General features: G+C 52.6%; 51 protein-coding genes and 3 tRNA genes (1 of these 54 running past the window's edge). 10 read left to right on the forward strand and 44 right to left on the reverse strand.

Annotated features, from left to right (window positions below):
• Window positions 1-3: 3 nt before the first annotated feature.
• The 3 genes from JW814_04440 to JW814_04450 all read right to left on the reverse strand — a co-directional run bounded on the left by JW814_04440 (window position 4) and on the right by JW814_04450 (window position 415).
• Window positions 4-79, reverse strand: a tRNA-Gly gene (locus tag JW814_04440).
• A gap of 49 nt (window positions 80-128) precedes the next feature.
• Window positions 129-213, reverse strand: a tRNA-Tyr gene (locus tag JW814_04445).
• 125 nt (window positions 214-338) lie between these two features.
• A tRNA-Thr gene (locus JW814_04450) sits at window positions 339-415 on the reverse strand.
• Between the two features lie 497 nt (window positions 416-912).
• On the opposite strand from JW814_04450, the gene JW814_04455 reads away from it, so the two are divergent.
• Genes JW814_04455 through JW814_04465 form a run of 3 tightly spaced genes read left to right on the forward strand, consistent with a single transcriptional unit; the run spans window position 913 to window position 2,980 of the window.
• Window positions 913-1,848, forward strand: coding sequence for a hypothetical protein (locus JW814_04455; GenBank protein MBN2070688.1), 936 nt, complete (start codon window positions 913-915; stop codon window positions 1,846-1,848).
• Between the two features lie 50 nt (window positions 1,849-1,898).
• Window positions 1,899-2,489, forward strand: coding sequence for a hypothetical protein (locus JW814_04460; GenBank protein ID MBN2070689.1), 591 nt, complete (start codon window positions 1,899-1,901; stop codon window positions 2,487-2,489).
• Entirely contained in the window at window positions 2,486-2,980 is a 495-nt protein-coding gene (locus JW814_04465) for a hypothetical protein (GenBank protein ID MBN2070690.1), read from the forward strand. Before JW814_04460 ends, JW814_04465 begins: the two co-directional genes overlap by 4 nt.
• Here the strand turns inward: JW814_04465 and JW814_04470 are convergent.
• From JW814_04470 to JW814_04545, 16 genes are all read right to left on the reverse strand, one after another.
• Window positions 2,958-4,403 (reverse strand): cysteine--tRNA ligase, encoded by a 1,446-nt coding sequence (locus JW814_04470; protein ID MBN2070691.1) that lies wholly within the window; start codon window positions 4,401-4,403, stop codon window positions 2,958-2,960. The genes JW814_04465 and JW814_04470 overlap by 23 nt on opposite strands.
• An 83-nt stretch (window positions 4,404-4,486) precedes the next feature.
• A complete protein-coding gene (locus JW814_04475) occupies window positions 4,487-5,548 on the reverse strand; it encodes a M42 family metallopeptidase (GenBank protein ID MBN2070692.1) in 1,062 nt (353 codons plus the stop codon).
• Window positions 5,549-5,572: 24 nt separating this feature from the next.
• Window positions 5,573-6,598, reverse strand: coding sequence for a D-alanine--D-alanine ligase (locus tag JW814_04480; protein MBN2070693.1), 1,026 nt, complete (start codon window positions 6,596-6,598; stop codon window positions 5,573-5,575).
• Window positions 6,599-6,677: 79 nt separating this feature from the next.
• A complete protein-coding gene (locus JW814_04485; protein ID MBN2070694.1) occupies window positions 6,678-8,111 on the reverse strand; it encodes a glutamate--tRNA ligase in 1,434 nt (477 codons plus the stop codon).
• A gap of 88 nt (window positions 8,112-8,199) precedes the next feature.
• Complete coding sequence (locus JW814_04490) at window positions 8,200-8,688, reverse strand: 2-C-methyl-D-erythritol 2,4-cyclodiphosphate synthase (GenBank protein ID MBN2070695.1); 489 nt, start codon at window positions 8,686-8,688, stop codon at window positions 8,200-8,202.
• 45 nt (window positions 8,689-8,733) lie between these two features.
• Window positions 8,734-9,456, reverse strand: coding sequence for a 2-C-methyl-D-erythritol 4-phosphate cytidylyltransferase (gene ispD / locus JW814_04495; GenBank protein ID MBN2070696.1), 723 nt, complete (start codon window positions 9,454-9,456; stop codon window positions 8,734-8,736).
• 44 nt (window positions 9,457-9,500) lie between these two features.
• Window positions 9,501-10,397 (reverse strand): MCE family protein, encoded by an 897-nt coding sequence (locus tag JW814_04500; protein MBN2070697.1) that lies wholly within the window; start codon window positions 10,395-10,397, stop codon window positions 9,501-9,503.
• A gap of 27 nt (window positions 10,398-10,424) precedes the next feature.
• Window positions 10,425-11,195, reverse strand: coding sequence for an ABC transporter ATP-binding protein (locus JW814_04505; protein MBN2070698.1), 771 nt, complete (start codon window positions 11,193-11,195; stop codon window positions 10,425-10,427).
• Between the two features lie 15 nt (window positions 11,196-11,210).
• Window positions 11,211-11,957, reverse strand: a complete 747-nt coding sequence (locus JW814_04510) for an ABC transporter permease (GenBank protein ID MBN2070699.1) — start codon at window positions 11,955-11,957, stop codon at window positions 11,211-11,213.
• 108 nt (window positions 11,958-12,065) lie between these two features.
• The gene (dnaB, locus tag JW814_04515) at window positions 12,066-13,418 is read right to left on the reverse strand and encodes a replicative DNA helicase (protein ID MBN2070700.1); all 1,353 of its coding nucleotides are present in this window, start codon (window positions 13,416-13,418) and stop codon (window positions 12,066-12,068) included.
• A gap of 76 nt (window positions 13,419-13,494) precedes the next feature.
• Complete coding sequence (locus tag JW814_04520) at window positions 13,495-14,148, reverse strand: uracil-DNA glycosylase (protein ID MBN2070701.1); 654 nt, start codon at window positions 14,146-14,148, stop codon at window positions 13,495-13,497.
• Window positions 14,149-14,330: 182 nt separating this feature from the next.
• Window positions 14,331-15,584, reverse strand: a complete 1,254-nt coding sequence (gene coaBC / locus JW814_04525; protein ID MBN2070702.1) for a bifunctional phosphopantothenoylcysteine decarboxylase/phosphopantothenate--cysteine ligase CoaBC — start codon at window positions 15,582-15,584, stop codon at window positions 14,331-14,333.
• Window positions 15,559-15,768, reverse strand: a complete 210-nt coding sequence (rpoZ, locus tag JW814_04530; GenBank protein MBN2070703.1) for a DNA-directed RNA polymerase subunit omega — start codon at window positions 15,766-15,768, stop codon at window positions 15,559-15,561. Before rpoZ ends, coaBC begins: the two co-directional genes overlap by 26 nt.
• 152 nt (window positions 15,769-15,920) lie before the next feature.
• Window positions 15,921-16,496: a guanylate kinase gene (gmk, locus tag JW814_04535; GenBank protein ID MBN2070704.1), complete on the reverse strand. Its 576-nt coding sequence runs from the start codon at window positions 16,494-16,496 to the stop codon at window positions 15,921-15,923.
• 14 nt (window positions 16,497-16,510) lie between these two features.
• The gene (locus tag JW814_04540) at window positions 16,511-16,771 is read right to left on the reverse strand and encodes a DUF370 domain-containing protein (GenBank protein MBN2070705.1); all 261 of its coding nucleotides are present in this window, start codon (window positions 16,769-16,771) and stop codon (window positions 16,511-16,513) included.
• Window positions 16,772-16,835: 64 nt separating this feature from the next.
• A complete protein-coding gene (locus tag JW814_04545; GenBank protein MBN2070706.1) occupies window positions 16,836-17,711 on the reverse strand; it encodes a YicC family protein in 876 nt (291 codons plus the stop codon).
• A gap of 134 nt (window positions 17,712-17,845) precedes the next feature.
• On the opposite strand from JW814_04545, the gene JW814_04550 reads away from it, so the two are divergent.
• Entirely contained in the window at window positions 17,846-19,564 is a 1,719-nt protein-coding gene (locus JW814_04550; GenBank protein ID MBN2070707.1) for a DUF814 domain-containing protein, read from the forward strand.
• Between the two features lie 352 nt (window positions 19,565-19,916).
• Here the strand turns inward: JW814_04550 and JW814_04555 are convergent, their stop codons facing one another.
• The 21 genes from JW814_04555 to JW814_04655 form a co-directional block, all read right to left on the reverse strand.
• Complete coding sequence (locus JW814_04555) at window positions 19,917-20,276, reverse strand: hypothetical protein (GenBank protein MBN2070708.1); 360 nt, start codon at window positions 20,274-20,276, stop codon at window positions 19,917-19,919.
• A 154-nt stretch (window positions 20,277-20,430) separates the two neighbouring features.
• Window positions 20,431-21,531: a flavodoxin-dependent (E)-4-hydroxy-3-methylbut-2-enyl-diphosphate synthase gene (gene ispG / locus JW814_04560; GenBank protein ID MBN2070709.1), complete on the reverse strand. Its 1,101-nt coding sequence runs from the start codon at window positions 21,529-21,531 to the stop codon at window positions 20,431-20,433.
• An 11-nt stretch (window positions 21,532-21,542) separates the two neighbouring features.
• Window positions 21,543-23,453 (reverse strand): selenocysteine-specific translation elongation factor, encoded by a 1,911-nt coding sequence (selB, locus tag JW814_04565; protein MBN2070710.1) that lies wholly within the window; start codon window positions 23,451-23,453, stop codon window positions 21,543-21,545.
• Between the two features lie 24 nt (window positions 23,454-23,477).
• Window positions 23,478-24,731, reverse strand: a complete 1,254-nt coding sequence (gene murA / locus JW814_04570) for a UDP-N-acetylglucosamine 1-carboxyvinyltransferase (protein ID MBN2070711.1) — start codon at window positions 24,729-24,731, stop codon at window positions 23,478-23,480.
• A 19-nt stretch (window positions 24,732-24,750) separates the two neighbouring features.
• Window positions 24,751-25,614, reverse strand: a complete 864-nt coding sequence (prmC, locus tag JW814_04575; GenBank protein MBN2070712.1) for a peptide chain release factor N(5)-glutamine methyltransferase — start codon at window positions 25,612-25,614, stop codon at window positions 24,751-24,753.
• 74 nt (window positions 25,615-25,688) lie between these two features.
• Window positions 25,689-26,783, reverse strand: coding sequence for a peptide chain release factor 1 (gene prfA, locus JW814_04580; GenBank protein ID MBN2070713.1), 1,095 nt, complete (start codon window positions 26,781-26,783; stop codon window positions 25,689-25,691).
• A gap of 84 nt (window positions 26,784-26,867) precedes the next feature.
• The gene (locus JW814_04585; protein MBN2070714.1) at window positions 26,868-27,788 is read right to left on the reverse strand and encodes a DUF1385 domain-containing protein; all 921 of its coding nucleotides are present in this window, start codon (window positions 27,786-27,788) and stop codon (window positions 26,868-26,870) included.
• Between the two features lie 44 nt (window positions 27,789-27,832).
• On the reverse strand, window positions 27,833-28,054 hold the full coding sequence (gene rpmE, locus JW814_04590; GenBank protein ID MBN2070715.1) for a 50S ribosomal protein L31: 222 nt from the start codon (window positions 28,052-28,054) through the stop codon (window positions 27,833-27,835).
• A gap of 137 nt (window positions 28,055-28,191) precedes the next feature.
• Entirely contained in the window at window positions 28,192-29,439 is a 1,248-nt protein-coding gene (gene rho, locus JW814_04595) for a transcription termination factor Rho (GenBank protein MBN2070716.1), read from the reverse strand.
• Between the two features lie 441 nt (window positions 29,440-29,880).
• Window positions 29,881-30,939 (reverse strand): tetratricopeptide repeat protein, encoded by a 1,059-nt coding sequence (locus JW814_04600; GenBank protein ID MBN2070717.1) that lies wholly within the window; start codon window positions 30,937-30,939, stop codon window positions 29,881-29,883.
• Between the two features lie 139 nt (window positions 30,940-31,078).
• Window positions 31,079-33,082 carry a primosomal protein N' gene (gene priA, locus JW814_04605; protein MBN2070718.1) on the reverse strand — a complete coding sequence of 668 codons (2,004 nt, stop codon included), beginning with the start codon at window positions 33,080-33,082 and terminating at the stop codon, window positions 31,079-31,081.
• 135 nt (window positions 33,083-33,217) lie between these two features.
• Window positions 33,218-33,595 carry a response regulator gene (locus JW814_04610; protein ID MBN2070719.1) on the reverse strand — a complete coding sequence of 126 codons (378 nt, stop codon included), beginning with the start codon at window positions 33,593-33,595 and terminating at the stop codon, window positions 33,218-33,220.
• A complete protein-coding gene (locus JW814_04615; GenBank protein MBN2070720.1) occupies window positions 33,592-36,753 on the reverse strand; it encodes a GAF domain-containing protein in 3,162 nt (1,053 codons plus the stop codon). Before JW814_04615 ends, JW814_04610 begins: the two co-directional genes overlap by 4 nt.
• A gap of 16 nt (window positions 36,754-36,769) precedes the next feature.
• Window positions 36,770-39,763: a GAF domain-containing protein gene (locus JW814_04620; protein ID MBN2070721.1), complete on the reverse strand. Its 2,994-nt coding sequence runs from the start codon at window positions 39,761-39,763 to the stop codon at window positions 36,770-36,772.
• A gap of 9 nt (window positions 39,764-39,772) precedes the next feature.
• Window positions 39,773-40,603 (reverse strand): HAMP domain-containing histidine kinase, encoded by an 831-nt coding sequence (locus JW814_04625; protein ID MBN2070722.1) that lies wholly within the window; start codon window positions 40,601-40,603, stop codon window positions 39,773-39,775.
• A 48-nt stretch (window positions 40,604-40,651) separates the two neighbouring features.
• Window positions 40,652-41,629: a response regulator gene (locus JW814_04630; protein ID MBN2070723.1), complete on the reverse strand. Its 978-nt coding sequence runs from the start codon at window positions 41,627-41,629 to the stop codon at window positions 40,652-40,654.
• A 270-nt stretch (window positions 41,630-41,899) separates the two neighbouring features.
• Entirely contained in the window at window positions 41,900-42,916 is a 1,017-nt protein-coding gene (gene tsaD, locus JW814_04635) for a tRNA (adenosine(37)-N6)-threonylcarbamoyltransferase complex transferase subunit TsaD (protein ID MBN2070724.1), read from the reverse strand.
• Between the two features lie 12 nt (window positions 42,917-42,928).
• The gene (locus JW814_04640; GenBank protein ID MBN2070725.1) at window positions 42,929-43,549 is read right to left on the reverse strand and encodes a histidine phosphatase family protein; all 621 of its coding nucleotides are present in this window, start codon (window positions 43,547-43,549) and stop codon (window positions 42,929-42,931) included.
• A 51-nt stretch (window positions 43,550-43,600) separates the two neighbouring features.
• Window positions 43,601-44,578: a thiamine-monophosphate kinase gene (locus JW814_04645; GenBank protein ID MBN2070726.1), complete on the reverse strand. Its 978-nt coding sequence runs from the start codon at window positions 44,576-44,578 to the stop codon at window positions 43,601-43,603.
• A gap of 156 nt (window positions 44,579-44,734) precedes the next feature.
• Window positions 44,735-46,375, reverse strand: a complete 1,641-nt coding sequence (locus tag JW814_04650) for an NAD(P)H-hydrate dehydratase (protein MBN2070727.1) — start codon at window positions 46,373-46,375, stop codon at window positions 44,735-44,737.
• Window positions 46,287-47,039 (reverse strand): HAD-IA family hydrolase, encoded by a 753-nt coding sequence (locus JW814_04655; protein MBN2070728.1) that lies wholly within the window; start codon window positions 47,037-47,039, stop codon window positions 46,287-46,289. Before JW814_04655 ends, JW814_04650 begins: the two co-directional genes overlap by 89 nt.
• 51 nt (window positions 47,040-47,090) lie before the next feature.
• Here JW814_04655 and JW814_04660 point away from each other — a divergent pair, with 51 nt between their 5' ends.
• Window positions 47,091-47,930: a CPBP family intramembrane metalloprotease gene (locus tag JW814_04660; GenBank protein ID MBN2070729.1), complete on the forward strand. Its 840-nt coding sequence runs from the start codon at window positions 47,091-47,093 to the stop codon at window positions 47,928-47,930.
• Between the two features lie 45 nt (window positions 47,931-47,975).
• On the opposite strand, the gene JW814_04665 is transcribed toward JW814_04660, so the two are convergent.
• Window positions 47,976-48,167, reverse strand: a complete 192-nt coding sequence (locus JW814_04665; protein ID MBN2070730.1) for a hypothetical protein — start codon at window positions 48,165-48,167, stop codon at window positions 47,976-47,978.
• A 217-nt stretch (window positions 48,168-48,384) separates the two neighbouring features.
• Here JW814_04665 and JW814_04670 point away from each other — a divergent pair, with 217 nt between their 5' ends.
• Window positions 48,385-48,876 carry a hypothetical protein gene (locus JW814_04670; protein ID MBN2070731.1) on the forward strand — a complete coding sequence of 164 codons (492 nt, stop codon included), beginning with the start codon at window positions 48,385-48,387 and terminating at the stop codon, window positions 48,874-48,876.
• 130 nt (window positions 48,877-49,006) lie between these two features.
• Complete coding sequence (locus tag JW814_04675; protein ID MBN2070732.1) at window positions 49,007-50,401, forward strand: T9SS type A sorting domain-containing protein; 1,395 nt, start codon at window positions 49,007-49,009, stop codon at window positions 50,399-50,401.
• 13 nt (window positions 50,402-50,414) lie between these two features.
• On the opposite strand, the gene JW814_04680 is transcribed toward JW814_04675, so the two are convergent.
• On the reverse strand, window positions 50,415-50,987 hold the full coding sequence (locus JW814_04680) for a hypothetical protein (GenBank protein MBN2070733.1): 573 nt from the start codon (window positions 50,985-50,987) through the stop codon (window positions 50,415-50,417).
• A gap of 377 nt (window positions 50,988-51,364) precedes the next feature.
• Here JW814_04680 and JW814_04685 point away from each other — a divergent pair, with 377 nt between their 5' ends.
• The 3 genes from JW814_04685 to JW814_04695 all read left to right on the forward strand — a co-directional run bounded on the left by JW814_04685 (window position 51,365) and on the right by JW814_04695 (window position 55,574).
• Window positions 51,365-52,159 carry a T9SS type A sorting domain-containing protein gene (locus JW814_04685; GenBank protein ID MBN2070734.1) on the forward strand — a complete coding sequence of 265 codons (795 nt, stop codon included), beginning with the start codon at window positions 51,365-51,367 and terminating at the stop codon, window positions 52,157-52,159.
• Between the two features lie 76 nt (window positions 52,160-52,235).
• Window positions 52,236-54,128, forward strand: a complete 1,893-nt coding sequence (locus JW814_04690) for a hypothetical protein (protein ID MBN2070735.1) — start codon at window positions 52,236-52,238, stop codon at window positions 54,126-54,128.
• A 243-nt stretch (window positions 54,129-54,371) separates the two neighbouring features.
• The gene (locus JW814_04695; protein MBN2070736.1) at window positions 54,372-55,574 is read left to right on the forward strand and encodes an ATP-dependent 6-phosphofructokinase; all 1,203 of its coding nucleotides are present in this window, start codon (window positions 54,372-54,374) and stop codon (window positions 55,572-55,574) included.
• Window positions 55,575-55,651: 77 nt separating this feature from the next.
• Here JW814_04695 and JW814_04700 read toward each other — a convergent pair whose 3' ends face one another.
• Complete coding sequence (locus JW814_04700; protein MBN2070737.1) at window positions 55,652-56,887, reverse strand: asparagine synthetase B; 1,236 nt, start codon at window positions 56,885-56,887, stop codon at window positions 55,652-55,654.
• A gap of 68 nt (window positions 56,888-56,955) precedes the next feature.
• Window positions 56,956-57,671: the 3' portion of a tetratricopeptide repeat protein gene (locus JW814_04705; GenBank protein MBN2070738.1), read on the reverse strand. The gene runs 1,177 nt beyond the window's last position; 716 of the gene's 1,893 nt are visible here — the last part of the coding sequence; its start codon lies beyond the right edge, outside the window; it ends in the stop codon at window positions 56,956-56,958.

The raw sequence follows: 57,671 nt of genomic DNA on the forward strand, positions 1-57,671 counted from the left end.
ATCTGGAGCGGGAAACGGGATTCGAACCCGCGACCCTCAGCTTGGAAGGCTGATGCTCTACCAACTGAGCTACTCCCGCTCATATCCCGCCGGTACCGGCTTTCCGTAATACCTGCCGGGAAATACCGTGGTGGGGAGGGGAGGATTCGAACCTCCGAAGGCTTCGCCGACAGATTTACAGTCTGTTCCCTTTGACCGCTCGGGAACCTCCCCACAATCCTGTTTATTTCTTAAAGACCGCCGCAGCCTGATAAAGAAAAAAATTTCCCTATCAGCCGATTTTTTCATCGATTTTTCGTATTTTAAACGAAAAACCGCACCGGCCTCTCGGACTTCTTTGGAGCTGGCGAAGGGAATTGAACCCCCAACCTACTGATTACAAATCAGTTGCTCTACCGGGTTGAGCTACGCCAGCAAAGGGCAGACCCTGCCCCCTAAAAATTTCAGGTGGTGAATAATAGGTTTACTGTAAGAACATGTCAAGAGAAAAAATACAAGGAATATACGCTCATAAAAAAAATTTTCAGAGGTCATCCCGCGCGGCATTTGATCGGGCGATCGGAGGGAAGAAAGCCTGCGCGAAACTTTCTACTTGACGCGCCTGGCCTGCTATGCTAGAATTCGGATTGTGGACAGTTGTCTCCAGGCCCTGAAAAAGGAGCTGTCCGGTTATACCTCACTTTGCTGGTAGAAGATAGAGAACGGGAACGAGACCCGCCAGGGGTTGACCCGCGAGAGGAGGGCAGAAAAAACTAAATCCACGGGAAAGATCAACCTTCCAACCCTGAAGAACTGGATGTGGATTGATTCAAATCCACGGTGAACCCTGCTTCAGGCCGATCAATCAACTGGAACCTGAAAAGGGATTGAAAGAAATATCCTTTTTCGATGTTGAATTTTGGAGGAACAAAAATGAAGAAGCTTATCGTACTGGCTGCGATGCTGGTTCTGCTTCCAGGTTTGCTCAATGCCGCTGAAATTACGCGAGAGGGCGATCCTGGATTTTTCTTTGGTTTCTATACCACCGCTAATGTGATCAGGGGCGAAACCTACTGCGACGAAGTTGCCGCCACGAACTTTGCCTGGATCTCCACATGTAATACCGGTGCAGACACCTTCTGTCTCCACTACTGGGATGATCTCGGATGGCCGATCGTCGGAACGACCTTTGCCGATGGCGAATGCTTCATCGTTGGCGACGCCAGCTACTATGTGGCTGAAGTCTGTATCACAGTCCCGTGCGACGCCGTAATCGGCCCCACGGGAATCAACAATCTCTGCGCTCACATGGCATACTGCGATGTCAACATCGAATGCCAGCCCGACAGCGCTGACTGTATCGACCCGAACACCTATGGTGGCGGCGAGCAGTACAACGTTTCCTGCTGTGAGCTCACAGTCGTCGAGACACCGCCCTCCCTCTACGTGCTTCAGGATACCCTCTATCTCGTAGAGCAGGGTCTGACAGCCGCGTACATCCCGTTCTCACTCTGCAACGGTGATCCCTGCGCGCCTCCGTCCGACTATAACTGGGTCATCACGAGCACCGGCGTTGTTGGTCCCGCGATCAACCAGAGCGGTACCCTCGTCGGCGTTCCTGGCGGAAAGTGCCTCGATGTCTATGGTATTATCAATGCCGGCGCTGCGAACATCTGCGACTATGATGTCCTGACGATCATCGCCTGGGATCTTACCGGGTCGGTCTATGACACATGCGTCCAGGAAATCCATGTTGTAGAGCCTGTGCCAGTACCTCTCTTCTCGACACCTGTAGTCACGATCCTGGTTCTTGCCATGATCCTCGCTGCCGCTGTCATCATGAAGAGGACTGCCATAAGCAAGGCCTAGAGATAGTAAGTACTTGCTAACTTTTTGACGTGAGGTATCAGTCTATTAATTTGGGCCACGGAAAGAAGCCAGAAGGTGAAGCGGGAGAAATCCGGAAAGGACGGTCTTTCCGGGGAGAGTTCATTACTTTCCTTATTCTCTTCTTTATCCTCTGGCTTTTTTCCTATATTCTCACTTTGAGGTTTCCCGGCTTTCTCGTCTCGGCAGGAAATTTCATCGCTTCAGAGATCGCCTGGCTGCTCTCGATCCTCTCTTACAGCCATACACTGAAAGATTCGACGCTTACCCTGTTTACCGCCCACGGGGGAGAACGCCTCGTGGTGATAGCCGAATGCACCGGGATCTATACGACTATCATCTACCTGTCGATAGTAGGTTCGTACCCGGCGAGGATAAGTGAAAAACTGGCGGGACTTCTCATAGGTATTCCGGCGATACACATTCTCAATCTTATCAGGATGGTCTTCGTAGCCCTCGTCCTCTATCATAAACGCGAACTTTTCGAATTCTTCCATGGATACCTCTGGCAGGGAAGCTTCCTGATTTTCATGCTGGTCCTTGTAGTCTTCTGGATGACAAAGATCGTCAAGCCCCGGAGGGCGCCTGACGCTAACGGGCCGGCTGAGGACGGATCGCCATGACGGCTGAAGGGCAGACCGAAAGAGACGGCAATGGGCAGAGCCTCCTGTGGTTCTTCCTCAGGTTCATAGCTGCTTCTCTCGCCCTTTTCGTGCTCCACATGAAAGCGGGATTCATCTATATGCGGCTTCTCGCCTGGGGCGCCAGGCCCCTTCTCGCCATCTTCGGCCAGGAGATCATTATGGAAAGGGCCGAATCGATAGCGGCCGAGGTCTCGCTTAACCCGGCGGTATTCCTCTCTCTCGTGATCGCCCTTTCCGGAGTGGCGGCGAGAAAAAAGATCACGGCGGCGATCGTCGGTACGGCGATACTGACCGCGGCAAACATCCTTACCGTCTTTCTTGTCTTTATGAGTTATTACATGAATAATGAAAAGCTCTGGACAGGCACGGAATTTCTCAATCTTACGATCAACTTCTTCCTGCCCCTGCTGCTGTTTATCATCCTGATGCCGATAAAAAGACTTTTTTTTACCGATCCTTCGTCTCTTTGAGCGCCGGCCCTTCAGCCCTGTCCTCGACGACATAGCCCAGCGCCAGTATCTCGCTCCGCAGCCGGTCGGCGAGCTCCCAGTCTTTTGACTTTCTCGCCTCTTCTCTTTTCTCGACAAGCAGGGAGACTTCCGCGGGTATCACCATCTCCGATCTCGGCAAACCTTCCCTGAAAAGCCCGAGTATCGTATCGAAAAGTTCGAAATGGCCGAGAAGCCTGCCTACCGCGTCCCGACCCGCTTCGGACATCCCTGGATTATCAGCCTTTATCCTGTTGATCTCCCTGACAAGCCGGAAGATATGACCGATAGCCTCACCGCTGTTGAAATCGTCGTCCATCGCCGCGATGAAATCTTTTCTCACCTCTTCGGCGAAATCGAGAAGTCTCGCGATCCCGTCTCCCGCCGTACTGCTTCCATCCTCAGGATCGTAGCGGGACAGCTCGTCGAGGTATACGCAGGTGTTCCTGATCCTTTCGAATCCCGATTCTGCTTCCTTCAGGCGGTCTCTGCCGAATTCCGTCCTGCTTCGGAAGTGGGTCGAGAGGAGGTAGAATCGAACGACCTCGCCCGAAAATTCCTGGCAGATATCCTCGATTGAGAAAAAATGTCCCGTCGACTTCGACATCTTTTCTCCGCGAAGGTTAAGAAGACCGTTATGCATCCAGTAATTGACGTAACTTTTTCCGGTCAGCGATTTGCTCTGCGCTATCTCATTCTCATGATGGGGAAATACGAGATCCTGCCCGCCCCCGTGCATATCCACCGTCTCTCCAAGATACTTCATCGACATCACCGAACATTCTATATGCCATCCGGGACGGCCCCTGCCCCAGGGCGAATCCCAGGCCGGTTCACCCTCCTTGGCCGCTTTCCACAAAGTGAAATCGAGGGCATCCTGCTTGCTTTCCCCGATCTCTATCCTCGCTCCAGCCCTGAGATCATCTATCTTCCTTCCCGACAACTCACCGTAAAACGGGCACTCCCTGACCTTGAAATAAACATCCCCTCCCGATTCGTATGCCGCGCCGCTATCTATAAGCCTGCTGACCATATCGATGATATCTCCGATATGGTCTGTCGCCCTGGGATACCTGTCGGCGGGCAGGATGTTCAGTTCCTTTTCGTATTTGAAATATTCTCCGATATAACGCTCGGCGATCTCGCTGTATTCTTTTCCTTCTTCGTTCGCCCTCGCTATTATCTTGTCATCGACATCGGTAAAGTTCTGTATGTAGGTGACGTCGTACCCTGAATACCTGAGATACCTCTTTATCATGTCGCCGGCGACGAAAGCGAGCATATGGCCCATATGCGGTTTATCCTGCACGGTCATCCCGCAGAAATAGATCCCGACCTTCCCCTCACGAACAGGCTTGAATTCCTCTTTTTTCCTTCGAAGCGTATCATAGACTTTCAGGACCATCTGTCTTATCCTTCCTCTGTCCGGCGGCCCCCTGCCGGGACCTTTCCATCTCTATCAGGTGTGTCCGTCTGCCGACATTTCTTTTAAATAAACCGGTCGACGGTCTTTCTATCCAGGCTCCTGACCACCTCGACCATCAATCTAACCGCGTTATCAAAATCCTTCCTCAGAAGGATCCCCGCCGGACTGTGAATATAGCGGGTCGGGACGCCTATGACAAGTGTCGGGACACCACTCTCATTCAGGTGCACCTTTCCCCCGTCTGTCCCTCCGAATGGTATCGCGCTGAAGTGATAAGGGATCTTCTTTTTCTCCGCGATCTGCGCGACATGATCCCTCAGCCCGACATTCGGGATAAGCGTGGCGTCATAGACGCATATCGATACGCCGGCTCCCAACTTTTCGACCGCCCCTTCAGCCGAACCTGGCAGATCCTGGGCGACATTCACATCTATGGCAAAGCAGATATCGGGAGCGACCGCGTGGCTGCTCGTAACCGCCCCCCTTATCCCGACTTCCTCCTGAACGGTCCCGACACCGAAGACGGCGTTGGGAAGCCGGAATTGTTTCAATCTCCTTATAGTCTCGACGACGACCATGCATCCGATCCTGTTGTCCCAGGCTTTCGCCATATAAGCCTTTCCACCCCTGAGGATGGTAAACGGGCTTACCGGAACAACCGGGTCACCCGGCCTTATACCGAGGCTTTCCGGTTTCTGTTTTCCCGAGAGTCCGACATCTATAAAGAAGTCTTTCGCCTTCAGAGGTTTGTCCCTCTCGTCCTTTTCCATTGAGAAAGGTGATTTCGAGGCTATGACCCCAGTTATATCACCTTTCATGCTCCTTATTTTCACAACCGCGCCAAGGACCCTCGGGGGCCACCATCCACCCAGCGTATTGAACTTTATATAGTTACCGGAAAAATGCGATACCATGAACCCGATCTCGTCCATATGCCCGGCCAGCATTATCCTTGGCGATTCTTTTCCGCCCTTCAGGCGCCCGATAAACGATCCGAGCCTGTCCCTTTCCACGTCCACAAGCCCATCAAGGTGCGACACCATCAGATCGAAGATCTCTCCTTCCGCTCCGGAGACACCGGTAGCTTCCGTGAATTCCTTCATTAAGAGTTCGATGCGGTCCATGACCCCCTCCTGTCTTTCAGGTAATCATCTTTCCAGCGCCATAAAGCATATCTTCTCGACCAGTTCTCCGAAGGATATCCCCGCCTCGCGGGCTGCCATCGGAACAAGACTCAGGTCTGTCATGCCCGGCAGAGTATTCACTTCAAGGCAATATGGATCTCCATCATCCCCCAGCCTGAAATCTACCCTGGCATAATCCCTGCACGAAAGCGCGTTATAGGCAAGCAGCGCCTCCCTTTTGAGTTCAGCCCCGGTCCATTCGTCGATCTTGGCCGGAGCTTCATACCGGCTCGCTTCTTTCGTATATTTTGATCTGTAATCGTAAAAACCACTCTTCGGTACGATCTCGATAACAGGGAGAGCTTCCCCGTCGAGTACGGCGACAGTGACTTCCCTGCCGGAGATATACCTTTCCACCATAAGCTCCCGCCCGAATCTTGACGCCAGCGACAGCGCTTCGGGAAGTTTTTCCGGTTCGGGGACATAGGAAAACCCGACGCTTGATCCCTGGCAGTTCGGTTTGATGATGACAGGGAACCCGATCCCGCTTTCAATCGCCGCTCTTACCCTCTGTATCTCGATATCTCCCGAGAGAACGGTAAGAAGATGGGGAGCCGTCCTTACTCCAGCCTGGTTGAAAAGGGCTTTTGACCTGTCCTTGTTCATAGCGAGAGCGCTCCCCAGAACGCCTGTGCCCGTATATCTCGCTCCCGTCATCTCCAGGACCGCCTGGACCGTCCCGTCCTCTCCCTTTCCGCCATGAAGCGCCACAAAGACTACATCGGCCGACTGGATGAACTCGGAACCGGCCCAGAGGCACATCTTCTCCGGCGGCAGAGCACGCAGCCCGGCCGGAGGCAGTTCACCTATTGATATTTCCCTCTCCTCTCCCTGGCCTTCCACGGGAAGAGCGAAATCGAAAGTCCTGACCTTATGCCCCATCGCTGAAAGGGCGCGGGCGACTCCCATACCGCTTGCTATCGAGACATCCCTCTCCGGAGAATCTCCGCCGAGAAGGACTGTTATCCTGAGTTTTCTCTTTTCCCCCATATCATCTTCTCCACTTCATTCGACCCGGAAATCATCGCAAATCGACATTTCGACTCCTTCGAAGATCCGGCTGCTTTTATCAGGTATCCACGGCGGCCCTTACGAGGGCTGCGGCTACATCCTCTTTTCCCCTGATCAAAATGACCATGACAAGATCCGGGCCGTGCGAGACTCCGGTCACGGCGACCCTCAGCGGCATATACAAATCCTTTCCCTTTATCTGAAGATCCCTGCCAGTCTCTTTAATTATCCGGCGTATCTCTTCCGCATTCCAGTCTTCAGCTGCTTCGAACCTTCCTTTGAGCTCAAGGAGCAACCTGCCGGCCCCGTTGAGCTGAACGAGAGCCTCTTCATCATAGTCGATCCCCCCTGGCTCAAACGCCGCCGCCTCGAAAGGAAGCCGGTCGAAAGAGGAAAGGTTTTCCGAAGATATTTCGAATATCGTTTTGAGTTCTTCCTCGCTGTATCTCTCCCTGAACCGCTCCGGGAAAAAACTCTTCGCGTCATTGAAATATTTTTCCGCTCCTCCTGCCCGGACATGCCGCGAGGTCACCCAGTTCAACTTTGCCTCGTCAAAAATACTCGGCGAATCCGATACCCTGGCAAGTTCGAATTCATCTACGAGTTCTTGGACCGAGAGTATCTCCTTCTCTCCCCTTGTCGCCCATCCGAGAAAAGCGAGATAGTTCAGAAGCGCTTCGGCGGGGTATCCCTTTTCCCTGTAGTCCCTGATATTGGGAGCTCCGTGCCTCTTGCTCAGTTTTGTCCGGTCCTGGCCGAGGATAAGCGGAATATGCGCGAATCGCGGCGGCGAGAGTTCCAGCGCTTCATAGATCATGATCTGCCTGAGAGTGTTCGAAAGGTGTTCCGCCCCCCTGATCACATGAGTGATCTTCATCAGGGCATCGTCTATCGCCGCGGCAAAATTATATGTCGGCAACCCGTTCGACCTCAGAATGACAAAATCTCCGACCATCCCGGCTGGAAAGGAGACTTCCCCTCTTGCTATATCGTCGATCTTTCTGTCGACCCCGGCCTCGACCTCGAACCTGATGCTTTCGGGCAGGCCCTGGTCCCTTTTTTCCTTCCGTGCAGCTTCGTCAAGGCGCCTGCATGTCCCGTCATATTGCGGAGGGTTTCCGTCCTCGCGCATCATCGCGCGCTTTTCCGCGAGCTGGTCATCGGTGCAGAAACACGGGAAAGCCCTGCCGCTTTCAACGAGCCTGAGTGCGTATTCCCTGTATATCTCCACTCTTTCCGTCTGCCTGTAGGGTCCGTACTCTCCTCCGGCTTCAGGCCCTTCATCCCAGGAAAGCCCCAACCAGCGGAGATCATCGAGAAGCGAATCCTCGAATTCCCTTGATGAACGCTCACGGTCGGTATCTTCTATCCTTATTATAAAACTTCCGCCGTTGTGGCGGGTGAATAGCCAGTTGAAGAGCGCGGTCCTCGCTCCCCCTATATGCAGCAGCCCCGTCGGACTCGGCGCGAATCGTACCCTGATATCTTTCAAGCCATCACTTCCTCTATATCCTGCCGCTTAAGGCCGGCCACCACATCCGGCCCGCTAATATCCCCATGCCGCAAGGATCACACTCTTCCTACAGATCCACCTTTTCAAGAAGGACGACAGCTCTCGCGGCGATAGCTTTCTTTTCACCTACCGGTCCGAGTCCTTCACCCCTTGTCGCCTTGACCGATACGCGGCCCTGTTCAGCCTGGAGTATCGACGATATCTTCTCTGTCATCCCTTTTCTGTAAGGAGAAAGCAGCGGTTCTTCGGCATGCACGATACAATCGAGATTGACCAGCCTGTATCCCCTGTCGAGAATGATCCGGTAGACTCTTTCAAGAAGAATCACGCTCGATATATCCCTGTACTCCCGGGTCTCGGGGAAATATTCTCCGAGATCGCCGAGAGCCAGCGCTCCGAGAAGGGCGTCAGATATCGCGTGGAGAAGGACGTCGGCATCTGAATGCCCCTTCAGCCCCATTTCGCTCTCTATATGCAGACCACCAAGGACCAGCTCGCGTCCGCTCACCAGAGGATGAATATCATACCCCGTCCCGATCCTGATATCACATTTCATCGTCGTTTTCCTGTCCTGATATAAATCATTACCTTGCCGGAAATGTCATTCGGGATCATCCGTCTCCGGCAGGTCAAGTTTTCTTCCCGCGAGAAAGCTTTTTATAATATCGAGGTCTTCCCTGACCGTCACTTTGATATTCCACCTTTCCCCTTCGACTGCTTTTACCGGCATATCGGCCAGGAGGACCAGCGAGCTTTCATCCGTAGCCGTCCTTATAAGGTCCTCATCGTTGTGATAGGCCTTTTTCAGCACTTCCGCCCTGAATCCCTGCGGCGTCTGTATTCCCACGACCCTGTCTCTCGGCACCATACTCTCCAGTTCCTTTCCCCTGAGGCGCCCCAGCGTATCTGTCGTCTGCAGTACCGGCACGGCGGCACCCGAGACCCTCGCCTCCGCAACGACCCTTTCAACCAGGGAAGGAGAGACAAAAGGCCTGCAGGCGTCATGGATCAATATCAGTTCTGCTCCATCGGCTTCCTTCAGGCCGATCGCTACTGATTCCTGCCTCGTACTTCCTCCCGCGACTACCCTTACAACGGCATCCGGGACTTCTTTCGAAAGGAGCTCCTCGGCCTTTTCCTCCCATCCCGGCGGAACGATCACCACGAAAACGCTTATTCCTCCCCATTTAAGGAGATTCTCGATCGACATGGCCAGCAGAGTGCGCCCTTCGACCGGATAGAAACTCTTCGGGATCTCCCGGCCAAGCCTGACCCCCCTGCCAGCGGCGGCAACGAGGCATATTATTTTCTCTTCAGATGCCAAAATATCCCTCTTTCATAATGATGAATGCGCTCGTCGCGATTATCTCAGAATATCTCCACGGTAAGATATTTCTTCGGATTCTTCTTTACATCAGCGACGAGTTCGGAGATCCCATCGACCGCTTTTTCAAGTTTATCCAACAGTTCCCGGTCGTTGAGAAGAGTGCCGAAGGTGTTATCATCGGCCCTCAATCTTTCCATCACATCGATAAGGGCGATGGTAACGAGATTCATCTTTTCAAGCAGGCCGGGAAGATCCTGGCTGGCGTATTCAAGACGGGAAAAGAGGCTGTCTATCTCCGCGGAATTACGTTCAAGGATCGAATCGATCCTTTCAGCCGATCGGCTGAATGAGTTAAATCCTTTGTCGATCGTCTCCGAATTCTTCTTAATACCATCTCTGAGGTCTGTCGTTATCGAAGCGAGGTTTTCGATCACGGTAGAGAGTTTTCCTCCCTCTGTCAGCATCCTCGTGATCCTGTCCATGTCGGCCGCCAGTTTGGAGAGATCATCGATCACCTTTCCCATCGAGGCAAGGGCTTCCGAGATCCCGGGATCATAGACGCCGGTAAGGATCGATCCCGGCTGAAGAATATCCTGAGAATCGCCGAGAATGATCGAGACGATCCTCTCTCCCATGATCCCCCTTGTCTGGAGAACGACACGGGAATCTTCCGGGATCCTCGCCCTGACATCTATCGCCATTGTGATTATTACATCTTTTTCCCGCAGGTCGACCTGCTTGACCTCACCCTGCTCCACTCCGTTGACATTTACCGCATCCCCGGGATCGATCCCCCCTACCATCGGAAAGACCGCGTGAAGCACGTAAGTCTTTCGCCCGACATCAAACCCTTCAAACCACATCAATCCTATCGTAAAGACAAGGACAGCGATAAAAATAGTCAATCCTACACGAATCTCCAGCGTCTTGTAATCCATCACCATTTCCCTGTGGTAGTGTGCTCCTCAGACTGCCTTGATAGGACCCACGGCCCTGCCTTCTATAAACTGCCTGACTATCTCGTTACCAGTCTCCCTGGTCTCATCCGGCGAACCCTCGAATATGATCTTTCCATTGTAAAGCATTGCCATGTGATCAGCTATCTTGTAGGCGCTGCCGATGTCATGAGTGACGACGACAGATGTTATATTCAGTTCCCTCTGAAGGTCTCGTATAAGCTCATTGATGACATCCGCCATTATCGGGTCGAGCCCGGTGGTGGGTTCGTCATAAAGGACGACCTCGGGATCCATTACTACCGCCCTGGCAAGGCCGACTCTCTTCTTCATCCCTCCGCTGAGCTCTGCGGGAAACTTGTCGTACACATCCTCAAGGCCTACCAGGCGAAGCTTCTCAAGCACGATATCCCGGATCTCTCCATCCTCTTTCCCCGAATGCCTGATCAGGGGCAAGGCGACATTATCCCCGACACTCATCGAGTCGAAAAGGGCCGATGCCTGAAAAAGCATACCAAAGTGCATACGCATTTCAAACAGTTTTCTCCTGCTAAATCGTGTTATATCTTCGTCTTTGAAAAATATCTCCCCCTTGTCGGGTTTCAGGAGCCCGGTCAGGTGTTTCAGCAGAACACTCTTGCCGCAGCCGCTTCTACCGATAACGACGAGCGTCTCCCCGCGTTCGATGTCGAGATCAAGGCTGTCGAGCACCGCCTCACCGGCAAAGACCTTTGATACTCCCCTTATACTTATTATCGCTTCCCTGCAGATATCGATCATTCCCTTCGCCGGAGATTATTCCGGCGCGAAAATCACCCGGAAAATAAGCGAGGCGAGAAGATAATTCGCTATGAGAATAAGAAGGCATGAAGATACGACCGCTTTCATCGTCGCTATACCCACGCCCTCCGCTCCACCCCTGGTGGAAAATCCGTGATAGCATCCCATGAACGCTATTATAAATCCGAAAAAGAAAGTCTTTATAAGACCTCCGACAAGATCCTGCCTCTCGAAAAGAAGCCTCAACCCGTTCTGAAAGACATTGAAGCTTACGCCCATCGAAATCTTTGATACGACCATCCCGCCGAGTATCGCCAGAAGATCGGAAAAAACAGTAAGGACGGGCAGCATCAGGGTAGCCGCGATGATCCTTGGGAGGACAAGATAGTCTACCGGATCGATAGCTATCATCTCCATCGCGTCTATCTGCTCGGTCACCTTCATTGTCCCGAGTTCGGCAGCTATCGCCGCGCTTACCCTTCCTCCCACAACAAGCGCCGTAAGAACCGGCCCGAGTTCGAGAGTCACTGATTTGCCGACAACGGCGCCTATATACCTCATCGGAACGAAACCCTGAAACTGATACGCCGCCTGTATAGCAGTGACAGCGCCTACAAACAGAGACGTCACGAGAACGAGCGGAATGGAACCGAGCCCTATCCGCTCCATCTGAAAGACTATGTTCCTGAAATTTTTGAAGGCCCCCGGAGAGACCCTGACGATCCTGCAAAGGAGGATAAAGATCCCTCCGATCTCCTCCATTATTACCAGAAAGGATCTGCCTATCCAGGCAAAGAAACCCAATTAAACCTCCAGCGCTTCATCACGGTCGTAAGAAACAGCGGTCCAGTCTGCTTTTTCCGGCTGATCTCAGAATACTTCTTCCGGACCGGCCGAATCGACATTCGCCATCGAGCGGAACCGCGTGTACTGTTTTTCAAAATACAGGTGGACCGTCCCGGTAGGTCCATTTCGCTGTTTGCCGATAATAAGCTCAGCCCTGCCCTCTTTTTCGGGATCGCCCGGATCGTAAAATTCGGGCCTGTAAAGAAAGAGTACCAGATCGGCATCCTGTTCGATCGCGCCCGATTCCCTGAGATCGGAGAGCATCGGCCTCTTGTCGCCTCCGCGGGATTCGACAGCCCTCGACAGCTGTGAAAGGGCAATGACGGGAATCGAAAGTTCTTTTGCCAGAGCTTTCATCGAACGCGATATCGCCGATATCTCCTGTTGCCTGTTGTCAGTCCTCTCGCTTGCCCTGGCAAGCTGCAGATAGTCAATCACGACGAGCGAAAGATTGTGTTCCGCTTTCAACCTTCTCGCCCGGGCCCTGATATCGAGAGTCGTTATCGCCGGGGTGTCATCAATGAATATCTGAGCTTCAGAAAGCAGCCCCGCTGCATTTGTCAGCCTTTCAATATCCTTGGCCGAGGTGAACCCGCGCCTTACCTTCTGGGCGTCGACCTGCGCCTCGGCGCAGAGAAGTCTCTGAACAAGGAGTTCCTTGGACATCTCGAGACTGAAGATCGCCACAGGTTTCTTCTCTTCCAGCCCGATATGCTGAGCTATGTTCAGGGCGAAACTGGTTTTTCCCATCGACGGCCTGCCGGCAACGATGACCATATCGCTCGGATGGAGCCCCGCGGTATATTTGTCCAGGTCGATGAAACCAGTTGATATGCCGGTCGTCGATTCTCTCGTTTCATGAATCCTCTGTATCTCCTCGAACCGTTCCTTAAGGACATCTTTTATATGGAGGAATCCCTGGCTTACGCGTGATTCGCTGACCCTGAATATCTTCTGTTCAGCTTCGTCGAGGATCGCGCCGGCTGTCGTTTCCGCCCTGTAGCACTCTCCCACTATCTCCGACGAGGCGTGAATAAGCTGCCTGAGGATATATTTTTCCATTACGATCCTGGAGTAATATTCGATATTCGCCGCAGTAGGGACCGAATCGACAAGTTCCGTCAGTGCGGCGATCCCGCCAGCAGTCTCGAGATCCCCGGCTTTTCTAAGCTCTTCCGACAGAGTCATTATATCTATCGGTTCATGCCTGGTGAAAAGAGAGATCATCGCCCTGAAGATCCGCGAATGGGACGGGCGGTAAAAAGCTTCCGGTATAACGATCTCGATCGCCCTGGTCGCCGCCTCCGCTTCAAGAAGCATCCCGCCAAGTACGGCTCGCTCAGCCTCGATAGCCTGAGGGGGCATCTTCTCTATCAGCGTGGTCGATCTGTCGATATCCTGATTCTCTATCATTACATCCTTTCGACACTCTTCTCCATCGTGGGAGATCTCTTTACGGCCGCCTTCCGGCAACCGACTCATCGTAGAGGCGCCGAAGAAGTTTCATATCCTCCCAGGTCGGCCTTTTGAAGTTCGGATTCCTTAAAAGCGCGGCGGGGTGATACGTGACAACGACTTTTATCCCATTATAACGATGCGTACTCTCCCTGAGTCTTTTCAATGTATCTTTCGTCTTGAGAAGGTTCTGCGCAGCGACCCGGCCGAGTGCGCAAATCAGGACAGGGTCGATTATTTTCAGCTGCTCGGCGAGATACCCTTCACAGGCGGCGACTTCGTCCTCGTTGGGATCACGGTTCGACGGAGGACGACACTTGAGTATATTCGCGATGTATACGTCATCCCGGCTCAGTCCTATCGATTCTATGATCTTGTCGAGAAGTTTTCCCGCCCGGCCGATAAACGGTATTCCGCTGAGGTCTTCATCCCTGCCCGGAGCTTCCCCCACAAAGACGATAGCCGAAGAGTTGTTTCCCGCGCCGAACACCGTTTTTGTCCTCGTCTTATGCAGGTCGCAACGGGTACACCGGGAAACGGTCTTCTCAAGAGAATCGAGATCAATGCTCCCGCCGCCGGCGCCCGGAACAGCGCCGGAGGAGGGGAAAAGCGACCCTGCCGCAGTTTCAGTCACCCTGTCGATGCCATTCATCTTTTCCCCGCCCGCCGGACCGGACGCTACCGGACCAGCCGTTTCCGGTGATGTCCTGATAATGATCTCTTCCCCGGCGTGGAAGCCACACCTCTCAAACCTGTGAAGAACAACACGTCCTCTATCGGTTAATCTCCCGAAATATCTTTTCAGGGAGACATTTATATCGTAGGCCTGCTCTTTCATCCACCAGCTTTCCTTATTCTTCCATCCTCGACGAGCCTCTCCACGATCAGGGCCGCGGCTTCTTTCTTCGATATCACCTGAGTAGCCTCGATCTTTTCGGTCCCCCTGAAAAGAAATATCTGGTTCGTGTCCGAGGCGAACCCTGTATCGTTACCTGCCATGTTGAGGACAAGGTAATCGCATCCCTTCTCTTTTATCTTTTTAATCGCGTTGGCCTCTCCATCTCCCGTTTCGAGAGCGAACCCGACAACTACCTGCCCTTTTTTCTTTTTTCCCCTGACCGCCTTCAGGATATCATCGGTCTTCTTCAGTTCAATACTCATCCCGCCGGCAGTCTTCTTTATCTTCTCTTTCGCCTTGCGCATAGGCGTGTAATCAGCGACAGCGGCCGCCATTACAAGGAGGTCGCACCCCGGTAAGGCCCTGAGAACCGACCTTTTCATCTCAGCGGCTGTAGTCACTTTCTTCGTTCTTTCGACCGCCGGAGGATCGATATCGACAACCCCGTGAATAAGGGTGACTTGGGCGCCAAGTCTTTTAAGCCTTTTCGCTATGGCGAATCCCATCTTTCCGGTCGACCGGTTCGAAATATACCTTACCGGATCGAGCTCTTCCTCCGTCCTGCCCGCCGTCACTACAGCCCTGACCCCTTCGAGAAGCCGCGGGGCTAAAGCCGAATCCAGCGCCAGGAGGATATCTTCTGGTTCAGCCATCCTTCCCCTGCCGGATGTACCGCAGGCGAGATCACCCTCTGCCGGATCGATAACAAAGATCCCGTCCCCTTTAAGAGCGGCGATATTCCTCTGGACCGCCGGATTGCGCCACATTCCATCATTCATCGCCGGAGCGATAAGTATTTCTGTCGTATTTCCCCTCGCCGCGCACAGGACAGCGCTTGGCAGGTCGTCGGCAAGGCCGCAGGACAGTTTTGCTATGAAATCAGCGGTAGCCGGAGCTGCCAGTATCAGGTCGGCCCAGGCGGCAAGCTCTACATGTTCTACAGAGGGGGTGTCCCTTCGCGCGAAGAGCTCTTCCGGAACAGGATTTCCTGAAAGGACTTCGAAGGTCAGGGGAGTGACGAACTTTGTCGCCGCGCCGCTCATCAGGACTTTGACTTCCGCTCCGGCGCGCCTGAGAAGCCGGACCAGGAAAGCCGATTTATACGCGGAGATCCCGCCTGTGACTACAAGGAGGATATTCTTTCCGCCTAGCCGCTCCTCGTTCTTATTGCTCCTCCTCCGGCTCTTCATAACCGAATTTCACTTTCCCTTCAATAAGACGGTTAATGGCTATGGTCGTTGGTTTTTCCTCGATTTCTTCCTCGGAGAATTTTATCTCGTCATTTACCCTTCGAGCTTCCTTCGCAAGGACCCGTACTGCTTCATATCTGTTATCAATCATCTTTACGATATCCTCTATATTATTGACCCTCATATCCACCCCTTGAAATAAGTTTGATCTTGACCGGCCGGCAGCGATTCACCGCCAGCAATATCCATCCCTTTAGACCCGGGCTTCGCATCGTTCTTTCGAAAAGATCCCATTGCAGCCGGAATATATATTATTAATATAATTCATCAGGATTATCAACTAATTTGATCGCGGCCGGATCGCCTCTGCCGAGCCGATTCGATTATGGCACGGATCTCCTCGACCGACCGGCTGACAGCGTCGTTTATCACGCTGAAATCGTACCTGCCGGCAAACCCGATCTCTTTTCTGGCGTTAGCGAGCCTCTTGACAATCACTTCCTCACTGTCAGTATCCCTGCCCCTCAGTCTTTTCTCGAGTTCTTCCATTGACGGAGGCAACAGGAAGATCATCAAAGCTTCAGGCCTCTTCCCCTTGACGTTCAATCCGCCCTGGACATCGATCTCAAGGAGCAGATCGTGTCCTCTCGCGAGCTCCATATCGACGAACGACGAAAGGGTACCGTAGAGATTCCCATGTACCTCGGCCCACTCAAGGAGTTCTCCCGCCTTGCGTTTCAAGTCAAACTCCTCTTCGGAGACGAAGAAATAATCTATTCCTTCTACTTCGCCTTTCCTCGGTTCCCGGGTCGTCAGAGAGACCGAAGGGACGATCGACGCCGAGGACTCAAGAAAGGCTTTTACCACAGTCGATTTCCCAGCGCCTGACGGGCCGGAGACTACGATGATCATCGGTGTAGCTGTCTCTATTTTGTTTCACCTCCGTCTTCGGCCTCTTTCTCCTTCCACCTCTGGCCGATCGTTTCGACGGCAATCGCTGAAAGAATGATATGCCCGGAAACAGTCACTATTACGCTCCTTGTCTTTCTTCCCTGCGTGGCGTCGACCAGCATCCCCGACTGTCTGGCTTCCTCCCTGTAACGCCGCATCGGAGCGGAATCTGAATTTACCACGGCGACGACCTTCTCCTCAGCGACGACATTACCGAATCCTATATTTAGTAACATCGATTCTCAGACCTCCATGACACGTCCGGGCGGGACGAAACATAATCCCTCTCCCCTGATAAACCTATTCCAGATTCTGTACCTGTTCGCGGATCTTTTCGACACTTTCCTTGATCGAAAGACAATCACGGATAATCGCCGAATCTGTCGCCTTGTTTCCCATCGTCGTCACTTCGCGATGGATCTCCTGAAGAAGGAATGTGAGTTTTTTCGAGACTTCTCCACCATTTTTCAGGTGTTTATCGAACTGTCCGAGATGGCTTTTCAACCTGACGAGTTCCTCGGAGAAATCAGAACGATCGACCATAAGAGCAGCTTCCGCCTCCCACCTGCTCCTGTCGAGCTTGTTTTCCCCGATCATCTGTTCTATTCTTTTTTTGACTCTCGCCAGCGAGCGCTTCTGAGCTGAAGGGGCGCTTTTTTCTATCCTCGCTGATATTTTTTCGATCCTGGCAAGCCTGGCTCTGATATCTTTTACCAGGTCCACGGCCTCTCTTCTTCTCATCCTGACACATTTGGACAATGCCTGCTCCAGAGCTTTCTCCACCGCCGCCTTGAGGGTCCTGTCGGGAATCGATTCCACATTATTGATAAATAGCTCGGGCAGCGAAAGAAGAGTGTTTATATCGACCTCTCCGGGTATCTTCTCCTTTCTGGCAAACGCGGAAAGTTCCCTGTAGGCCCTTTTCAACAGCTTCGTATTGACGTTGGTATATTCTGATTCGAAATTCTTGTCAAAGACAACGGTGACGTATACATGCCCGCGGTTTATTTTCCCCCGTACCGTTTTTTCGACAATATTCTCAAAACCGCCGAGCAGTCTCGGCATCCTTATCGAAAAATCAATGAACCTGTGATTAACTGTCCGTATTTCAACGGTGATCTCTCCACTTCCGAGCAAAGCCGATCCTTTTCCGTAACCTGTCATGCTGGCGATCATTGATTACTCCTCTGATTCAAACAGACTCCCTGACCTGGCGCAGTCACATCTTAATAGCATTCGCCGCGATTGTCAAAGAGGCTTTCCGTCCATTGCGATTGACATGGTTCCCGCCAGTTCTTATGATGCAGGCGATGAACAGCCTTACCGCATACGCCCTTGGAAAGGAACTCGGCCGCGCCCTGATTGGCAGAAAGATAACAGGCGTCGACTCATTCGATTACGGCCTCACTATTGGAATTGAAGACAAGGAGATACCCTTTCTTCATCTCATCTTCGCTTCAAGAGAAGCCGAACTGATCCCGGGGAAAAACCGCATCTTTCCAAAGAGCCGGTCAAGGCAGGCTTTCGAGACGATCGAAGGGGCGGTGATCTCAGCGATCAGGCCTGTCGGACTTGACCGGATCATACTTGTCAGCCTCCAGTCAAAAGACAGCTGGGGGAAAGAAAAGGAATATTCCCTGAGGATCGACATGGCTCCAGCGGTAAAAGCCCTTTCTCTTTTCGAGCTTCCCGAAAAGAAGCTGCTTGGATCGATCGGAGCCACCGGGTCACGAGCGCCGGAGAGCCCCTATGAATCCCCACCTTCGAAGCGCTGGGACCTTCTCTCGCTGCCGGGCGCATGTCCTGAGGATATCCTCTCCCAGGCGGTGCGGACGGCGAAAAAGGAAAACGGTGCACGGACAAGGAAGCAGAAATCCGGGGAATCAGATCTTGCCGATCTCCTCGTCAGGATGATATCGGGGATGGACCCGGTACTCTCATCTATCCTTGTCAGGAAAAATGACGGTGCGCTTCTTCGCGTATGGCACGATCTCGAAATAATATCCGAAAGGCTTTCATCATCTTCTTTCATCTGGAATATATACGACCTTCCTGAAATCGGTGATGTTGGCCAGTCTCTCCTCTATCCCGTACCGATCCCTGCGCCCTCCAGACCGGAAGGACCTTCCGGCTTCATGGCGGGACTCGAGGCGATCGCCACGGAAAAAATCATCCCTCTATTCACGGAAAAATACCGAAACCGTATCCTCTCTATAGTCAGAAGAGACATTAACAAATCGAGAAAACTGTTTGAAAACCTCTCGGACGATCTCGCCAGGGCCGACATGGCCGGCGAGATGAGGCTTTTCGGCAATCTGCTCTCGACTTTCAGGCATCTTTTAAGACCGGGAATGAAAGAGATAGAATTGCGCGATTTTTCCGGCGAAAAGACGATCACCGTACCTCTCGATCCGGCGTTGAGCCCCGATCAGAATATAAAAAAATATTACAGGAAGGCGAAAAAGGGAGAAAAGGGAAGGCTTGTTATACGCAACCACCGCATTTCCACCGAGAAGGAACTGGGGAAAAAACTGGAAATGTTTGAAAAGATCTCGGCGACGACGGAAATGGAAGAACTGCTCGCCTTTCTTCCTGAAAAAAGCCCGGGCAGAGACAGATCGAAAGATCCCGGCGAAGTGGAGCGGTTCAGAAAATATATACTCGACCGGGACCACATCGTCCTTGTCGGCAGAAACGACAGGGAAAACGATTATCTTACTCACCGCTATGCGTCACCGAACGACCTCTGGTTCCACGCGCAGGGTTCTCCCGGATCGCATGTAGTTCTGAGAAGATCGACTTTTTCGACGCCGGGAGAGTTCATTGAGAAGGCTGCCGAGATCGCCGCGTGGTTCAGCAAGGCGAGAAATTCCGCGACCGTCGCGGTAATTTATACCGAGAAAAGGTATGTCCGCAAACCGAGGAAATCCAGACCGGGCAGCGCGATATGCTCGAGAGAACGCACAATATTCGTATCCCCCGTCAGGCCACCTGAAAAGGCCAAGAAGGATATCGGTGGAAAATCGTAACACCGGAAATCCAGGCAGGGAATCCTTCCCCCGTGGACAGAACGAAAAGGGGACACCATTTAAGGTATCCCCTTTTTTCTGATAATCCCGGTTTCGGACCAGGCCCCCCACGGGACCTCATGCCAGCCGACCCCGAAACTATCCACTCTGCCTCACATCTTCCTGTTACTGCAGGCATATGTCTCTAACGCAAAAGTCGTACCACAAAAAAAACCACGGCCAGCGCCGTGTTTTTATATCTTGTTGATAACAATAAAGTTATATTGGCCGATTTTTAAGCTTAATCTACCCTGATCGTCATTTGAAAATACGCAAGTACTGAATTTTAACCCCAGGTTAAAATCTTTACCACTTACTTTTCCGCATACCCCGTCTCGGTGCCGAGCAGATAGCTGTTTGTCCCTCCGGAACCGATATCAAGACGTACTGGCAAAAAGAATCCCCACTGGATATAAATATCATAGCAGGGAAGCGTCTCGTCGATCGGATCGATGTAGATCCTGTGATGAGTATTATCCACTCTCTCGAACGTGATCAGATAATTGGAGATAGTAAAGATCTTGTAGGTCGTCCCTTCAAAAACGAGGACTCTCACATCCGAGCTGACCGTCTTGTCAACGGCGATGCCAAGCGCTCCATCTGCCCTGACAGGAACTGACGCGAGGACCAACACCGAAACTGCCAGCAGGAATACCTTCGTCATCATCCTCATCAACGACCTCCCCTCTCCGGTTTTAAAGTAAAACTGCATCTCCACCTTCTCGGTGTTTTCAGCACATCGATGATATCCACAGATCTTCCCAGATCGGTGCCAATATAGCATATTTTATGAAATATTTCTACAAATATTTACTTCATATCACAATTTATTTTATCTTCTTTTTTTCGACTATAATTTTTTCTATCTCAGCCAGCAGTTCCTCAAGAAAACCGGTTTCAAGTCTTTTATAGACCTTTCCATCGCGGAAAAGGACAGCTCCTTTCCCGGTTCCCGCTATTCCGATATCAGCTTCCTTCGCTTCCCCCGGACCGTTCACTTCACACCCCATGACAGCGACTTTCAGGCCTCGCGCTTTTCCAGGCATAGCTTTCTGAAGCGATTCGGCGATCATCGCCACATCAATATGACATCGGCCGCATGTCGGACAGGATATGATCGTCGGCACGTCACTCCTGAGCCCGAGAGAAGAGAGCATCGCATAGGTAACGACCACTTCATCGACCGGGTCTCCGGATAAGGATATCCTGACCGTGTCTCCGATACCACTGATCAGCAGCTGCGTCAGGGCAACGACCGAACGAGCTGTTCCGGTCAGTTTAGGACCGGCCTCCGTGACCCCGATATGCAGGGGATAATCATTTTCCGCGGCGAAGAGCCCGTTAGCCTCTACCGTGATAGCCGGGTCTGATGATTTCAGGCTGAAGACGGCATCTGCGAAGCCTTCCTTTTCGAGGAACCGCGCGCTGTCAAGCGCGCTCTCGCATAGAGCTTTTGCCGGATCCTTGACATAGAGGGAACGATATTTTTTTTCCAGTGACCCCGCGTTGACTCCGATCCGCACGACCAGCGACGCACCGGCGGCAGCATCGAGGACTTCCCCAACCTTCTGCCAGGAACCTATATTGCCCGGATTTATTCTCAGTCCGGCAATGCCCGTACCGGCAGCCATAACCGCCAGCTTATGATCAAAATGGATATCGGCGACTACCGGTATCGGCGACACCTCGCAGAGATCGCTTAGAAGCTCAGCGTCTACGGCATCCCTGACCGCCACCCTGACGATCTCGCACCCCACCCTGGCAAGTTTTCCGATCTGTTCAACTACCGGATCAAACGAGGTCACCGGTACCGAACACATCGACTGTACCGACACGGGCGCGCCGCCGCCTACGGCTACTCCGCCGTAAAACACCTTTCTCGTCTTTCTTCTTTTTATACCGGGCGAGCGCAGCCCATTCTCTGGCATGGTCAGCTCCTTTACCGTTTCTCCTGGCCGAGTCTCGGGCCTGCCACCCTGGAGTCGCCTTTCCTTACCGTTATCCCTTCATTGTCAAGATACTCCAGAAGTGGAACGGCATATTTTCTTGACAGGTCGAAAAATTCCTTGAAATCACCGATCGAGAGGGATTCGTTCTTTTCGAATATCGAATCAAGCCGCCCGAGAAGATCGCCTACCACCGCCCTGCTGACGAACCTGTCTCCGCCAAGTTTAATTACCTTACCCTCTTCCTGGAGTATATGCATATATCTTTCAAGTACGATCCGGTCACCGGCGAGTGGAAGAAGATCGGCCGCAGAAGGGAACCTCAGCCGCGCCTTCTCTATCGACGAGAAAAGCCGTCCAAGCATTTCAGTGTCCTCACCGGTGAGTTCTATCAGATCGCTTCCCGTCCTGATCCTTCCACCCCTGAAGAAAATCACCCCTTCGTCACCGCTTTCCCTGAGTATATATTCGAAGAGTGGTCCTTTTCCGAATCCGGCCTCTTTTCTCGCCTGCTCCCGGTCGACACCCCAGACAAGCGGGTTTTCCGCGTTATGAAGGTCGAGGAGATCGAGAAGCCTTTCTTTCGCTTTTCTTACGACGCCGGCAGAGATCAGCCTGTCCTGAACGGATATTATCCCGCCACCAGCAATCAGAGAGGCCACCGTGACACCAACTGCCTCATCCGAAAGCCCGAAGATCCCCAGCTCGCCGGCCGCCACCCCTTCCCCGTCGGATCTTTCAACGACAGCCATCACAAGATCATGTGGAGACCCTCCCGACAGAGCGTTGAGAAAGGTGATATGCCCTTCCTGGAAACGTTTCGCCTTGGGGGCGACCGGATCGAGGATCCTGCCGCCGGCAAGTATGCGCATGGGGGAATATCTTCTAAGGACGAACCTGTCCGCTCCTATGGCGACTGTCGGCCTCTCCAGGCGGAGTTGCACCAGTCCCTCTTCCCCGGCGCCGAGCTCCTCCCTGTCCAGAAGGATCACCCTGGCGAGTATCTCTCCCGCCGCGTGATGAAATCTGACCCGCTGCCTGTTCTGAAGCCGCGAACCCTTTATCCTGCTTATCTCGATATGGGCGTCGATCATGCCGGAATTGACCGCTATGCCGGGAGAGAAGATCTGGTCGCCAGTATCGACTTCACCTGTCTTCACTCCATGCAGGGCGAGTGCCGTCCGAGTTCCAGCGCCGGCCCGGCCAAGGACTTCTTCAAAATTATGGACATCCCTGACCCTTACCTTTTTCGCCCCCGGTTCTATTACAAGCTCGTCTCCCTTACCCACTTCACCTCGCCACGTCGTCCCGGTAACGATAGTCCCGATCCCCGGCCTGGTAAATACCCTGTCGACCGGCATCCTGAAATAATCTCCGCCCGGTCTGACGACTACTTCGAGCGATTTTTCGAGTAGGAGCTTTTTCAAGCCGGCGATCCCTTCGCCGGTCACCGACGACGTCCTTATGATTTGAGAATCCTCCAAGGGGGTCCCTTTCAAAAGCTCCCTCACGTCGCTTTCGACAATCTCCATTATCTCCGGATCGGCGATATCGGCTTTCGTGATCGCTATGACTCCCGCCTCTACGCCGAGAAGTCTCAGCACCTCAAAATGTTCGATCGTCTGGGGCATCACTCCCTCGTCCGCCGCCACGACGATCAGCGCCAGATCGACTCCGACAGCCCCGGAGACCATATTTTTAACGAATCTCTCATGACCTGGCACATCGACTATACCGGCCCTTATCCCTTCTCCGAGATCAAGGGGAGCGAATCCGAGGACGATCGAGATGCCTCTTTTCTTCTCCTCCTCGAGGCGATCGGTATTTCGTCCCGTAAGAGCCCTTACTATCTCTGTCTTTCCATGATCGACATGACCAGCCGTGCCTATGATGACGTTCCGCAAGAGAAGACTTCCTTCCGCATCATTCTACCCGGAGACGCGAACGATCTCGGCCCCGAGATTCCGGAATTTTTCCTCGACTCGTTCATATCCGCGGTCGATGTGGTATATCCTCAGGATCTTCGTATCTCCTTCGGCGACCAGAGCGGCAAGTATCAGGGCTGAACTCGCCCTGATATCAGTAGCCATTACGGGAGCTCCCTCGAGTTTTTCCACGCCGTTCACCACCGCCACGCTTCCATCGAGGCTGATCTTCGCCCCGAGACGCTTCAACTCGGGGACATGGGTAAACCTGTCCGTATAGACATGTTCAACGAAAGTGCTCGCCCCTTCAGCGACAGCCATGACAGCCATCATCTGCGCCTGCATATCGGTCGGAAATGACGGGTAGAATCCGGTCTCTATATCGACCGGCTTTATTCTGTCAGGACCATCGACGACTATCGTTCGATCGGAGACGTCGATCTTCGCGCCGCAGGATCGTAACTTGTCGATCACGGCGTGCATGTGATCCGGATCGCAATCGTTGATCTCGACTTTTCCTCCCGTCAGGACCGCCGCCGCCGCATACGTTCCCGCTTCGATCCTGTCAGGGATGACCCTGTGGGTGAATGGCTCGACGCGAGAGACGCCCTCTATCACTATTCTGGAGGTCCCTTCACCCTCGATCATCGCGCCGGCTCCATTGAGCGCTTTGGCCAGGGTAGCGATCTCCGGCTCCCGGGCGGCATTTTCGATTATCGTCTTTCCTTCGGCAAGCGCCGCGGCAAGCATGAGATTCACCGTCGCCCCGACACTCGGTATCGTCAGAAATATCTCGGCGCCCCGGAGTCTTTCCGCCGTAGCCTCTATGTATCCATGATTTATCGTGATATTCGCTCCCAGCGACTGGAGGCCCTGCAGGTGAAGGTTTATCGGCCTTGGCCCCCACGCGCATCCGCCAGGGAGAGAGACGCGGGCTTTTCCGAAACGGGCGACAAGAGGACCGAGAGCGTAGATCGAGGCTCTCATCGTCCGGACCAGATCGTACGGCGCCTCGAAACCCGAGGGAGAGGAAGCATCGACATCAAGAACCCCTTCCTTCAGGACTGCCGGTATCCCGAGGACCTTGAGAAGTTCTATCATTGTTCTCGTGTCGCGTAGGTCAGGAACGTTCTCAAGCCTGCATTTTCCGCCCGTATATATAGTCGCCGCCATAAGAGGCAACATGGCGTTTTTCGCTCCGCTTATTCTTACGCTTCCCTCAAGGCGGCACGGGCCCTTTATAGCGAAACTGTCCATAACAAGGTCCTCCTTAACCTCAGCCGGGCCTGAAAGCGATGCTCATCCGTTCCAAACCGTTATAGTCCGATCTCATTTCTATTCTCTCATACCCTCTTGCTTCGAAGATACTCCTTATCATCGCCGCCTGTCCATCACCCGATTCGACAGCTATCATCCCTCCAGGCCGGAGCAGGGCCATCCCCGCGTCGGCCAGTTCCGGGTAGAAAAGAAGTCCATCCTTGCCTCCGTCAAGAGCCAGCCTGTTCTCATGGACCGAGACTTCTTTCTGCAGGCCTTCTATCGCTGCCGCGGGAATATATGGAGGATTCGAGACGAGAAGATCAAAAAGTTCTTTTCCCCTGACGGCATCGAACATCGATCCGACAAAGAGCGAGACGCGGTCTGACACTCCAAGCGCCTGAAAATTGTCCGAAGCGAGCCTTGCCGCCTTTTCCGAGAGATCGAACGCGATGCCGCTCCAGCTATCGTTTCGTTTTGCCAGTGTGCCGGAAATCACGCCGCTACCGGCCCCAAGCTCAAGAAACCTTACTTCCCCCCTCCCGGAAAAAGACTGTTCGATCCATTCCACAAGAAGTTCCGTTTCAGGCCTGGGAATAAAGACTCCTTCCCTGACGGCGAAGGGAAGCGAAAAAAACTCCACCTGGCCGAGGATATATTGAAGGGGATAGTGAGAAGCTCTTTTTTTCAGATATTCCCTGTATGAACGCACCGTCTCGTCCGCTAGCTCTTCCTCGAAACGCAGATAGAGATCGAGCCGGGAACAGTTCATCGCCCTTGCGAGGAGGTGTTCGGCGCTCAATCTCGGCGAATCCACGCCATAGCGGCCAAGATACTCTTCGGAGAGCCTGACTGCGTCGAGGACTGTCGGCGGCTTTGCCATTCTGTCAACACCCTGCCTCTTCCTGCAAGCCTGCCCCGCGCGGATCGACTACGTGCAAGGTTCCTTCGGGGCATCTAACTGCTTGTGGCCTTTCCCTTTTCCTTTTTCATCTCGAGAGCGAGAAGATTTTCGCGCTCGGCAAGAGCGAGTTCAGAGATCAATTCATCAAGCTCCCCGTCAAGGATCCCTCCAAGATTATGCGAGGTAAACCCAATCCTGTGGTCGCTTACCCGGCCCTGGGGATAATTGTACGTCCTGATCTTCGCCGATCTGTCGCCGGAGCCTACCATCCCTTTTCTCGCCTGGGCGATCTCGTCCGCCTGTTCGCTTCTGTATTTTTCAAGCAGCCTTGAAAGAAGGACCTTCATCGCCTTGGCCTTATTCTTGTGCTGCGATTTCTCATCCTGGCAGGTGACAACCATACCGGTAGGAATATGGGTGATCCTGACGGCGGAGTCGGTCGTGTTTACGCTCTGCCCCCCAGGTCCGCTCGATCTGTAGACATCGACCTTCAGGTCCTTCGCCTCGACCTCGACATCGACCTCTTCCGCTTCGGGCAGTACGGCAACCGAAACGGCAGACGTATGGATCCTTCCCCCCGATTCTGTAACGGGGACTCTCTGGACCCTGTGCACTCCACTTTCGAATTTGAGCTTGCCGTAAGCGTTATCTCCAGCCACGAGGAATATGATCTCCTTGAATCCCCCCATCTCGGTCGGGCTGCTGCTCAGTATATCGACTTTCCATCTCTGGTTCTCGGCAAAAAGCCTGTACATTCTTGAAAGATCATGGGCGAAAAGAGCCGCCTCATCCCCGCCGGTGCCAGCCCTTATCTCTATGACGGTGTTGCGCGAATCATCCGGGTCCCTGGGGATAAGCAACAGCTTGATATCTTCTTCGAGCTGATAAAACTCGTCTTCCACCTCTTCTATCTCCGCTCTCGCCAGTTCGATGAATTCCTCATCCTGTGACCCGGCGACCACTTCTCTCGCCTCATCAAGCCTCCCGGCAAGCTTCATATATTTCCTGATCGCTCCGACCGCCTCTTCGAGGTCGCTTCTCTCCTTGCCGAGTTTTCTGTAGAGAGCCTGGTTTTTTATATTCTCCGGTTTTGACAGCTCGTCACCCAGGCTATCATACCGATCGAGAATATTCTTGTATCGTTTGATATTTTCCACAAATGGTCCTTTCGCCTTCCCCGCCCGGACAGGAAATCTTCCGGACTGGCGGCAAGTACTGCCCGTTCGCGTACTTTAATTAATAATACCGTTTCTTTCCAGCAATTTGTCGTCAAGGCAGGCGTTGAGAGCCGCTATCGCGACCTCTATCTGATCGGCGGATGGCTCTTTCGTCGTGAATCTCTGAAGGAACAATCCCGGCCAGAAAAGAAAGCCGATCTTTCGATCGATCCCGGGACGGGCCGAAAGCTTGAGCAATTCGTATGATATCCCCGCGATCACCGGAATAAGGGAGAAGCGGACCAGGCGGTCAGCGATATTCTCGGGCCTGCCTAAAAAGACGAAAACCAGTACGCTGACGATCACAATAATTAGCAAAAAACTCGTGCTGCATCTCGGATGGAGCCTCGACCTTGCCGCCGCCTTTTCGCAGGTGACATCAGGGTCGTCCTCGAAGGCGAAGATCGTCTTATGCTCGGCTCCGTGATATTCAAAGACCCTTCTCATATCCTTCCACCTGCTTATCAGCACTATATAGAGAAAAACAAAGAGAAGCCTCAGGATCCCATCGACGAGATTGAAGAAAAATCCACTTTTAAAGCCGAACGCCTCGGTTATCAGAAGGGGGATATAGAAAAAGACGAGAAAACCGAGAGCGAAAGCGCCGGCTACGACCATAACCATCTGAAAGGTCGAAAGCGATTTGCCTCCCTCCTTCTTTTTCTCATCTTCAGCTACCGCCTGGTCGGCGGAAAAAGAAAGGGCCTTTATCGCGACGCTCAGCGTTTCGATCATCATGACGGCCCCGCGGATCACCGGAAGGGCGAGGATCCTGTTTCTTTTTGTAAGGGAGATGAAATTTTCCGCTTTGATGACTATCCTGCCATCAGGAACGCGGACGGCAGTCGCGAGCCCACGGGGAGAACGCATCATTACACCTTCGATGACCGCCTGTCCCCCGACATGGAGATTCTCCGATCGTTCCCTTGCAGGCATTTTTTCTCCGATTGATTCCCGGTGAGAGAAGAAGGCCGGCTTTTTTATTCTTTTGCTTCTTTTTTACGATAATCGCCGTATTTGCGCTGGAATCTTTCAACGCGCCCTGCCGTATCGATAAGTTTCTGCTTTCCTGTAAAGAAAGGGTGGCAGTTGGAACATATCTCCACGTGAATATCTTCCTGCGTCGAAGATGTCTCGATCACGTTACCGCAAATACAGCTTATTTTCGTATTTGTGTACTTGGGGTGAATATCTTTCTTCATTTCTGTGCTCCGATTCCTGAATCTGGACCTGTTCGCGCTCATTTCCCGCGCAGAGGATACAATTTAATATTATTTTTTCCATAATTCAAACTATTTCCGTCATTTTATTATTTTTATATTCTTCTCTCCCGCCCCTCTCACGCGTTCATCGATGACAGGAATTTCGCGTTTGTCTTTGTCCTCGACATTTTCTCCATAAGGAATTCCATCGCCTCGACACAATTCTTGTCGCTGAGGAACTTCCGAAGGATATAGACCTTGGCAATGACCTTCTCGTCGAGAAGGAGCTCCTCTTTTCTCGTACCTGACCTGAATATATCTATGGCCGGCCAGACCCTCTTGTCTGACAGCCTCCTGTCGAGCACTATCTCGAGGTTTCCCGTTCCCTTGAACTCTTCAAAGATAACTTCATCCATCCTGCTTCCCGTCTCGACGAGTGCCGTAGCAATTATTGTAAGCGAGCCCTGTTCCTCGGTGTTCCTCGCCGCTCCAAAGAACCTCTTCGGCCGCTGAAGGGCATTTGAATCGACACCTCCGGAAAGTATCTTCCCCGAATGAGGCACCACGGCATTATGCGCTCTGGCGAGCCGTGTTATGCTGTCGAGCAGGATAACGACATCCTTTCCATGTTCGACGAGTCTCTTTGCCTTCTCGATCACCATGTCCGAGACCTGGACGTGCCTGTCGGCCGGTTCATCGAACGTGGAGCTGATGACTTCTCCCTTGACCGATCTTTCCATGTCGGTCACTTCTTCAGGCCGCTCGTCTATTAGGAGCACTATCAACACTATCTCCGGATGGTTGGTGGTGATAGCGTTCGCTATCTTCTGCAGAAGGATCGTCTTCCCTGTTCTCGGCGGAGCGACGATCAAAGCTCTCTGGCCCTTGCCTATAGGGGTCAGAAGCGTCATCACTCTTGTCGAAAGGTCTTTCGGATCATGTTCGAGCTGGATGATACTCTCAGGATAAAGAGGCGTGAGGTTATCAAAGAACATCTTCTGGCGGGCCTTCTCCGGTGGTTCATCGTTTACCGCTTCCACCTTGAGCAGGGCGAAGTACCTTTCCGAATCTTTCGGGGGCCGTATCTGACCATATACCGTATCGCCGGTCCTCAGCGAAAACTTCTTTATCTGTGATGGTGAAATATATATGTCATCGGGACCGGGAAGGTAATTGTACGATGGGGAACGGAGAAAACCAAAACCTTCCGGAAGTATCTGCAGGACACCCTGATTGAAGATCAGGCCGTTGATCTTGGCCTGCGCCTCCAGGATACTGAAGATAATCTCCTGTTTTCTCATATTGCTGGCGCCCTCGACATTGAGTTCATCGGCCAGCTCCATCAGTTCATCGATCTTCTTGCTTTTCAGTTCTGCAATATCCATCGCACCCAACCTTTTCTAATCCCTGGTTAATCTGCCTTATTGTTCATTTCCATGAAAAGGGCCAAAGGTCTCACTGGCCACCGATACTTTCTTTCGTTGATTTGTTTGAAATGATCGGTCTGATAACCGGTTGACACCGTTTCAACAATCGTCCTAAAGTCACTCCATTGTTATCTGTATCTGTGGATTCACAATCTTTCAATCGACATGTAGCTCTGATACCTTGAGGGGGAATTATACAGAGCCGCTTTGGGTTCCGTCTCCAGGCTGTATTATATGGAGATCAAAAAAAACAACGAAGAAAGATGCTCTTTCTATATATCTGGCAATCTACCTGAAAAAAGCCCTCCTGTCAAGAAAAATAGAAGATCGAATATTTCAAGTCCCGAGAAAGACGCGCGAGAAGCGGGTGGGCCTGCCGGCCCTCCCGCTCGCGATGATCTACTGCTGTTGGGTGAGTTCCAGATATTTTTCCATGGCCTTTTCAGCCATCGTCTTCATCTGTTTCTTGTTATAGGTAAGCCCGAGGATCTGCCATCCGCTGGGATCGTCGGGCGCTATCTCGGTAGTATACTTCTGCCCCTGCAGAATCACTTCATCCCAGAATTCCCCCTGATAATAAGCGAGAAGGAGGCTGTAATGAGCATGCCTGTTTTCAGGTTCTATCGCTATCACCTGCTGATAGGCATCGGCAGCTTTCATATATTCTTCCTGCTTGAGATAACAGACGCCAAGATTATAATAGACGTCGGCGCTCTCGGTCTCTGCACGCATGTAAGCGTTTATCGCCATCTCATAAAGCTTGATCGCTCCGGCATAATCGTTCCTGCGCAGGTAATCATTGCCGACGCCTTCGACCGTCTCGGCCTTGGCCGGATCAAAAAGGAGGAGTTTGTCGAAGATCTCAAGGGCCTTCTCATCCTCACCGCGTTTGACCATGATCCTTCCCGTAAGCGCCAGCACCTTTCCGTAATCGGCATGGTCTTCCGTGATCCTGTCCATCAGCATATCAGCCGATTCGAAAGACGGTTCCAGATAGGTGCTGTCTTCGGCTGAAAGATGGTTATAGACCATCGCCAGATTATACCAGCTTTTTACCTTCCTCGGATCCGCCTCTGTCGCTTCGGCGAATTCCTTGGCAGCGCCCTCGTAGTTTTCAGCCTGAAGCTCGTTAAGTCCCCTGTTGTAGTGCGAAGCCCAGTTCGACGCGATATTCTGAGATACCACCTCTTCCTTCTTCGGATCGAGCTCGGCGGCCTTCATGAAAGAATCGTACGCCATTTTCATCTTTCCGGTATAGCTGTACGAAACTCCAAGCTGAAAATATGCTTCAGCGTCATCGGGTTTTTTCTCGATGGCAAGGGTCGCCATCTCTATCGCCTTATCGAAATTCTTGGTCTGGTTATGAAGCATCGCGCTGGTGGTCTCTACGCTTTTGCAGGCAAAGATGCCGAGAAGCATGAAGACCAGCAGAGCCAGTACCGCCTGATTTCTTCTCATCCCGAAGATACCTCCTTCAATACGGACAAAAACCGTAACACTAGTTGTATTACTATCTCTCCCGTCACCAGTTGAAAACTAGCAATCACTTTTTGCCATGTCAAGAATTATCGGGTCCCGCGCCGGGAAGCCGACAGGCTTAAAACAGGTTCCCCGGATCGATGTTCCACTGGAGGTCGACTTCCCTCTTTCCGTCCAGTTCTTTTCTGAAGATATCAACTATCGCCTTTTTGGCGGCGTTCTCTCCCGTCCCCTTTACCAGGACCTGGAACCGGAACTTCCTTCTCAGTCTGCCGACGACCGCGGGCACCGGACCTAGTATATCCGATTCATCGACTATACCTGCCGAAACGACCGCGTCCCTCGCTCGCGAGGCGGCTGCCGACGCGGGGCCAGGTGAGTCGGAAGATAACGTAAAGAGGATCAGCCTGCTCACCGGAGGATACCTGAATTCTTTTCTGAGAAGGAGTTCATTCCTCGCGAAGCCGTCGAAGTCATGAGTCTTAAGGTAATCATAGAGGTAATGCTCCGGCGCGAGGGCCTGTATGATGACATTTCCCTTCTTTCTGCCTCTTCCAGTCCTGCCAGCCGCCTGTGAAAGGAGTTGAAAGGTCCTTTCGGCGGCTCTGAAATCCGGAAAATTCAATCCCGCGTCGGCCGCGATCACTCCGACCAGGGTCACTCCGGGATAGTGATGGCCTTTTGCCACCATCCTCGTGCCGAGGAGGATCTGAGCCTCACCTTTCGCGAATTTTTCAAGTATCTCGAGATGGCTTCTCTTGCCCGCCGTCGTATCTAGATCCATCCTGAGGATCCTCGCCGAAGGAACAAGGTTGCCAAGTTCCATCTCGACTCTCTGGGTCCCGATCCCTTTCTGAATGATATTGAAATCTCCACATCTCGGGCACCTGTCGGGCAGAGAGCTCAAATAGCCGCAGTAATGACAGATCAGCCTGTGCCCGCTGCTGTGGTACGTGAGTGAGATCGAGCAGTTCGGACACCGGTCGATCCATCCGCACTTGCGGCACTGGATATAGTTGGCGTGCCCGCGCCTGTTCAGAAGGACGATAGCCTGTTCACCCTTTCCCACGCATCCCTCAAGCGCCTGGAGCAGTTCGTCCGAGATCAGCTCGGCCCGTCCTCGCATATCGACGATCTCGACCGGAGGAAGGCTGCTCTGCGCTGGACGGGAAGAGATGCTGAAACTGGTCGTTTCATTTTTCAGGGCGCTGTCGTAGATCTCGAGCGAAGGCGTAGCCGAACCGAAGACGACGACTGTTTTTTCGTTCCTCCCCCTGAACTTTGCGACTTCCACGGCGCTGTAGTGCGGTTTTTCCTCCTGTTTGAAAGAGGGGTCCTGCTCTTCGTCGACGATTATCATACCCAGGTCCTTCAGCGGCACGAAGACTGCCGAGCGCGGACCGATCACCACGCTGATATCTCCTGCCGCCGCTTTTTTCCATATCGATGAACGTTGCGGGCCGGTTAGCCTGCTGTGCAGAACGGCGACGCTGCTGCCGAATCTCCTTCTGAACCTTGCCGTTGACTGCGGGATCAGCGCTATCTCGGGAACGAGGACAAGGGCTGTCCTGCCGGCCGCCAGTACTTCCTCTATGACGCGCAGGTATACTTCGGTCTTGCCGCTTCCCGTGACCCCATAGATCAGGAAATTCTCCCCCCGGCCTCCATGAAACGCAGCCATTACCGCGTCGAACGCCGCCTGCTGGTCCTTTCCAAGAACCGGCCTGTGAGCCTCGCGGGGAAACTCTCCTTCCTTCTGGTCTTCCGCTGACTTCCTGCCCTTTCCCTTTATACTCGCCGGTAGCATCGCTCTGAGCACTTCGCCGAGCGAATGGATATAGTAATCAGATATCCAGCGCGCCAACCTCATCAGATCTTCGGTAACAAGAGGCTGATCGTCCACCTGGGCGAGGATATCCTTTATCCGGAATTTCCCTTCATCGTCGGAATGGAGCGAGATGACGTATCCCGTCACCTTTCTTCTTCCCACGGGAACCATGACGCGGCATCCGGGAGAAAGGGTCCTGGCGAGCTCATCGGGCACTTTATATGTAAAAAGCCTGTCCACGGGCATGGGCAGGGCAACATCGGCAAAAGAGGTATGGCTTTTTTCATCGGTCATCGTGCAGGAGATTATATTATCCCCGGGGCTCTTCGACAACTCAAAAGAACGGGTGGCGTGCGGGAGCCCATCTCCACGCGTAAAGAGGGAGCGGCCCGTCCGGCCGCCCCTTATTGATAATACGGTGAATATGCTCTACTTCGCGCTGACCAGAAGTTTCTGGATCCTGTCGATGAGCTTGTTGGGGCTGAAAGGCTTTATTATGTAATCGGTCGCGCCTACCTCATAACCAAGCCTCTTGTCTATATCCCTTCCCTTGGCCGTGAGCAGAATGACCGGGATATTTTTCGTCAGAGGATTCGTCTTGATGATCCTGCATGCTTCGTATCCGTCTATCTTCGGCATCATGATATCAAGAATGATAAGATCGGGCTGCTCCCTTCTCGCGACATCTATCGCTTCCTCGCCGTTCGAAGCCGTGATGACCTGATACCCTTCCGAACCGATGCTGAACTCAAGGATCTGCGTTATGTTGACCTCATCATCGACGACGAGAATCTTGCCCTTGCTCATGTAATCTCCTCCTTCTTTGCTTCTTTTTCGTAGTTTTCCATATTTTCTTTTCTTGATTCTTCAAGCTCTTTCTCTATGACATCGAGATAAAAATCGCCGTTATCGACTCTGGCCCCGGTGTCATGAAGCGCTTTTACGAAAGCTCCCACGATCTTCGGATCGAATTTCGTCCTCGAGCCCCTGATTATTTCATTTTTCGCCTCGTCGAGAGTGAACGCCCTTCTGTACGGCCCCTGCGAGACAAGCGCCCTGAACGAATCGACGACATTGATTATCCTTGCTTCGATCGGGATCTCCTCTCTGACGAGCCCTTCGGGATATCCGCTTCCGTCGTAATGTTCGTGATGGTAGATGACCATCCTCATGATCCGCTCGTCTATTCCCATCGGCGAGAGGAGCGAGAATCCGATATTCGGATGATCGATCAGTTTTTTCTTTTCCCCGGTCGTCAGTTCTTCCTTCTTGACCCTGATACTCCTCGGTACTTTCATCATCCCGAGGTCGTAGATGTTCATCCCCATCCTCAGCGCCGTCTTTGATTCTTCGGTAAGTCCCAGCCTGTCGGCAATCGCGAGAGCTATAAGCGTGTAGTTTACGAGGTTCCCGCTTCCGACGCCTTCTCTCATGTGGAGTATGCATCTCATCGCGTCCTTGACTTTTTCGAAATTGCCCGAGACTTTTTCATAAGCGTCAAGCTTCTTGAGCATCCTTCCCACGATCTCGCTGAACGCTTCAAGGATCCCCGTATCGGCCCTTGTGAATTCACGCCCGTCAACGTGGTCGCTTACGTTAAGGACGCCGATGATATCGCCATCGACCTTCACCGGGGAAGATATGAACGAGCTCGTACCGTAATAGGCGCTGTTGTTCGCTCTCGCCACTCTTTTGTCGTTTTCTATATCAAAGACCTGTACGGACTCTCCTTCGAGAAAGACTCTGCCTGCGATCCGGTCGCCTGTCTCCACCCTGGTATTCTGCACGAATTCCGCGTCAAGTCCCTTGGCCGCTATCACCCTCAAGACCTGCTTGTTCTGATCGAGGACCATTATCGAGGCTTTTCTGGCCTGCATGAACTCCGAAAGCATCTCGACCAGGAGGGAAAGATATCTTTCTCTTTCGAAACGGACCGACCCGATATTGCCGGAAGCCGTCGCCTGTCTGACGATTATGTCCTTCATCGGAAGGATAATCACGAATTTCGCGCCGGCTTCCTTGACATTTTCCACCCAGATCCTTCCATCGTGCCATTCCACTATATTCTTGCATATCGCGAGCCCGAGCCCCGATCCTCCATATTCACGCGTATCAGTCGCGTCTGCCTGGTGGAACCTTTCGAAGATCTTTTCAAGCTGATCCTCGGGGATCCCGTTGCCCGTGTCCTGCACGACGATACGTGCCGCTGAAGCTTCTTCTTCGAGAGTGATCGTGACTTTCCCCTTTTCGGGTGTGAATTTTACGGCGTTACCGACGAGATTGAGGAGCAGCTGCCTTATAAGTTCCCTGTCAGCATCGATCAACACTTGATGCCGCGGCATCTTTATGTTCTTTTCTATATTACGCTCGACGAAATCATCATCTGCTTCATCGAGCACTTCGCTTATTATCTGATTGAGGTCGCACGACGATTTCTCGACTTTAAGACGCCCCGTCTCCATACTCGAATAGTTGAGGATATTATCGACCATCTTGATGATCCTGTCGGTCTCCTCTCCCATGACGTTCAGGAAATTCCCGATCGTATCGCGTTCAATCGTCTCGACGTTGTCTCGCAGGGTCTCAGAATAGGCCTTCACCGATGTCAGAGGCGTTCTGAGTTCGTGAGAGACTATCGAAAGAAAATTCGATTTCAGCTGGTTCGCCGCTTCGAGTTCATCCTTTACGAAGAGGAGTTCCTTCTGACCGTTCTTGATCCTGCTTCTGAAATTCTCGCGGGCAAAGATCTCTATGATATTGTTCGAATATATCCACATGCTTTTCGTCGCGGATGTTATCCCGTCATGCAGGAATCCGGCCGTCATTACCCCTTTCAGGACCCCTTCGAACTTCACCGGCATCAGCAGAAGCGAACCCTCCTCCCATTCGATATCTTCCGGTACAAATTCGGATATCTCCTCTCCCAGCGAATCTTTTTCAATCCTGTATCCGTAACCCGCGGCATTCTCGTCCCGGCAAAGGCTCTTGATCCTCGACTTCTTGACACTCTTTGAAAAGTGAGAGGCAAGTTCTCTGTCTTCTTTAACGACAAACGCCTGTGTCTCGAGTATCTCATCGGAACCGCCCGCCACCCTGATATGCGCAAAATCCGCGCCCGTTTCTTCGATCAGCGAATCAGCGATCTTTCTGTAAACGCTCTGTGTCCTCTCGTCCCTTATTACCATCAGGCTGATATCAACCAGGTGTCTCCCTTCCCCGGACGCGTCCGATACCGCCTCGGCGCTGTTAAATGGCGCCGTTATCCTTGGCTGGATCGATTCGGTCTCCCGGGCGATCCGGACATTCCCGGTGTCACTGACGAAAGCGCCAAGGAAAAGGAAAAATCCCGTTATATCTATCAGGGAGAAGAGCTGGCTCCAGAACGGATCAGCCCCCGTGATCCCGGAATGTCGAAGGCTCATCATCATCGTAGACACCATCAGAAACACCGCTGAAACGGTGAATAACGCCGGCGTCCTGGACCCTATCCTCTTTCTCGCGTGCAGATACCCAGCCATTACTCCCGCCGGCATGAATGCTGAAACGGAATAGAAGAAAGTCAGGACGACTATGCCGCCTATAACGGCGAACTGGATGATTCCTCCGATGATAAGGCCCACCGCGACAGCGGGAATAACGATCCTTTTGTTCCAGAAGGAAATATCCTCTTCCCTTCTGCCCGAAGCCATGATTGTCATGACGATATAGAAACCTGCTATCGAAAGAATAGAGGATATGAAACCGAATCCGGCGTGCTGAAGCGGAAGCGTAGAAATATTTACCGCCCTGGAGAGAGAGATAAGCAGCAGTCCGGCAACAAGCCCCCGCGCTACCGTCGCGGTCCTTCCCCTCATCGCCGTGACTATTCGATAGACCGACAGGAGAGAGAGGAAAGCAACGAGGAAGACGTATGTCAGAGATCCAGCGTCACCCATAAAAATGTTTTCAGCGCCCGACCTTAACATCGGGTGTTCCTTTCGCTTAAGAAATCGCCTTGTGCTTTCCGCCGAACCTGAGCCTGTCCGAAAAAGCGGTAAACTCTTCAATATCTATGTAACCCTCATCCATAAGGACCTCTATGAAAGCCGAGACAGCCCTGGGATCAAACTGTGTCCCGGCATTTATCACCAGCTCCTCGATCGATTCCTCGACGGCAAGCTGCTTGCGGAACGGTTTCATGCTGATCATCGATACGTAAGCATCGAGGATGGAAAGGATCCTCGCTCCGACGGGGATCTGGTCTCCTTTCAATCCCATCGGGTATCCCTTTCCATCGATACGTTCGTGATGCGACAGCATTATCTGGCTGACCAGGTCGACGAACTCGAGAGGACGCAGAATATCCGCGCCCCGTTTCGGATGACGCCTTATCTCGTCTACTTCCGCGGGGGTAAGTTCGAGAGTCTTTTTGAGGATCTTCTCACTTACGGTAGTCATCCCCACATCATGTATACTCGAGACATACTGTATTACCTGGATCTCTTTTTCACTCAGCATCAGCTTCCTGGCTATCTTGATCGACCAGTTGACAATCTTGCGCCTGAGACCGTTTTTGTCCCTTTTGCACATCTCGCGCAGGGAATGAAGCGAACTTATGGTCTCCTCGATAAATGCCCCGTTATCCTCCGAAGTCCTGATGCGGTCGAGTATCTTGGAGAATCTCTGGCTCAGGGAGACAAGAAGCTGCAGGTCGTCTTCATTGAAAGATTCCCCTGACATCTTGTTGTTCACGTTGATGACGCCTATTATGGTCGTGCCTATTATCAGTGGTACGCTTATAAGCGATTTTGTCTCGTATTGCGGTTTGTTAGTGTTTCCGGCGATTCCGAGTTCCTCGACATTTTCGATGAGAAGCGGCTCGCCCGTTTCGGCGACCTTTCCCGCGATGCTCCTTCCCAGCTTCACTCTCGCCTTTTCCACAATCTCCTCATCAAGTCCATACGCGTTCTTGATATAGAGTTCTTTTCTTTCCTGGTCGATCAGCATGAGGGAGACGATCTTCGCGCAAAGCATCTCGGCAACAACGCTCACCGTCAGCTGGAATATCTCGGTGATCTTGTTTTTTTCATCTGCCGATCCAAAAAGGAATCCAAGGAGATCGTTGAAGTGATGCTCTTTTGGAATGGTGAAGGTAAAGACGCTTCCCTTATCGATCTCGCTGCTGACCTGGATATATCCACCGTGCTGTTCTATAATATTCTTAACAATAGCAAGCCCCAGCCCGACTCCATCCCCGACTCCCTTGCCAACCTGGTAGAACTGCTTGAAGATACTCTTTAGATCATCCTCCGGTATACCCATTCCCTCGTCTTCTATCGTCACCCTTATGGAAACTGCATCCTCGACCGCGTCGACGCTGATCCTTCCCCCGGTCGATGAATATTTCACCGCGTTTCCGATGATATTTATGAATACCTGCTTTATCAAATCCTCGTCCCCGTCAACCATGGGAAGCTCTTCGGGGAACCTGGTGATAAGATGCAGTCTTTTATCCTGAAGGTAGGGTTGCATCGAGGAATCGACCTCCTCGACGACCTTTCTCAGGTCGAAGACATTTCTTTTCAGGGTCCGCTGCCCGAATTCTATCTTCGAGACGTCGAGCACCTTGCTGACCATTCTTATCAGCCTGTCCGTCTCGTTCGAGACGACCTCAAGAAAATCTCCCTTTTCCTTGAAAGAGGGGTCGTCAATATGATCCTTCAGAGACTCGACATAAGCCTTGATCGAGGTAAGCGGAGTCCTGAATTCATGAGAAAGATGAGAGATATATCCCATTTTAAGCTTGTTGGAGCCTTCAAGCCGTTCATTATCCTGTTCAAGCCTGTCTATCCGGGAGTTCATCACTTCAAAGAGCCTGCTTTTTTCTATCGCCGTGGCGACCTGGCCGGAAAGTATTGTCAACGAGCGAATATCCTCGTGAAGAAACGGCGCCTGCTGGCGGTCGCAAGCGAGCAACAGACCGATCCTCTCCCTGCCGGCTACAATGGGAACGGCGAGAAGCGTCCTGAAACCCCTTCCCGAGATGAACCCGGATCTCGAGGCCGCCCGGCTGTCTGATATATCTTCGATGGTAAATCCGTCATCCTGTTTCAACGATTCGACAAGCAGCGGATCATCATCGTATTTTCCGTCATGCTTGACGGTCACGATCCCTTTTTCGCCGAGCTCGACGAAATTGACTATCTCCTTCTTCTGGTTGACAAGGATCACCGCCGCCCAGGGCCTGCGAAGAAGAAGGGTGATCTCCTTGCATACCATCTTCAGGAGAGTATCGAGGTTTATCACCGAGTTGATACCGAGACTTATGTCATACAGCCTGGCCAGCTCGACTATCCTTTTTTTGGAATTTACAAGCCGGTCCTCGGTCTTCCTGAAATATATGTCGAAATTATCGTAAAAAGTGCTGAACAGATATGTCATGAGGCTCATGAACCCACCGATCACGAGGATCCCGCCGGACATATAATGAGGATCCGTCATACCGGCAGCCTGGGCGCCGAAACAGGAATGATGAGGAATGACACCCCTGATCTCGAGATATCCGAGTAGAGAGATTGAAAGGACTGTCAGAGTGGTCACCGCTACTCCGGCTCTGATCGCCGGCAGAAGCCTTCCGGCGAAGAACAGCGGAATGACGAGTACAAATATGAAAGGACTCTCGATCGTCCCGGTAAAATAGACCAGGGCGATCACCGTTGCCAGATCGACCGATATCGTAACCCAGGAAAGAAAGTCCTCTCCGAGATGGCCGCTTCTCTGCATCCTGATTATCCGCGGCTCAACGCTCGTGAGAATAAGATTAAGGAAAGCCGAGCCGAGAAAAGTCGTGATTATAAGACCTGAATTGTAATCGAAAGCAGCTATTTCCTTGGCCACGTATACTATACAGAATATCACAACAAGCTCGATCAGTCTTATCTGCGGTATGCTGACGAATTTTCGCTGATTTTCTTCGATCTTCGCGCTTGCCGGCATCATGCTACCCTAACCTATTCTTTCATATGGATCCGGATTCTCATCGTGGATCGGGATCGCTATCGTCGCCGTCACACCCCTGCCCGGTCCGCTCTTGATACGGATATCTCCCATCATGATATTCATGACATTTTTCACGAGGGAAAGCCCCAGCCCCAGGCCGCTGACCTTCTCCCTGGCGCTGCCCCTGTAGAAGGGGTCGAATATCTCCTTTATCTCTTCTTCCGATATCCCTGATCCGTAGTCCCTGACCGTGATAATCAACAGCCGTTTTCTTGATATTCCCCGCCTGTCGACCTGAAGGGTCGCCGACACCTCTACCGGCTCTGCATTCCCCCCGTGCTTCAACCCGTTCGAGACAAGGTTGTCCAGTGCTATCTCGAGGCACCCCGCCCTCAACAGGAATACCGGCATATCCCGGTCTATGTTGTTTACCAGGCCGGGGGAAGAGTCTGCATATTTGTTTTTCAGCTCTTCGACCATTTTATAAAGATCTACTTCCTGCAGATCGTCTCCGTTATCTGACGATCTGTCGAAGCGAAGCATCTGGATGAACGCCTCAACGAGATCCTGCAGTTCCTCGGCGGCTTTTTTCGCCTTGGAGAAATATCCCAGTTCTTTCTCTCCTGAAATATTCTCAAACCTTGATTCAAGAAGCTGAAGATATCCGCTTATCGATGTAAGGGGCCTGTTGAGTTCATGACCGACTATCATCCGCGCCGAATCGAATATGCTTTCATACCTCTTGATCTCGGAACGAAGCGCTTTGATCTCTTTTTCGATATCAAAATCGGCGAGCGCGGCTCCTGATTTTTTGTCGTCTTCCGAGATAATCGCCAAGATCGTTCCTCCATGATATCCGGCCCGGCCGTCTCAAGCGGCCAGGAATCACTGCTCTATCTTCTCGGCAGGGCTCGTCTTCCTGCGTCTCTCCCTTACGACGACGCTTCCGGTCATCCCCTTGCCGAATTTTTTCAGTTCCGACGCTATATCGCTGACCTGCGCAAAGTGGCGCAAACGCCTCTCTTCATTGACGACGATCGCGACTGTCAGAGACATCAGAGGTACCCTCTTGATCTCTCCGAGACGGTTTCTGATCTCCAGATATCCCCTCCGGATATCTTCTTCGTTCATGAGGAAGAGGGATCCCTTGTCGAATTCATCTATTATGTGCCGTGAAACAAATTCAGCGCGGTCGACGGAGGTGAGGATGATAAAATCATCTCCTCCAATATGTCCCACAAAATCGTTCTGCCCGCCCAGGGAATTGACCGCTTCGGATATCGTGTCGGCGACAAAAAGGATCGATTCGTCGCCCTTCTGGTAGCCATAGTAGTCGTTATAAGCCTTGAAATTATCGATGTCGATATAGAGGAAGGCGAACGATTCCCCCGCCTCGATCCTTTTCTGAAGTTCCTTCTCGATCACCTTGTTTCCCGCGAACCCTGTCAGGGGATTGGCATTCTTCTGCTTCTGGCTCCATTCGAGGACATTTCTTACGCGGAGGATCAATTCTTCATTTGAATATGGTTTTACCAGGTAGTCGTTGGCGCCGCCCCCTAGACCCTTTATCTTGTCCGCCAGGTCGCTCTTGGCGGTAAGCATTATTATCGGTATCTGCGAAGTCTGAAAATTGGACCGAAGTTTTTTACATACTTCGAATCCGTCCATCTTCGGCATCATCAGGTCGAGGATCAAAAGATCCGGTCTTTCGCGGTGTACCAGCTCGAGGGCTACTTCGCCGTTCTCAGCTGTTATCACGTCGAATCCGAATTTTTCCAGCTGGAACTGCAGTATCCTTCTGATATGTTCCTCGTCATCGACGACGAGTATTTTGAATTCTCCATTTACGTCTTCCGACCCCATCAGACATTGCTCCAGACACTCTATATTTCGATCTCTGCAGGATGTGCATAAAACTCATGCATTTGCGAGTTCGCAATTTATATGCCAAGGAGCAAGAGGAGGGAACTTGTTATAACTGGTTGTAATAATTGTCGATAGAAATAGTTTTTGTCCAGCGCGTGGAAAGTCCGGGAAATTTTATTCGCAGAATGACAGAAAGAGGAGAAACTCTTTTCGCATAAAGAGATATCATCCGGGGAGATAGCATCTGCAATGGTTGAGCAATTCCACCTATGCCCAGGATTCGAGCTGTCCACGGGGAAAAGTGTTGAGTTCAAGACCGGCGGTCTTTCCCGCTGCAAAATGATAGTACCCGGCGCACGCGATCATGGCGGCATTGTCGGTGCAATAGTGAAAGTCGGGCCAGGAGACGCTCACTCCCTCCCTGCCAAGAGATCTTTTCATCACCTCTCTCAATCTTTTGTTTGCCGCTACTCCACCGGCTATATACAACCGGTCAACGCCTGACCTGCTTGAAGCCAGCCTCGCTTTGATGGTGAGGATATCGACGATCGCCTCCTGCGCCGAGGCGGCGATATCCGCCACGACGCTCCCTGTCCGGTCGTCCATCGATTCAAATCGCAATCTTACGGCGGTCTTCAGACCGGAGAACGAAAGATCGCATTCACCCGAATTTTTCAGCGCCCTTGGGAATTGATAGGCATCTCTTCTACCCTTTTCCGCTGCTTTTTCAATCGAAGGCCCTCCCGGATAGGAAAGACCGAGCATCTTCGCTATCTTGTCGAAAGCTTCTCCTGCCGCGTCATCCTTCGTCCCTCCAAGAAATTCATACCTGCCCGGCCTGTCGACCTTGAGGAACTGGGAATGTCCCCCGGAGACTACCAGCACGACAGATGGAGTCTCGAAATCCCCGTCGATCGCGTTGGCCAGGATATGTCCCTCTAGATGATGGACGCCGACAAGGGGTACGCCTGCCCCGTACGACAGGGCCTTTGCGAACGAGAGTCCGACCAGAAGCGAACCGGTCAGTCCCGGTCCGTTCGTCACCGCTATCCCCGAGAGGTCTCCGGGTTCGATCCCTGCCTTTTCCATGACGGAACAATAGAGAGGCAGAAGGGTGCGCATATGGGATCTCGAAGCTATTTCCGGCACGACACCGCCATACTTCTCATGGTCGAGCTGCGCCGAGGTCATCTGGACCACTATCCCCCTTTCCGGTGAATAGATGGCGCACGAAGTGTCGTCGCACGAGGTCTCGATGCCTAGATAGAGTTCCTCCACCTGAATTCCTTCCGGTTTTCAAATCCCTGACATGACGCTCTTCCACTTCCATGGCATCAGGTTCATATAGACGATCCTCGCCGTCCGGCCAGCCGGCAAATCAAGGAGACTTACCGAAGCATTGGCTATCGATATTCTGTGGATCGAATCGAGCCCGGTGCCGAGAAAGTGGGCTATGGCCGGTTTTATAACATCGCTATGCGAGACAAGCGCCGCGCGGCCGCTTTTTTCTTCCCTGGCGATCCTGTCTATAGAAGCAAGCACCCTCTCCTGAATGTCGGCGATCCCCTCGTTCCGCGAAAAGGACGAAGCGGTGGGACGCGCTGAATAGAGGATGAAATCCTCGTCCTTTTCAAGCTCCGAATACCTCTTTCCCACCCATTTCTCGTACGGAGATTCATTCAGCCTCGGTTCTTCGACTATCTGCGCGTCCCACGAGCTGGCCAGGATGCTGGCAGTCTCCATAGTCCTCACCAGCGTCCCGGAGTATATCGTTCCTATCTTCTCACCGGCAAGAAAGCGGCCGAGGCTTTCGACCATCTCCCGTCCCCTGGAATTGAGAGATACCGGGCTCAGGCCCATCACCCTTCGCTCATCGTTCCAGTCGGTCCTTCCATGCCTTACGATATACAGCAGCATATCTCTCCGATCCCCCTCTCCCGCCTTACCACCCCGCCGGGACAGGCCGGATCATTGAAAATCATGTTCATATCCACTTTCCACGATCTTTCGCTTCTTTCCGTCATACCCTCTTGCCTTCATACCCTCGATAGGATCTGTCAGTTCCCCTATTACAGCGGCACCTTCGGGCACAGTACCGCCGGTGAGACCGCTTATCGCCGCCATCTGTGAATATTCCTCGCCGCTTGCAAGAGAGACTCTTTCGATCTGGTCTTCCCCGAACACCTGACCTGTCGCGAGAAAAGAGGGAACCGGGATAGCCTGAAGGTCTATCAAGGCCCCTGTTCCGCTCGCGCCGCAAAGAGAGGCAAGCTCTTCAGCGATCCCGTCGCTTATATCGGTCATCGCGGTGATCTTCAATCCCCTCGAATCAATATCTTTCCTGTTCACCCTGACCGCTCTCGGCACGAGATGCTGCTTGATCAGCCCGATTATTTCCACCACCCGCCGGTTTAATCCCTTTTCCCCCGCCATACCGGCTATATCTTCCATCGTCGTATCGGTCGACAGGGCCGGCATGATCTCTTTTATCTTATCCCTCTCTTTTTCCCCCAATCGCATAAAATCTCGCGCCATGCCGTTGCCTTCAGGAGTGTCAAAAATCTCTCCCAGCGTCCATAGTCCGGCCATGGAACCTCCGCATTCTCCGAAGAGGACCAGAGAATCCCCTTTCATCGCCCCTTCTCTCTTCAGAGCGGAACCTTTTTCCACCGATCCGAGGATAGATATGTCAAAAAAGAAGAATTCCGGCGAAAAAACGGTATCCCCTCCGGCGAGCCGCAGATCGTAACAGGCGCATCCTTTTTTCAACCCCTCGATCATATCCTCGACATCCTTCTCCTGGCAGCCTGCCGGCACACCGGCAGAGAGGAGTATCCTCAGAGGCCTGCCTCCCATCGAGTATATGTCTGAGACGTTTGAGGTTATCGCTTTCTGGACAGCCTGGCTGAGGGTCGAATATTTCCGTCTGAAATGGACACCCTCCACGACGGCGTCGGAAGCAAAAAGAAGGTCCCCCTCGGGGCAGGGAAAAACAGCAGTGTCATCACCGATGCCGCTTCCCGGAAATGCTTCCCTGATCCTCTCTATGATCTGCTTTTCCCTGATGATATCCTCCCGGTATCTGCCACTTTTCCAGAGCTTTTATCCCCCCGGATGGTCGTTTTCGGAGAGCTGCGGCGTTAGGACCTCTTCAAGTTCCATCATGGCGAGAACGATCGCTTCGCAGCAGTCGGAGGCGATCATGCTTCGTTCCCCCGTCTCTTCGGCGGCAAGATCGGCAGCCCTCGAATGAAGATAGACCCCTGTTCTCGCCGCGGCCCCGGCAGTCACTCCCTGCGCGAGCATCCCTCCGATCGTCCCGGAAAGAACATCTCCACTTCCGGCAGTCGCCAGCCCGGGGTGGCCGTGGATATTTACGTCGATCTCTCCGATGCCGTGCGCTATCAGGGTCGGGGCTCCTTTCTGGACAAGGGTGATCTGAGAACCCTCGACGAGTCTTTCGAGTAACCTCTCCCTCTCCGGAGGAGAGGCTGGAATCTCGCTTCCTGTCAGCCTCTTCAATTCACCGGCATGGGGAGTAAGAATCAGCTCCTGCCTTTCCGATATGGCCCGCAGATCGCCGAACCGGCCGGAAAAAGCGTTCAGTCCGTCGGCATCGACGAGGAACGGTCTTTCACATTCCGAAACAAAACTTGTCACGAAACGCGATGTCTCCTCCTCCACAGTCAGACCCGGCCCTATGACGACGGCATCGTACCTGAGCCCCGCCGGAAAGGCTTTCAGAGCTTCCATCGATATCGAGCCGTTTTTCGTCTCTGGCAAGCTGATAAAGATTATCTCCGGGGCCATTGACTGGATGACCGTCCTTATAGATGACGGCGCGGCAAGGTATACGATTCCGCACCCTGTCCTGAGCGCTGAAACGGCGCTTAAATAAGCGGCGCCGCTATAGGCCACGCTACCGGCTATGACAAGAAGGGACCCGCATTCGAACTTGTGAGCCGAAGGATCCCTCGCCGGCATATTTTCGACGGCGAGGTCAATATCGAGGACGCGCTTTCTCAGACCCTTTTTTTCAACCAGCTCCTGCGGTATCCCTATATCGACAACATCGACCGCGCCGCAATAGCTTTTCCCCGGGTAGTAGACCATTCCCGTCTTGGGAAAAGCCATCGTCACCGTCAGGTCGGCCACCACGGCCCGTCCCATCACCTCGCCTGTCGTCGCGTCGATCCCCGATGGTATATCGACCGATACGACAGGTTCCCGGCAGCCGTTGATAAGGTCTATCACTTTAATATATTCATCCCTTACCGGGCTGTTGATCCCCGTGCCGAGAAGGGCGTCGATAACGAGCGTACTCTTTTCCAGCGCGGCGGCCGCCTTGTGCCCGGCATCGGAGAGATAGAGGAATATCTCGTCTATTTTCCCTTCAGCCCTGGCCTTGTCGAGGCGGGAATAGTTTTTCGCGGCATCAGGGGTGAATTTTTCCGGTTCATGCATATACAGCAGAACGACCTTTACCCCCGCAGCGGCAAGAAGACGTCCCGTGACGAGACCGTCTCCGGCATTATTCCCCCTGCCGAGAAATATCGATACGCATTCGTTCGACGGTTGTTCGAAACGCGACACGATCGACTCGAATATCCCCTGGCCCGCCCGCTCCATGAGAACGAGCCCCGGTTCGTACCTTTCAATCGTCTCGCTGTCGAGCGCTCTCATCTCTTCGCTTGTAACGAGATACATCTCTTTTATCCTTTCCCTGCCTGCTGCCGAGTTCATCGACTATCTCGAGGATCCGCGAGATATCATCGATGTCGTAATCGGCCCCTGAGACCTCCGTACCGAAAGTGTCTCCGTATCTGGCGAATATGGTCGTGATACCGAGCTCGGAGGCCCCTACGATATCGCGCTCTGGCCAGTCTCCGACCATTATCGCTTCATGAGGCTCGATTCCAAGCTCGTCGAGGACCATTCTGAATGGCCGCGGGCTCGGTTTATGTTCTCCTGAGTCCTCGAACGCCACCACCGTGTCGAATATATGCTGGAGCTGAAGGTAGCAGAGCCTCAACCATGCCTCTTTCCGCGGAGCATCGGAAATAACGGCCAGTTTCAATCCTTTCTTAACGAGGGCCAGAAGCGTGCTATTCACGTGCGGATAAAGGACGAGCGCGGCCTCTCGCGCCTTTCTGTAAGCGACGATCGCCGCCGCCAGGGCCCTGTGGTCGACTCCTCCGAGAAGATCGGCAAGAAGTTTATCGAAGACCTTCTGATACTCGATCCCCTCTTCATCGTAGATATGGAGTATCCTCTCTTTTATTTTCTGAGCGGGAAGATCGACTCCCGAGTCGATCATCGCCTTTATCGCCGCCTCGATCGAATTTTCCTTCATCCGGATAAAGTCGGTAAGCGTGTTATCGAGATCGAATATTACGAGTTTTATCATCGGGTCCTTTCCTCTTGTGGCAAAAATCCATCGACTGTATATTCTTCTTCCATGAATGACGATTCAGAAAAAGACGATCTCGAACGTGAGCCGGAAGATATCCCCTTCACTCTCGCCGGTTACGTGAATAACTACATCCTACTCGTTTATTCCGTTTCCTGTCTTCTGATCTACCTGACCGTATCGATAATGTTCTTTCTCGAGGGACTGACAGTGCTATCCCTGATACTACCATCGATCGCCGGGATCGTCCTGCCCCTCTATTTCCTAACGAGAAGATTCGGACTTTCATTCCGCCGGGAGTTCAGGCTGAGCCGCCCCGACCCGGCGCTTACAGCGATCGTCCTTCTGATAGCTGCCGGTTCTATTCTCCCGGCAAACGCCATCACATGGCTGATCGAGGAGGAAAGCTCCGTAAATAATGATTATATCGAATTCCTTATTTCAATCAAGCCCAAAGGGCTGCTTTCCTTTATCGCCATATTGTCCGGAACGGTAATAATCTCCCCTTTCGGGGAAGAACTTCTCTTCAGAGGATTCATACAACAGATCTTCCACAGGAACATGACGGCAGGGAGAGCAGTGATCCTTTCAGGTCTGGTCTTCGGAGCATCCCATTTCAACCTGCCCCACCTGGCGAGCCTCGTCATACTGGGGATCATCCTTGGATTTATCTTCTGCATGACGGGCAATCTTGTCTATCCGTTCATGGCTCACGCCGCTTTCAACCTTGTCTCGCTGATCGATCTCAATATGACCAGCGAAGAGGTGATACGGCTCGGCGAAAGGACCCCACCGTCACTCTCTTGGACGATCCTTTCCGTCGCGGCGTGCGCGGCGGGGGTCTATCTTCTTAGAAGATCTTCCGCTTCCGGCAAAAAAACGGGATGACGGCATTACCACGCCATCATCCCGTTAAAAAGATATAAGATATCTCTATTTTGTCGAATGACTCAGTTCTTTTCCCAGGCTCAACTCGCCGTTATCTATCCGCATGTTGAATCCGCATTCAGGATTGTTGCATACCCAGGCTTTATAGCGGATCGGTGCTCCATCCCTCCCGTAATCGGAAAGGGGAAGCAGCACTCCCTTATTGCACTTAAGACATCCCGTAAATGATTCCGACATAATCCCGATCCGGTTCCCAACAAAACCGGATCTTTCACCTCCATCTCCACGTTAGTCCCAGCAAAACCTCACATCCTTACCTTGAGGATTTTCATATTCGGCGGTTTCTGATATGCTGTCAAGGAAAAATGATGCGTGATCGAGGTAGTGTCGGCCGGTCCGACGCTCTTACAAGCTGATTTCCGATCGGCCGATAGCGGCGGGAAGGAAAATACTGGTGACGGAGAGGCCGAGGTTCATATTCGACGGTATGCTCGGAAAGCTCTGCAGAAAGATGCGGATGCTCGGCTATGATTCCCTCTTCTATATGTCGACTTCTCCCTCGAGATTTCTTGAAGATGCCGGGGCGGCAGACAGGATAGCCGTTACGGCAGCGACGAGGAAAACCGACCGCCGCGGGCCTCAGCCCCTTGTCCTTCGGTCAGTAGAGACAACTCGCAGGATAAGCGAGATCTTCTCTCTTCTCCCCGAATCTCCGCGGTTTCAACCTTTTACGATATGCCTGGAATGCAATACTCCCGTCGAGAAGAGGGAAAAGGAGAAAGTTACGGGCAATGTTCCGGAAAAGATCCTGGCGCGCTTCGAAGAGTTCTTTTTCTGCCCTGGATGCCGAAAGATATACTGGAAGGGAAGCCACTACGAAGCGATGCAAAAAGAGATCGACAGGATAAGAGATGTCTGCCGCGCCAGGGGAGGAAATGCCCCTTGACAGGATTGCAATTATTATTAATATTTTTAGCAGGAGATCCACAACAAATATTTTGCATCGACACCCGCCGACTCGCCAGCCGGTATCAAAGCAGGGGAAAGAACCGCCTTTAAACCCGGGAGGGGATGATATGAAACAGATCATCTTATCGATCGTCATTTTTCTCGCCTTCGCTTCACCTGCCTGGCCTCATGAAGGCATGCTCGCGCTATTCACCGATATGGACAGGACCTCTCGTGATGAGAATGTCGAACTCTATACGATCCAGGATATCTATCTTTTCTATATCAGGGACAACGGCCCGGAGCAGATCAATGCCTATGAATTCCGATTCCTCGTATCCTCCCCCGATGTGCTCATCATGAATCCGGAATGGCCGCCGAATACGATGGCTTTCGGGGATGTGACTGTCGACGTCTCGGTAGCCGGCACGGTCGACCTCTGCGAGGAATGGGGCTCGGCAGATTATTTCTATCTTGGTACTATACCGGTGATCAATTACGGGGATCCCGACACGTTCACAATAAGCATAGTCCCTCCGGCAGATCCAGCTTCGAACTTTGCCGTATGCCTGTGCGATCCATCCCATTCAATACATCCCGTTATCGGAGACTTTTTCCTCTTTAACGGAGATTACATCCCGCCATGCGTCATCGGAGCTGAAGCTTCGTCGGAGAACTCGATAGAGATCACCTTCGACAGGGAACTTTCTCCCGCCTCCGCTCATAACCTCGCCAACTACAATATATATAACGATATGCTTCCTGAATCCGCTCTTGGTGTCACAGGCGTCTCGCTTGGAGAGGGAAACAGTATGGTCGAGGTGTCGCTCGAAGAGCAGCTTGTATGGAATGAGGATTATGTCGTAGAGGCCGGCGGCATAAAAGACGTGAATGGATTTACAATACTCAACGATACGGAAGGGTCCTCGCTCGTCTTTACCGCCCAGGAGGTCACCGCCACCCTCCTGCTGGGATACGAGATCGAAGACCGGGGCGAATCGATCGTGATATCGTGGGAACTGAGCGAGATTGACGAAGGAGCGCTATTCCATCTTCTGCGTTCGGAGAATTCATCGCCGGTCTTCTCCCTGCTGCCGTCCCAGGACCTTTCGAGGGAGGGGATGAAATTCAGATACGAAGACACCTCCTGCCAGGCCGGGGAAAAATACAGGTACCGTATCGTTGTCGATAACGACGCAACGAGAAAGATCCTTTTCGAGACTGAGGAGATATCTCTCCCAGAGCTGCAGATCTCTCTCGACCAGAACTACCCCAACCCCTTCAACCCGGCGACATCGATAAGTTTTACTCTTCCCCGGGGGGGAAAAGCCGATCTTTCCGTGTACAGCGTCGAAGGCAAGTTGATAGCGACGCTTCTCGACAGGGTCTGCGTGAAGGGGGAAAATACCGTCGTATGGAACGGATCGGACAGGAAGGGGAATCTTGTCCCGTCCGGAGTCTATTTCTACAGGCTCAGCGCCGGGAAGAAAGTCCTGACACGCAAGATGGTCCTGTTGCGCTGAAAGCCGCGGACTACTAGTCGAGAGATTTAATCCTGCCCCACGAGGAGCGTTCCCTGTCGATCGGCCCTATGAAGAGCTGAAACGAGTTGTTCAGTTCGTCGGTTTCGGCTATGGCGTCGATGAGATCAAGTTCGAATGAGACGATCGCCTCTCCGGCATATGCCACCGTGGAGAACCAGCGTATATTTACCGTACACATGCATACCGCCAGCAACGAATCCCTCGGATCCTGCCAGAAGATGCATATTCCGCTTTTGCTGACTCCATTGATCATATCCTGGCAATCACCGGTGCAGTCTTCCTCCTCTTTTCCGAAGCATTCATCTGCCAGTGCGGTTATTTCGAGGGGCGTATACCCCGCTGAAACCCCGTCGAGAAAAGTCCCGATGTCGCTGAGAAAGAAAGTGTCGCGCGGATTCGATGAAAACAGCGTGAAGTCGGCGGTGATCGCTATCGAATCGGGAGCGGGAAAATAATAGAGGATCGTATCGGCGCGAAGATCAAAGCTGATTTCACCAGCTGCCGAACTGGAGAAAGATCCCGAAAGGGCAAGGGCGAGAATCACGAAACAGAGAGAATATCTCATCACTTTTCCCCCATTGCTATATAATGGCCCGGTCGGAGGGCGGCATCCTGATACTTTCAGCTTGAATAATGTTGTGAGCCCGTTTATCTGATCGAGACAGCAACCACTATACCGCCATCCCCTGGGTCCCATTATACCACAGGACGAGAGAGATGACAACCTTCCCGTTTGTCCGGAGACGGTTCCTCCAACTATTCATCATGCCGATGATTGCCGTCACTATCCGGCACGAATCAATCGGCGGAGCCTGATTCGGGATTTGTTTTGACAAATCAGAGGCGCGGAAATAATATCACCCGATCAGGTATCATCTATCACCAGCGCATAACAGAGACTGTTCTCTTTATGCTTTAATAATTGATCCACTGGAGGTGGTTATGAAGAACACCTTTTTGCTGTCACTCGCCTGCTTCCTGCTGCTGACGGCGCATGCCGCGCAGGCGCAGTACCAGGTGGGTGACTACGTCGTAAGCGGAGGAGGCAATTACGCGTCCGGGGAAAGGATAATAATCTTCACCCTGGGGCAGACCGGCTTCACTTACGCGAGCGGGGCGGAAAACACGATCGAGGCGGGGTTCTGGAAAGTCGCGTGGATCTCGTCGACTATCGATGTGGCGATCTCTTTATTCTCGGCCGAGTGCGGCGCTGAAGGCGTCCTGCTGAGATGGGACGCGGCAAGCGCTGCCGTCTTCGACGGATTCAACATCTACAGGGGGGAAGGAAGGAAGCCAGAGCGATTCATCAGGATAAACGGCGCCATCATCCCCCCGGCCGGAAAGCAGGAATTTCTAGATGAAAACGCCGGGCAGGGGAAAATATACACATACAGGATCGCGGCCGTCGAAAACGGGATCGAGACGATCTCGTCAGAGACTGTCGTTGAAACGCCTCCCGGCAGGGTGACTCTCTATCAGAATTATCCAAACCCTTTCAATCCCTCTACAAATATTTCCTTCTACATCCCTTCCCCAGCGGCGGTAAGCCTTGATATCTTCGACGTAGCCGGCGCAAAGGTGAAGACTGTCGTCAAAAGATCGATGCCGGAAGGAAAATATTCGTTCACCTGGGACGGGGCGAACGATCTCGGGGCGAGCGCAAGTTCCGGAGTCTATTACTGCCGGCTGAAGGCGGGTAAAAAAATCATCACCGGCAAACTGGTCCTGCTCAGATAGAAGAAAGCGTTTTCGCGGAATGAGGCAGAGAAGCAAAAAGAAAAAAATCGATCTTGCAAAGGGAGGACTTGAAGTCATGAAAAAATCGGTACTTTTCGCGTTGATACTCATCCTGGCCTCGCACTCGGCGATGGCGATGCCTACCAGATTGCTCAACTACCAGGGAGTCCTTCTCGGAAGCGGTGGGAGCGTGGCCGAAGAAGGTTATTATGACATAACCTTCAGGATCTACGATATTCTCTACGAAGGAAGCCCTCTGTGGGAAGAAACGGATAATGTCTTTGTCTCCAATGGAATATTCGCCCTGACCCTGGGCACTGTCACGCCCCTCGCCCTTCCATTCGACGACGTATATTATATCGCGATGTCGGTCGACGGGGGAGAAGAGCTCTCTCCGCGGAATATACTCACTTCCACTCCGTACAGCTACAGCTCGATGAACGTCTGGGGGACAGATAATATTTTCCCCTCGACCGGGAATGTCGGAATCGGGACGGCTTCGCCGGGAGAAAAACTCGAAGTAGCCGGCGCGATCAAGATTGGAACGGCGTCAGGGGCTCAGGCGGGAACGATACGGTGGAATGGCGGAGATTTCGAGGGTTATGACGGCGGTTCATGGGTATCACTTACTTCGACGGGAGGAAGCGCCCTCCCCGCGGGATCGTCCGGCGCCACGCTGAGGCATAACGGATCCGAGTGGACATCATCGACAAGGATCTATAACGACGGGACCAGCGTCGGGATCGGCACTTCATCCCCGGAAGCCGATCTTCATCTCTATGCTTCCAACTCAAGCGACCTTTTCGTCGAGAGCGCGAACGCTTCCGGAATCGCCGACCTCCTGCTGAAGACTCCCGGCGGCATCTACGACTATTTCGGCTTCTTCAAGTATGGCGCGTCGGCAGCGGGTAGCCTCGGCGGCATATCGACAATGAACCTTTCCGCCCTGACGGCGGGTACTGCCGCGGGGGCTTTACTGATGGGCACGCAAAGCGCCAGTCCAATACATTTTCTCACCGACAGCGCCGAGCGCTTGAGGATAGAGTCGGACGGGGATGTCAACCTCGTCTCAGATGGAAGCGTAACAGCGTCGAGCTATTCGAACACCAACGGCGGCGCTCTGGAAATATACAGCGAAACGGGGGCGCGCAACTTCGCCCTGCAACCTGACGCAAACGGCAGCGGCGGGTATTTCGGAGTCGCCCGCAACAACTCCAGCAGCTATGGATTCAGGGTCGATGGCAGCTACAATGGGACCGAAGAGCCATATGTCACCATAACCGGCTCATTACGTTCGGCGAGTTTCAATATGTCGTCGACGGGGAACGCTTCGGTCGCTCTCCCCGTCGGTTCAATCTCAAGCACAGAGATGGCGGATGAACCGGGCGTAGCGTCGTACGGCACCAGCGGTGGAGCGACCCTTCCCAACAACTTCGTATTTGTATTCGGTTCCTGTACGATCACAACCCCCGATGTGGGATACGTATTCGTCATCGCCTCCGGCAACGTGACGATAGATCACACATATGGTACCGAATCATTGGTATTCTTCGGTGTTTCCGATAATACGACGGCGTTCCAGAGCGACCAGGAAATCCCTGTCCGGGTCCCGGAAGATGCCCCCAGCGGAATGTACAATTTCCCGCTTACGTCGCACACTATCCTTGAAGCCAACGCGCCGGGGAGCAATACATATTATATGATCGGTCAGAGGGCTTCCGGAGGCGTGATCGGTTTCTTTGATTACAGGTTATCGTGCGTCTTCATTCCAACAACGTACGGAACGGTATCTGCTTCCTCCGGTTCCTACTCAGCAGACGATATCAGGCAAGTCTCTCAACCTCTGACCGAAGCTGATATCGCCGATGAAAGGGCCAGGGCAATCGAAGCCAACGCCGAACGGATACAGCGCGAACTCGACGCGATGAAAGCGGAGCTTGAAGCGATAAGGAGAGAAGGGTCGAACTGACAGACACTCTGAAAAAACACACGCCTGGCAAATATATGGCGGCCGAATGATCTTTCAATCGGCCGCCATTTCCTCACTCACCGGGGTCTGTCGAAATTAAAATTTCTTTTCAATAGAATGCTTTTAAATTACAATCCGGTATGAATCGATCTTCTTCGACACCGGTGTTGAACGCCGGCCGGAGAAGGCTCCAGACCGCGAATGCTCTCATCTAAAAGATCGTGAAGAAACGGAGTCGCAGATATGAGTAATATAAACAGGATCAAGGGCAGAATCGCCATACTGACGGGGGGCGGAGACGTTCCGGGCCTTAATCCGGCAATAAGGAGCGTAACGATCAGGGCGATCCGGGAAGGATTCGATGTCATAGGGATAAGGAGAGGCTGGGCGGGGCTGGTCGAGATAGTCCGGGATAAGGACGCCGATAACAGCAAGAATTTCGAGATCCTGACCGAAAACATGGTTAACAGGATTGGCCGTACGGGCGGGACTTTTCTGCACAGTTCAAGGACGCGCCCGAGTCATATCGCAGCCGCAGACGTCCCGCTGCACCTGCAGGATAAATATTCCGAGGAGATGAACGACCTCACGCCCGAAGTGTTGAAAAACCTTGATTACCTGGGAATAGATTACCTGATCCCGATCGGAGGGGATGACACGCTCAGCTACGGCGTAAGGCTTCATCATGAAGGCGTGAAAGTCATTGCGATCCCCAAGACGATGGATAACGATGTCCCCGGGACCGATTACTGTATCGGTTTCAGTACCTGCGTAACCAGGACGATCGAGATGACTCACAGCCTGCGAACTTCAGCGGGATCTCACGAACGGTTTCTCGTGATCGAGGTCTTCGGCAGGTATGCCGGATTCACTGCCCTTCTTCCGACGATGGCCGGGGCGGCAAACCGCTGCGTCATTCCCGAGTATCCATTTAAAATGGAAAGGCTATGCGAACTCCTCGTGGCCGACTGGTTCACAAACCCCAGTCATTATTCCGTCGTTCTCGTCTCCGAGGGAGCGATGCACGAAGGGGGCGAGATGACTTTTTCCGAAGAGGAAAAAGACGCTTACGGCCATAAAAAGCTTGGAGGCAACGGGGATTATATATCGAGGCATCTTAAGGATATCTCGCCGAAATTCAATAACGGCCGGAGGATAAACGTCATCAACCAGAGGCTTGGATATCTCGTACGCTGCGGCAATCCAGACGCGATCGATTCGATAGTTCCGATGGCTTATGGCAACCTCGCGCTTAACCTCGTCCTTGAGGGAGCGTCGGGAAGACTCGTCGCCCTCAAAAACGGAAGATATGACAACGTCCCGATTGAGATCGTAACGAGTTTTAAGAAGGTCGTGGATGTAGACCAGTATTACAACAAGGAGCGCCTGAGACCGTATTATGAAAGTTTCGAGGGCAAACCGCTGTTTATTATGGCAAGCGATTGATCAGATAACAGGTTTTCCGTTATCCCGGCCGTACGCAAATCAGAGATATCTTCTCTCTCTTCTGAAAAGGGATGCTATCAGGTCTTCTGTTCTTTTTTTCTGGCGGCGGGGAAAAGCACATTGTTAAGGATGAGCCTGTAGCCTGGAGACCTCGGATAGAGGTTGAGGTCTGTCGGTGGATCTCCCACAAGATGTTGGTAATCCTCCGGATCATGCCCGCCGAAAAAGGTAAAGGTCCCCTTTCCGAAATTGCCGTGAAGATATCTGACCTCTCCCCGGTCTTTCACCTCGCCAAGAACGAGGACCTTCTTTTTCAGAAGGCTCTTTCTGAAAGATGTCGTCTGCCCCATGAAACCTTTGATGACCGACACGTGATTCTGCACAAGCATCGTCGCTACCGGATCGTACTTTGCCGAAAATTCGAAAAGGGTGAAATAGTCTCTCCCTTCACCTCTTTCGGCCGCCTTTTCCGTCATGTCAATATCAGAGAATTCATAAATGTAGGGGTCCGTTATCAATTCGAAACCCTCAAAAGCGAGACACCGGCCATAATCGAGTTTTTCCTGACAGCCCGGGGTCACCGGGTCATGGTCGTACTCGCGCGGGGCAATATCCACGCCATAGGCGGCAAGAGCGAGATCGATCGTGTCGCACGCTGAACACATCGCGAATACAAAACCGCCAGACCTTATATATTCCCTTATCATCCCGGCAACGGCCTTTTTCTCATCGGAGACTTTGTCGAATCCCAGCGAGATAGCGATCTTCTCAAAGAGGATCTGCTGCTGTATATACCAGTCGGCGTTTCTGAACCCTCTATAGAATTTGCCGTACTGCCCCGTAAAATCCTCGTGATGAAGGTGCAGCCAGTCGTACCTCGACAAAGCGCCGGTAAGGACCTCGCGGTCATAGACTACGTCATAAGGGATCCCGGCGTATTCGAGAGCCATCATGACGGCGTCATCCCAAGGCTGCTTGTTAGGCGGAGCATATATCGCTATAGCGGGAGCTTTTTCCAGAAGGACAATATCCATGTTTTCCTTTTCTATCCTGCCCAATATCGCGGCAACCTCTTCACCGGTAATCCTTTCGAGCAGTATGCCGCGAGCCTGCGCCTCGAGCGATAATCCGGCGAACTCCCTGACGAGAAATGCTCCGCCGCGATAGTTAAGAAGCCATTTGACTTCGACCCCTCTTGAAAGCGCGTACCACGCCAGGCCGTACGCCTTCAGGTGGTTTGTCTGGGCAAGATCCATCGGAACAAGGATCTCGGCCCGCAAGCCGGTCGAGGAAATGATCACAATGGCGGCCAGCGCGACCGCTTTTACCAAGCCGGATCTTTTCATTATCTTCTCCATTTTCCCAGGCTCGCCGGTCCGGATCATCTGCGCGCCTTTTCCTGTCTTTCGACCTTATCTTCAGATTTTTTCAACGCGATGTATTTTTCTCTCACCCTGCTTATAAACGGATATTCGGGATATCTTTCAAGGAGAGCCCCGAAACAGGCCGATGCCGAATCAGGATCGTCCTTTTCCATCATCTGCCCGAGCAATTCAAGGGCCTTCGGCGCGCAATCATCAAGGGGATATTTATCAACGAACCTGGCAAGCTCTTTTTTGGCAAGTCCTCTCTCCGAGCTTCTTTCCAGCATCGACCCCCTGAAGCAGACCGCTCTGGCAAAGAGCACCGAATCGGGATATCTGTTCACGATCGACCTGAGGGTATCGCTGGCGCCCGCGAACTCCCCTTTAAGTCTCATCCTGACCGCCACCGCGTAGATATCGAGGCTTTTTCTGTCGCTGTCTATCGCTTTTCTTGCGATCATCGCGGTTTCCAGGGCGTCATTTGCCCATTCGCTCGCCGGCCAGTTCTGCGCCAGTACCGAGAGCTCCTCTATTGCTTTTTCATAATCTCCCTCGAGAAAATGGAGCATTCCACCTGCGTATCTTCCAAGGGCGGCTATATTCGAGTCCGCGCGCGATGACAGATCGATGAATGCTGCCGCGGTTTCATCACCACCGCCGACGGCCAGCAGTGAAAAAGCTTTTATTCTTTCGCTTTCCCTTATATCCCCGGGAGAATCAAACCTGATGCCGG

The sequence above is a fragment of the Candidatus Krumholzibacteriota bacterium genome (genome assembly GCA_016932415.1).
GTDB lineage: Bacteria > Krumholzibacteriota > Krumholzibacteriia > Krumholzibacteriales > Krumholzibacteriaceae > Krumholzibacterium.

Coding starts and splice junctions, on each gene's coding strand:
- JW814_04455 (MBN2070688.1), top strand. CDS start 913: ATGAAGAAGCTTATCGTACTGGCTGCGATGCTGGTTCTGCTTCCAGGT.
- JW814_04465 (MBN2070690.1), top strand. CDS start 2,486: ATGACGGCTGAAGGGCAGACCGAAAGAGACGGCAATGGGCAGAGCCTC.
- JW814_04470 (MBN2070691.1), bottom strand. CDS start 4,403: ATGGTCCTGAAAGTCTATGATACGCTTCGAAGGAAAAAAGAGGAATTC.
- JW814_04475 (MBN2070692.1), bottom strand. CDS start 5,548: ATGGACCGCATCGAACTCTTAATGAAGGAATTCACGGAAGCTACCGGT.
- JW814_04480 (MBN2070693.1), bottom strand. CDS start 6,598: ATGGGGGAAAAGAGAAAACTCAGGATAACAGTCCTTCTCGGCGGAGAT.
- JW814_04490 (MBN2070695.1), bottom strand. CDS start 8,688: ATGAAATGTGATATCAGGATCGGGACGGGGTATGATATTCATCCTCTG.
- JW814_04500 (MBN2070697.1), bottom strand. CDS start 10,397: ATGGATTACAAGACGCTGGAGATTCGTGTAGGATTGACTATTTTTATC.
- JW814_04505 (MBN2070698.1), bottom strand. CDS start 11,195: ATGATCGATATCTGCAGGGAAGCGATAATAAGTATAAGGGGAGTATCA.
- JW814_04510 (MBN2070699.1), bottom strand. CDS start 11,957: ATGGAGGAGATCGGAGGGATCTTTATCCTCCTTTGCAGGATCGTCAGG.
- JW814_04520 (MBN2070701.1), bottom strand. CDS start 14,148: ATGAATGGCATCGACAGGGTGACTGAAACTGCGGCAGGGTCGCTTTTC.
- coaBC (MBN2070702.1), bottom strand. CDS start 15,584: ATGAAGAGCCGGAGGAGGAGCAATAAGAACGAGGAGCGGCTAGGCGGA.
- rpoZ (MBN2070703.1), bottom strand. CDS start 15,768: ATGAGGGTCAATAATATAGAGGATATCGTAAAGATGATTGATAACAGA.
- gmk (MBN2070704.1), bottom strand. CDS start 16,496: ATGATCATCGTAGTCTCCGGCCCGTCAGGCGCTGGGAAATCGACTGTG.
- JW814_04540 (MBN2070705.1), bottom strand. CDS start 16,771: ATGTTACTAAATATAGGATTCGGTAATGTCGTCGCTGAGGAGAAGGTC.
- JW814_04545 (MBN2070706.1), bottom strand. CDS start 17,711: ATGATCGCCAGCATGACAGGTTACGGAAAAGGATCGGCTTTGCTCGGA.
- JW814_04550 (MBN2070707.1), top strand. CDS start 17,846: ATGAACAGCCTTACCGCATACGCCCTTGGAAAGGAACTCGGCCGCGCC.
- JW814_04555 (MBN2070708.1), bottom strand. CDS start 20,276: ATGAGGATGATGACGAAGGTATTCCTGCTGGCAGTTTCGGTGTTGGTC.
- ispG (MBN2070709.1), bottom strand. CDS start 21,531: ATGCCAGAGAATGGGCTGCGCTCGCCCGGTATAAAAAGAAGAAAGACG.
- murA (MBN2070711.1), bottom strand. CDS start 24,731: ATGGACAGTTTCGCTATAAAGGGCCCGTGCCGCCTTGAGGGAAGCGTA.
- prmC (MBN2070712.1), bottom strand. CDS start 25,614: ATGGCAAAGCCGCCGACAGTCCTCGACGCAGTCAGGCTCTCCGAAGAG.
- JW814_04585 (MBN2070714.1), bottom strand. CDS start 27,788: ATGCCTGCAAGGGAACGATCGGAGAATCTCCATGTCGGGGGACAGGCG.
- rpmE (MBN2070715.1), bottom strand. CDS start 28,054: ATGAAGAAAGATATTCACCCCAAGTACACAAATACGAAAATAAGCTGT.
- rho (MBN2070716.1), bottom strand. CDS start 29,439: ATGGATATTGCAGAACTGAAAAGCAAGAAGATCGATGAACTGATGGAG.
- JW814_04600 (MBN2070717.1), bottom strand. CDS start 30,939: ATGAGAAGAAATCAGGCGGTACTGGCTCTGCTGGTCTTCATGCTTCTC.
- priA (MBN2070718.1), bottom strand. CDS start 33,082: ATGACCGATGAAAAAAGCCATACCTCTTTTGCCGATGTTGCCCTGCCC.
- JW814_04610 (MBN2070719.1), bottom strand. CDS start 33,595: ATGAGCAAGGGCAAGATTCTCGTCGTCGATGATGAGGTCAACATAACG.
- JW814_04615 (MBN2070720.1), bottom strand. CDS start 36,753: ATGTTAAGGTCGGGCGCTGAAAACATTTTTATGGGTGACGCTGGATCT.
- JW814_04620 (MBN2070721.1), bottom strand. CDS start 39,763: ATGCCGGCAAGCGCGAAGATCGAAGAAAATCAGCGAAAATTCGTCAGC.
- JW814_04630 (MBN2070723.1), bottom strand. CDS start 41,629: ATGGGGTCGGAAGACGTAAATGGAGAATTCAAAATACTCGTCGTCGAT.
- JW814_04640 (MBN2070725.1), bottom strand. CDS start 43,549: ATGCTGCTGTATATCGTAAGGCATGGAAGGACCGACTGGAACGATGAG.
- JW814_04650 (MBN2070727.1), bottom strand. CDS start 46,375: ATGAACTCGGCAGCAGGCAGGGAAAGGATAAAAGAGATGTATCTCGTT.
- JW814_04655 (MBN2070728.1), bottom strand. CDS start 47,039: ATGATAAAACTCGTAATATTCGATCTCGATAACACGCTTACCGACTTT.
- JW814_04660 (MBN2070729.1), top strand. CDS start 47,091: ATGAATGACGATTCAGAAAAAGACGATCTCGAACGTGAGCCGGAAGAT.
- JW814_04665 (MBN2070730.1), bottom strand. CDS start 48,167: ATGTCGGAATCATTTACGGGATGTCTTAAGTGCAATAAGGGAGTGCTG.
- JW814_04675 (MBN2070732.1), top strand. CDS start 49,007: ATGAAACAGATCATCTTATCGATCGTCATTTTTCTCGCCTTCGCTTCA.
- JW814_04680 (MBN2070733.1), bottom strand. CDS start 50,987: ATGAGATATTCTCTCTGTTTCGTGATTCTCGCCCTTGCCCTTTCGGGA.
- JW814_04685 (MBN2070734.1), top strand. CDS start 51,365: ATGAAGAACACCTTTTTGCTGTCACTCGCCTGCTTCCTGCTGCTGACG.
- JW814_04690 (MBN2070735.1), top strand. CDS start 52,236: ATGAAAAAATCGGTACTTTTCGCGTTGATACTCATCCTGGCCTCGCAC.
- JW814_04695 (MBN2070736.1), top strand. CDS start 54,372: ATGAGTAATATAAACAGGATCAAGGGCAGAATCGCCATACTGACGGGG.